The organism is Pseudoduganella sp. GCM10020061 (assembly GCF_042683405.1).
Lineage (GTDB): Bacteria > Pseudomonadota > Gammaproteobacteria > Burkholderiales > Burkholderiaceae_D > Telluria.
Map to the genome: position 1 here is coordinate 1 of NZ_JBHUJS010000003.1, position 56,474 is coordinate 56,474.

General features: G+C 65.0%; 51 protein-coding genes (1 of these 51 running past the window's edge). 36 read left to right on the forward strand and 15 right to left on the reverse strand.

Annotation, left to right across the window (positions count from 1 at the left end; translation table 11 throughout):
* The 3 genes from ACFSQR_RS07425 to ACFSQR_RS07435 form a co-directional block, all read left to right on the forward strand.
* A partial coding sequence (locus tag ACFSQR_RS07425) for a hypothetical protein (RefSeq protein WP_377729040.1) occupies positions 1 to 216 on the forward strand: 216 nt, incomplete at its 5' end.
* A gap of 180 nt (positions 217 to 396) precedes the next feature.
* A complete protein-coding gene (locus tag ACFSQR_RS07430) occupies positions 397 to 1,635 on the forward strand; it encodes a putative Na+/H+ antiporter (RefSeq protein WP_377729043.1) in 1,239 nt (412 codons plus the stop codon).
* A gap of 327 nt (positions 1,636 to 1,962) precedes the next feature.
* Entirely contained in the window at positions 1,963 to 2,655 is a 693-nt protein-coding gene (locus tag ACFSQR_RS07435; RefSeq protein ID WP_377729044.1) for a PRC-barrel domain-containing protein, read from the forward strand.
* 247 nt (positions 2,656 to 2,902) lie between these two features.
* Here ACFSQR_RS07435 and hrpA read toward each other — a convergent pair whose 3' ends face one another.
* A complete protein-coding gene (gene hrpA, locus ACFSQR_RS07440; RefSeq protein WP_377729947.1) occupies positions 2,903 to 7,018 on the reverse strand; it encodes an ATP-dependent RNA helicase HrpA in 4,116 nt (1,371 codons plus the stop codon).
* A 530-nt stretch (positions 7,019 to 7,548) separates the two neighbouring features.
* Here hrpA and argA point away from each other — a divergent pair.
* Positions 7,549 to 8,859, forward strand: a complete 1,311-nt coding sequence (gene argA, locus ACFSQR_RS07445; protein WP_377729045.1) for an amino-acid N-acetyltransferase — start codon at positions 7,549 to 7,551, stop codon at positions 8,857 to 8,859.
* 35 nt (positions 8,860 to 8,894) lie between these two features.
* Positions 8,895 to 9,167: an oxidative damage protection protein gene (locus ACFSQR_RS07450; RefSeq protein ID WP_377729047.1), complete on the forward strand. Its 273-nt coding sequence runs from the start codon at positions 8,895 to 8,897 to the stop codon at positions 9,165 to 9,167.
* A 42-nt stretch (positions 9,168 to 9,209) separates the two neighbouring features.
* Here the strand turns inward: ACFSQR_RS07450 and ACFSQR_RS07455 are convergent, their stop codons facing one another.
* Entirely contained in the window at positions 9,210 to 9,575 is a 366-nt protein-coding gene (locus ACFSQR_RS07455) for a hypothetical protein (protein ID WP_377729048.1), read from the reverse strand.
* Positions 9,576 to 9,589: 14 nt separating this feature from the next.
* Positions 9,590 to 10,267: a ribose-5-phosphate isomerase RpiA gene (gene rpiA / locus ACFSQR_RS07460; RefSeq protein WP_377729049.1), complete on the reverse strand. Its 678-nt coding sequence runs from the start codon at positions 10,265 to 10,267 to the stop codon at positions 9,590 to 9,592.
* 100 nt (positions 10,268 to 10,367) lie between these two features.
* Here rpiA and ACFSQR_RS07465 point away from each other — a divergent pair, with 100 nt between their 5' ends.
* Genes ACFSQR_RS07465 through ACFSQR_RS07475 form a run of 3 tightly spaced genes read left to right on the forward strand, consistent with a single transcriptional unit; the run spans position 10,368 to position 12,320 of the window.
* Positions 10,368 to 10,748 carry a response regulator gene (locus ACFSQR_RS07465; RefSeq protein WP_377729050.1) on the forward strand — a complete coding sequence of 127 codons (381 nt, stop codon included), beginning with the start codon at positions 10,368 to 10,370 and terminating at the stop codon, positions 10,746 to 10,748.
* A 1-nt stretch (position 10,749) separates the two neighbouring features.
* Complete coding sequence (locus tag ACFSQR_RS07470; protein WP_377729052.1) at positions 10,750 to 11,370, forward strand: chemotaxis protein CheC; 621 nt, start codon at positions 10,750 to 10,752, stop codon at positions 11,368 to 11,370.
* The gene (locus ACFSQR_RS07475) at positions 11,370 to 12,320 is read left to right on the forward strand and encodes a diguanylate cyclase (RefSeq protein ID WP_377729054.1); all 951 of its coding nucleotides are present in this window, start codon (positions 11,370 to 11,372) and stop codon (positions 12,318 to 12,320) included. Before ACFSQR_RS07470 ends, ACFSQR_RS07475 begins: the two co-directional genes overlap by 1 nt.
* 39 nt (positions 12,321 to 12,359) lie before the next feature.
* Here the strand turns inward: ACFSQR_RS07475 and ACFSQR_RS07480 are convergent, their stop codons facing one another.
* From ACFSQR_RS07480 to edd, 3 genes are all read right to left on the reverse strand, one after another.
* Complete coding sequence (locus ACFSQR_RS07480; protein ID WP_377729055.1) at positions 12,360 to 14,210, reverse strand: glycosyl hydrolase family 18 protein; 1,851 nt, start codon at positions 14,208 to 14,210, stop codon at positions 12,360 to 12,362.
* Between the two features lie 207 nt (positions 14,211 to 14,417).
* The gene (gene eda, locus ACFSQR_RS07485; protein ID WP_377729057.1) at positions 14,418 to 15,041 is read right to left on the reverse strand and encodes a bifunctional 4-hydroxy-2-oxoglutarate aldolase/2-dehydro-3-deoxy-phosphogluconate aldolase; all 624 of its coding nucleotides are present in this window, start codon (positions 15,039 to 15,041) and stop codon (positions 14,418 to 14,420) included.
* An 11-nt stretch (positions 15,042 to 15,052) separates the two neighbouring features.
* Positions 15,053 to 16,969, reverse strand: a complete 1,917-nt coding sequence (gene edd / locus ACFSQR_RS07490) for a phosphogluconate dehydratase (RefSeq protein ID WP_377729058.1) — start codon at positions 16,967 to 16,969, stop codon at positions 15,053 to 15,055.
* Positions 16,970 to 17,180: 211 nt separating this feature from the next.
* On the opposite strand from edd, the gene pgi reads away from it, so the two are divergent.
* Together pgi and ACFSQR_RS07500 are read left to right on the forward strand one after the other, a co-directional pair.
* Positions 17,181 to 18,824, forward strand: a complete 1,644-nt coding sequence (gene pgi, locus ACFSQR_RS07495) for a glucose-6-phosphate isomerase (protein WP_377729059.1) — start codon at positions 17,181 to 17,183, stop codon at positions 18,822 to 18,824.
* Between the two features lie 13 nt (positions 18,825 to 18,837).
* On the forward strand, positions 18,838 to 19,731 hold the full coding sequence (locus tag ACFSQR_RS07500; protein WP_377729060.1) for an SMP-30/gluconolactonase/LRE family protein: 894 nt from the start codon (positions 18,838 to 18,840) through the stop codon (positions 19,729 to 19,731).
* Between the two features lie 38 nt (positions 19,732 to 19,769).
* On the opposite strand, the gene ACFSQR_RS07505 is transcribed toward ACFSQR_RS07500, so the two are convergent.
* Positions 19,770 to 20,495, reverse strand: a complete 726-nt coding sequence (locus tag ACFSQR_RS07505) for a hypothetical protein (protein ID WP_377729061.1) — start codon at positions 20,493 to 20,495, stop codon at positions 19,770 to 19,772.
* Between the two features lie 214 nt (positions 20,496 to 20,709).
* On the opposite strand from ACFSQR_RS07505, the gene zwf reads away from it, so the two are divergent.
* From zwf to tal, 4 genes are all read left to right on the forward strand, one after another.
* A complete protein-coding gene (zwf, locus tag ACFSQR_RS07510) occupies positions 20,710 to 22,176 on the forward strand; it encodes a glucose-6-phosphate dehydrogenase (protein ID WP_377729062.1) in 1,467 nt (488 codons plus the stop codon).
* A 6-nt stretch (positions 22,177 to 22,182) separates the two neighbouring features.
* Positions 22,183 to 23,040 (forward strand): SIS domain-containing protein, encoded by an 858-nt coding sequence (locus ACFSQR_RS07515; protein ID WP_377729063.1) that lies wholly within the window; start codon positions 22,183 to 22,185, stop codon positions 23,038 to 23,040.
* 159 nt (positions 23,041 to 23,199) lie between these two features.
* Positions 23,200 to 23,700 carry a GAF domain-containing protein gene (locus tag ACFSQR_RS07520; RefSeq protein ID WP_377729064.1) on the forward strand — a complete coding sequence of 167 codons (501 nt, stop codon included), beginning with the start codon at positions 23,200 to 23,202 and terminating at the stop codon, positions 23,698 to 23,700.
* Positions 23,701 to 23,730: 30 nt separating this feature from the next.
* On the forward strand, positions 23,731 to 24,663 hold the full coding sequence (gene tal, locus ACFSQR_RS07525; protein ID WP_377729065.1) for a transaldolase: 933 nt from the start codon (positions 23,731 to 23,733) through the stop codon (positions 24,661 to 24,663).
* Positions 24,664 to 24,738: 75 nt separating this feature from the next.
* Here tal and ACFSQR_RS07530 read toward each other — a convergent pair whose 3' ends face one another.
* Positions 24,739 to 25,593, reverse strand: coding sequence for a DUF5694 domain-containing protein (locus ACFSQR_RS07530; protein ID WP_377729066.1), 855 nt, complete (start codon positions 25,591 to 25,593; stop codon positions 24,739 to 24,741).
* A gap of 260 nt (positions 25,594 to 25,853) precedes the next feature.
* Between ACFSQR_RS07530 and ACFSQR_RS07535 the strand changes: the two genes are divergently transcribed.
* Positions 25,854 to 26,159 (forward strand): PAAR domain-containing protein, encoded by a 306-nt coding sequence (locus ACFSQR_RS07535; protein WP_377729067.1) that lies wholly within the window; start codon positions 25,854 to 25,856, stop codon positions 26,157 to 26,159.
* Positions 26,160 to 26,168: 9 nt separating this feature from the next.
* Here the strand turns inward: ACFSQR_RS07535 and ACFSQR_RS07540 are convergent, their stop codons facing one another.
* Positions 26,169 to 26,783 (reverse strand): TetR family transcriptional regulator, encoded by a 615-nt coding sequence (locus tag ACFSQR_RS07540; RefSeq protein WP_377729068.1) that lies wholly within the window; start codon positions 26,781 to 26,783, stop codon positions 26,169 to 26,171.
* A gap of 154 nt (positions 26,784 to 26,937) precedes the next feature.
* Here ACFSQR_RS07540 and ACFSQR_RS07545 point away from each other — a divergent pair, with 154 nt between their 5' ends.
* From ACFSQR_RS07545 to ACFSQR_RS07555, 3 genes are read left to right on the forward strand one after another with little or no spacing between them, the layout of a single operon-like run.
* A complete protein-coding gene (locus ACFSQR_RS07545; RefSeq protein WP_377729069.1) occupies positions 26,938 to 28,128 on the forward strand; it encodes an efflux RND transporter periplasmic adaptor subunit in 1,191 nt (396 codons plus the stop codon).
* Between the two features lie 13 nt (positions 28,129 to 28,141).
* Complete coding sequence (locus ACFSQR_RS07550; RefSeq protein WP_377729070.1) at positions 28,142 to 31,303, forward strand: efflux RND transporter permease subunit; 3,162 nt, start codon at positions 28,142 to 28,144, stop codon at positions 31,301 to 31,303.
* Complete coding sequence (locus ACFSQR_RS07555; protein ID WP_377729071.1) at positions 31,296 to 32,678, forward strand: efflux transporter outer membrane subunit; 1,383 nt, start codon at positions 31,296 to 31,298, stop codon at positions 32,676 to 32,678. Before ACFSQR_RS07550 ends, ACFSQR_RS07555 begins: the two co-directional genes overlap by 8 nt.
* Positions 32,679 to 32,836: 158 nt before the next feature.
* Here the strand turns inward: ACFSQR_RS07555 and hemW are convergent, their stop codons facing one another.
* Positions 32,837 to 34,072 (reverse strand): radical SAM family heme chaperone HemW, encoded by a 1,236-nt coding sequence (gene hemW, locus ACFSQR_RS07560; protein ID WP_377729072.1) that lies wholly within the window; start codon positions 34,070 to 34,072, stop codon positions 32,837 to 32,839.
* The gene (gene rdgB / locus ACFSQR_RS07565) at positions 34,069 to 34,653 is read right to left on the reverse strand and encodes an RdgB/HAM1 family non-canonical purine NTP pyrophosphatase (protein ID WP_377729073.1); all 585 of its coding nucleotides are present in this window, start codon (positions 34,651 to 34,653) and stop codon (positions 34,069 to 34,071) included. The genes hemW and rdgB overlap by 4 nt, the downstream gene beginning before the upstream one ends.
* 197 nt (positions 34,654 to 34,850) lie before the next feature.
* Here rdgB and ACFSQR_RS07570 point away from each other — a divergent pair, with 197 nt between their 5' ends.
* Together ACFSQR_RS07570 and ACFSQR_RS07575 are read left to right on the forward strand one after the other, a co-directional pair.
* Complete coding sequence (locus ACFSQR_RS07570) at positions 34,851 to 35,117, forward strand: hypothetical protein (RefSeq protein WP_377729074.1); 267 nt, start codon at positions 34,851 to 34,853, stop codon at positions 35,115 to 35,117.
* 130 nt (positions 35,118 to 35,247) lie between these two features.
* Complete coding sequence (locus ACFSQR_RS07575; protein WP_377729075.1) at positions 35,248 to 35,574, forward strand: hypothetical protein; 327 nt, start codon at positions 35,248 to 35,250, stop codon at positions 35,572 to 35,574.
* On the opposite strand, the gene rph is transcribed toward ACFSQR_RS07575, so the two are convergent.
* Genes rph through ACFSQR_RS07590 form a run of 3 tightly spaced genes read right to left on the reverse strand, consistent with a single transcriptional unit; the run spans position 35,575 to position 38,229 of the window.
* The gene (rph, locus tag ACFSQR_RS07580; RefSeq protein WP_377729076.1) at positions 35,575 to 36,303 is read right to left on the reverse strand and encodes a ribonuclease PH; all 729 of its coding nucleotides are present in this window, start codon (positions 36,301 to 36,303) and stop codon (positions 35,575 to 35,577) included.
* A 6-nt stretch (positions 36,304 to 36,309) separates the two neighbouring features.
* A complete protein-coding gene (locus ACFSQR_RS07585) occupies positions 36,310 to 37,254 on the reverse strand; it encodes a PP2C family protein-serine/threonine phosphatase (protein WP_377729077.1) in 945 nt (314 codons plus the stop codon).
* Positions 37,255 to 37,260: 6 nt separating this feature from the next.
* On the reverse strand, positions 37,261 to 38,229 hold the full coding sequence (locus tag ACFSQR_RS07590) for a serine/threonine protein kinase (protein ID WP_377729078.1): 969 nt from the start codon (positions 38,227 to 38,229) through the stop codon (positions 37,261 to 37,263).
* A gap of 98 nt (positions 38,230 to 38,327) precedes the next feature.
* Between ACFSQR_RS07590 and ACFSQR_RS07595 the strand changes: the two genes are divergently transcribed.
* The 4 genes from ACFSQR_RS07595 to ACFSQR_RS07610 all read left to right on the forward strand — a co-directional run bounded on the left by ACFSQR_RS07595 (position 38,328) and on the right by ACFSQR_RS07610 (position 42,556).
* Complete coding sequence (locus ACFSQR_RS07595; RefSeq protein WP_377729079.1) at positions 38,328 to 39,215, forward strand: YicC/YloC family endoribonuclease; 888 nt, start codon at positions 38,328 to 38,330, stop codon at positions 39,213 to 39,215.
* Between the two features lie 88 nt (positions 39,216 to 39,303).
* A complete protein-coding gene (gene gmk, locus ACFSQR_RS07600) occupies positions 39,304 to 39,948 on the forward strand; it encodes a guanylate kinase (protein WP_377729080.1) in 645 nt (214 codons plus the stop codon).
* A gap of 24 nt (positions 39,949 to 39,972) precedes the next feature.
* A complete protein-coding gene (gene rpoZ / locus ACFSQR_RS07605; RefSeq protein ID WP_377729081.1) occupies positions 39,973 to 40,176 on the forward strand; it encodes a DNA-directed RNA polymerase subunit omega in 204 nt (67 codons plus the stop codon).
* Positions 40,177 to 40,306: 130 nt separating this feature from the next.
* On the forward strand, positions 40,307 to 42,556 hold the full coding sequence (locus tag ACFSQR_RS07610; protein ID WP_377729082.1) for a RelA/SpoT family protein: 2,250 nt from the start codon (positions 40,307 to 40,309) through the stop codon (positions 42,554 to 42,556).
* Positions 42,557 to 42,742: 186 nt separating this feature from the next.
* Here the strand turns inward: ACFSQR_RS07610 and greB are convergent, their stop codons facing one another.
* Positions 42,743 to 43,306, reverse strand: coding sequence for a transcription elongation factor GreB (gene greB, locus ACFSQR_RS07615; protein ID WP_377729083.1), 564 nt, complete (start codon positions 43,304 to 43,306; stop codon positions 42,743 to 42,745).
* Between the two features lie 61 nt (positions 43,307 to 43,367).
* On the opposite strand from greB, the gene ACFSQR_RS07620 reads away from it, so the two are divergent.
* The 12 genes from ACFSQR_RS07620 to ACFSQR_RS07675 form a co-directional block, all read left to right on the forward strand.
* On the forward strand, positions 43,368 to 44,828 hold the full coding sequence (locus ACFSQR_RS07620) for an ATP-binding protein (protein WP_377729085.1): 1,461 nt from the start codon (positions 43,368 to 43,370) through the stop codon (positions 44,826 to 44,828).
* A gap of 35 nt (positions 44,829 to 44,863) precedes the next feature.
* Positions 44,864 to 45,514, forward strand: a complete 651-nt coding sequence (locus tag ACFSQR_RS07625; RefSeq protein ID WP_377729086.1) for a response regulator — start codon at positions 44,864 to 44,866, stop codon at positions 45,512 to 45,514.
* A 116-nt stretch (positions 45,515 to 45,630) separates the two neighbouring features.
* Positions 45,631 to 47,169 carry a diguanylate cyclase gene (locus ACFSQR_RS07630; protein WP_377729088.1) on the forward strand — a complete coding sequence of 513 codons (1,539 nt, stop codon included), beginning with the start codon at positions 45,631 to 45,633 and terminating at the stop codon, positions 47,167 to 47,169.
* An 885-nt stretch (positions 47,170 to 48,054) separates the two neighbouring features.
* Positions 48,055 to 49,530: a flagellin gene (locus ACFSQR_RS07635; RefSeq protein ID WP_377729089.1), complete on the forward strand. Its 1,476-nt coding sequence runs from the start codon at positions 48,055 to 48,057 to the stop codon at positions 49,528 to 49,530.
* A gap of 313 nt (positions 49,531 to 49,843) precedes the next feature.
* Complete coding sequence (locus tag ACFSQR_RS07640) at positions 49,844 to 51,316, forward strand: flagellin (RefSeq protein ID WP_377729090.1); 1,473 nt, start codon at positions 49,844 to 49,846, stop codon at positions 51,314 to 51,316.
* A gap of 79 nt (positions 51,317 to 51,395) precedes the next feature.
* The gene (locus ACFSQR_RS07645) at positions 51,396 to 51,758 is read left to right on the forward strand and encodes a flagellar protein FlaG (protein WP_377729091.1); all 363 of its coding nucleotides are present in this window, start codon (positions 51,396 to 51,398) and stop codon (positions 51,756 to 51,758) included.
* Positions 51,759 to 51,849: 91 nt separating this feature from the next.
* Positions 51,850 to 53,856: a flagellar filament capping protein FliD gene (gene fliD / locus ACFSQR_RS07650; protein WP_377729092.1), complete on the forward strand. Its 2,007-nt coding sequence runs from the start codon at positions 51,850 to 51,852 to the stop codon at positions 53,854 to 53,856.
* Positions 53,857 to 53,884: 28 nt separating this feature from the next.
* Positions 53,885 to 54,382, forward strand: coding sequence for a flagellar export chaperone FliS (fliS, locus tag ACFSQR_RS07655; protein WP_377729093.1), 498 nt, complete (start codon positions 53,885 to 53,887; stop codon positions 54,380 to 54,382).
* 3 nt (positions 54,383 to 54,385) lie between these two features.
* Positions 54,386 to 54,709, forward strand: coding sequence for a flagellar protein FliT (locus tag ACFSQR_RS07660; protein ID WP_377729094.1), 324 nt, complete (start codon positions 54,386 to 54,388; stop codon positions 54,707 to 54,709).
* A gap of 93 nt (positions 54,710 to 54,802) precedes the next feature.
* Positions 54,803 to 56,056: a flagellar hook-length control protein FliK gene (locus ACFSQR_RS07665; protein WP_377729095.1), complete on the forward strand. Its 1,254-nt coding sequence runs from the start codon at positions 54,803 to 54,805 to the stop codon at positions 56,054 to 56,056.
* A complete protein-coding gene (locus tag ACFSQR_RS07670; RefSeq protein ID WP_377729096.1) occupies positions 56,049 to 56,417 on the forward strand; it encodes an EscU/YscU/HrcU family type III secretion system export apparatus switch protein in 369 nt (122 codons plus the stop codon). The genes ACFSQR_RS07665 and ACFSQR_RS07670 overlap by 8 nt, the downstream gene beginning before the upstream one ends.
* Positions 56,407 to 56,474: the 5' portion of a flagellar brake protein gene (locus ACFSQR_RS07675; RefSeq protein ID WP_377729097.1), read on the forward strand. 673 nt of this gene lie beyond the right edge of the window; only the first 68 of its 741 coding nucleotides appear in the window; it begins with the start codon at positions 56,407 to 56,409; its stop codon lies beyond the right edge, outside the window. The genes ACFSQR_RS07670 and ACFSQR_RS07675 overlap by 11 nt, the downstream gene beginning before the upstream one ends.

The following is a 56,474-nucleotide window of genomic DNA, read 5'->3' on the forward strand; positions in this document are numbered from 1 at the left end:
CGGACTTGGAATGAAAAAACGGGCAAAGCCACCTATCTGACCCACAGGCTCGCAGCCTTAAGCACCATCGGTGTGACTCTGCCCGACCGGAAAAACAGCAGAAGTATCTGCCGAATGGCAGGCGGTATCAATATACGAGGCACCTCCCTGCAGGCAGGCCTGACCCCGCGCTTGACGCAGCGCAGACGCGCAGCAGAAAAATGGAGCGAAAAGTAGCGGCACGCGACACCGTGTCAATCGTGCGCAGCCGGAGTAGCGCGCCACGCACCCGGGGTCTGGCACCTTGTGGCTGCGCCGGGGTCAGGCACCTCCTCTGCGGGCAGGCCTGACCCCGCGTTTGAGGTATCGCAAAGGGGATATGGAATAATAGGCAATCTTTTGTCGGAAGAATTTTTTATGATTGAAACTGTTGGGGCGGTCCTGTTCGCGCTTGCGCTGTTGCATACGTTCTCGGCCAAGTGGTTCGAGGGCCAGTCGGAGCGCTTTCCGCGCCATGCCGGCCTGTTCCACCTGCTCGGCGAGGTGGAGGTGGTATTCGGCTTCTGGGCGATCGTCCTGATCATCGCCATGGCGCTGCTCGGCGGCGGCGCCTCGGCAATCGCGTATGCGGAGTCGCGCAAGTACACCGAGCCGCTGTTCGTGTTCGTGGTGATGGTGGTGGCCGCCTCGCGCCCGGTGCTGGAACTGGTGTCGCAGCTGACGGCGACGCTGGCGCGGATGGCGCCGGTGCGCACCGAACTGGCGCTGGCCTGGCTCGGCCTGGCCCTGGTGCCGCTAACCGGGTCGCTGATCACGGAGCCGGCAGCCATGACGATCGCCGCGCTGATGCTGGCCCCGCAGGTGTTCCGCAAGGACGTGCCGGAGTGGGCGAAGTACGCGGCCCTCGGCACGCTGTTCGTCAACGTGTCGATCGGCGGAACGCTCACGTCCTATGCCGCGCCGCCGGTGCTGATGGTGGCGTCGACCTGGGGCTGGGACTCGGCCTTCATGCTCCAGACCTTCGGCTGGAAAGCGGCGCTCGCGGTGGCCGTCAACGCGACCGGCCTGATCATATTGCTGCGCCCGTATCTGAAGGTGGCGACGCCCAACGCCACGCCGCGCGCGCCGGTGCCGCTGGCCGTGTCGCTGGTGCACCTGGCGGTGCTGGCCGGCGTGGTGGTGCTGGCCCACCATCCGGTGCTGTTCCTCGGCTTGTTCATGCTGTTCCTCGGCTTCACCCACGCCTACCAGGATCATCAAAATCCGCTGATCCTGAAGGAGGCGCTGCTGGTGGGGTTCTTCCTGGCCGGGCTGGTGGTGCTGGGCGGGATGCAGCAGTGGTGGCTGCAGCCGCTGGTGTCGTCGCTGGGTCCGACCTCGATCTTCTTCGGCGCGCTGGGCCTGACCGCGATCACGGACAATGCGGCGCTGACCTATCTCGGCTCGCTGATCGTGGGCCTGAGCGACCAGGCAAAGTACATGCTGATGGCCGGCGCGGTGGCCGGCGGAGGCTTGACGGTGATTGCGAATGCGCCCAATCCAGCCGGCGCGGCGCTGCTGCGCAACGGCTTTGACGATGAGTCGATCGGGGCGGTAGGACTGCTGCTTGGCGCGCTGGCGCCAACCGTGGTGGCGTCCGGCTTCCTGCTGTTATAAGAGGCCGGTCCGCAGCAGGGCGGGCTTCACTTGAGGATCCGCAGCAGCGATGCCGGGAGGAGGCGCGCCAGCAGGCTCGGGAACGAACGGGTCGGGATGGTTTTGCCGAGCGATCCGGCATAGTTGCAGCGGGTGTTCAGTAACATGGTCTAAGTCTCCGGGTTGGGGGTCAGGCAAGAATATCTAAACGACAACGCCCGCTCCGTGCGTTACCTCGCATTAGCCCATCCATACAACACTTTTTCGCGCGCGCCTAACTCGCGCTGTCAATACGCGCGTCCTGCTACATTTTCACCATGGAGTCTTTAGTTTCACGAGGAGGTCATCATGGCGAACTTTACTGATCGCGATCGTTACGGCATGTACCGCAACACAGACACCAGCGGCCCCGGCCCCGCACTGATGGGTGCGCACACGCTGCTTGGGAACGACGTCGTCAACGGGCAGGACGAAAGCCTGGGCGACATCAAGGAAATCATGCTGGACATGCGCACGGGACGCGTTGCCTACGCTGTGCTGGCCTTCGGCGGCTTCCTCGGCATCCGCGAGAAGCTGTTCGCCGTGCCCTGGCAGGCGCTCTCGCTCGATACCGCCAACCATCGCTTCGTGCTGGATGTGCCCAAGGATAAGCTGGTCAATGCGCCAGGGTTCGACAAGCACCACTGGCCCGACATGGGCGACGTGAAATGGCAGGATGCCGTGCACGACTTCTATGGCACCGAACCGTATATGGAGCAGCCAGGCGGCCCCGGCGTGGGGAGCGGCATGAGCGGCAGCGGCGTTAGTGCAGGCGCCGGCGCCGGCATGCAGGGCGGCGCGGGGATGGGCAGCATGGGCGCAGGACATGCGGGCGGCAGCGAAGGCACGCCCGCGCCCGCTTCCGAGACGGTCCGGCGCGCCCCTGCGGGCGGTGCGCGCGGGCTGGAATCGCACCGGCTGCGCGCCACGCCGCTCGACTTCAGCGCGGACGACGGCTCCGGATCGATCACGCACAGCACCTACCGCGAAAAGGACGAGTAGCGCGGAGATATATGGAGAAGCGCGAAATTCGCGCACAATCATCGCAGATGAGCCAGGATCGGCCAGAAAGCCGGACACCTGACCCCGATGCGTGCAGTAGGACGCGGATCTGCCGAGATAACGGAAGTTACGCTCAGATAGCGTCAGAAAAGCGGATTCAGCTTTTAGCGAAGGCTGAAGTGTAGGTCTGCGTGGATGGCGGCGCCCACTGCGCCGCAATTCGCGTCACCCATGCATGTGCGCCAGGCTAGCGCTGCATGGACTCCCACACCTTCTGCAGCCGCTTGAGCGATACCGGCATCGGAGTGCGCAACTCCTGCGCGAACAGGGACACGCGCAGCTCTTCCAGCAGCCAGCGGTATTCGACCAGCTTGGGATCGTCCGCGATGTGTCCCTTGCGGTCGCGCACCGCGCGCTGGAAGTGCGACGCGGCCTGGTTCCATTCCGCCATCAGCTTCGCGTCGCGCGCCGGATCGGCACGCAGTTTTTCCAGCCGGACGTTGACCGCCTTGAGGTAGCGCGGGAAGTGCGCCAGCTGCGCAAAGTCGGTCTCGGCGATGAATCCCTTGTGCACCAGCTGCTGCAACTGCGCCTGGATGTCGGCGGCCGCCTGCGGCTGCGTGTTCTGCAGCTTCTTCGGCAGCACGTAGTACTCGGTCAGCACCGCACCGGCGAGCCGCGCGATCTCGTTCACCAGCAGCGTCAGGCGCGACTTGCCCTCTTCCTTCCGCTTGTTGAACGAGGCAGCGTCGGTCGGCAGCGGATCCTGCAGGCAGGCGATGTCGATCGCCTTGGCGATGATCTGGTCGCGCAGCTCCTCCTGCGTTCCCAGCGTCATGTACTGCATGCCCATCTGCTGCAGGCCCGGGATGTTCTTCTCGACGAACTTGAGCTGCTCCTTGAACTGCAGCGCGAACAGGCGCCGCAGTCCCAGGCGGTGGGTGCGCGCCGCCAGCGACGGATCGTCGAACACTTCGAGGTCGCAGTGCGTCTTCTTGTCGACCAGCGCCGGGAAGCCGATCAGCGTGATCTTGCCCTGACTGATCTCCAGCAGTTCCGGCAGCTCGCCGAAGGTCCACGACGTCAGGCCGGTGTACTGTCCCTGCACGGGAGGCGCAGCCGGCGCCGCGATGGCGGCAGCCTTCTTGCCCTGCGCCTGTCCCTGCCCGGGCTGCTGCTGCGATGCCGGCGCCGGCTTCGCGACCGCCATCGCCACCGCGGCCGGCACGCTCTGCACCGGCACGCCGCCGGTGGTCGCAGTCCCTTCCGCCATCTTCTGGAAGCTCTCGCGCGCCTGCTTGCCGAATTCGGCCTGCAGCGCCGGCAGGTTGCGGCCCATGTCCAGCTGCCGTCCGTGCTCGTCGATCACCTTGAAGTTCATGAAGTGGTGCGCCGGCAGCGTCTCCATCTTGAAGTCGGCCGTCAGCACCTGTATGCCGGTCTGCGCGCGGATGTCCGCGATCAGCACGTCGATCAGGTTGCCGCGCCCGAAGGCGTGCTTGTCGTGGATGCGATCGACGAATTTGGCGGCGTACTCCGGCAGCGGCACGCAGTGGCGGCGCAGCTTCTGCGGCAGCGATTTGATCAGCAGGTGCACCTTCTCCTTGAGCATGCCCGGCACCAGCCACTCGCTACGCTCGCGCGAGACCTGGTTGAGCGCGAACAGCGGCACGGCCAGCGTGACGCCATCGCGCACGCTGCCGGGCTCGAAGTGGTAGGTCAGCTGCATTTCGATGCCGGTCACCGACATCGATTTCGGGAACAGCTCCGTGGTCACGCCCGCGGCCTCGTGCCGCATCAGCTCTTCCTTGTTCAGGAAGAGCAGCTTCGGGTTCTCCTGCGTCGCATCCTTGTGCCACTTCTCGAAGCCCGCGCCGTTGATGATGTCGGCCGGGATCAGGCTGTCGTAGAACGCTTCGATCAGCTGGTCGTCCACCAGCACGTCGAGGCGGCGCGACTTGTGCTCGAGCGTCTCGATCTCCTTGACCAGCTTGTGGTTGTGCGCGAAGAACGGCGCGCGCGTCTCGTAGTCGCCGCCCACCAGCGCATCGCGGATGAAGATCTCGCGCGCTTCGCGCGGATTGAGCGGGCCGTAGTGGATGCGGCGCTGGCTGTAGATGGTGATGCCGTACAGCGTGGCCTTTTCCGCTGCGGTGACCTGCGCCGTGCGCTTCTCCCAGCGCGGCTCGCCCCACGACTTCTTGAGCAGGTGGCCGCCCACCTTCTCGACCCACTCCGGCTCGATCTTCGCGATGCAGCGCGCATACAGGCGCGTGGTTTCGACCAGCTCCGCCGCCATCACCCACTTGCCCGCCTTCTTGGTCAGGAACGACCCTGGCCAGATGTGGAAGCGGATGCCGCGCGCGCCCAGGTAGCCGGCGCCCGGCTCGTCGTCGGCCTTAAAGCCGATGTTCCCCAGCAGGCCGGTCAGCAGCGCCATGTGCAGGTTCTCGTAGGTCGCGGGCGCTTCGTTCAGGCGCCAGCCCTGCTCGCGCACGATCGTGAGCAGTTGCGAATGCACGTCCCGCCACTCGCGCAGGCGCAGCTGCGACAGGAAGTTGGAGCGGCAGGTTTCCATCAGCTGGCGGTTCGATTTCTTGTGCTCGATGGCCTGCTCGAACCAACGCCAGATCTTGATAAAGCTGAGGAACTCCGATTTGTCGTCGGCGAACTTCTTGTGCGCTTCGTCGGCAGCCTGCTGGTATTCCATCGGCCGGTCGCGCGGGTCCTGCACGGACAGCGCGGACGCGACGATCAGCATTTCGGTCAGGCAGGCGTTATCGACGGCGGCCAGGATCATGCGGCCGACGCGCGGGTCGAGCGGCAGGCGCGCGAGCTTCTTGCCCAGCGCGGTCAGCGCGTTGGTCTCGTCCACCGCGCCCAGTTCCTGCAGCAGCTGGTAGCCGTCCGCCACCGCGCGCGCCATCGGCGGCTCGATGAACGGGAAGCTTTCCACATCCGTCAGGTGCAGGGACTTCATGCGCAGGATGACTGCGGCCAGCGACGAGCGCAGGATTTCGGGATCGGTAAACTTCGGCCGCTGCAGGAAATCGTCTTCTTCGTACAGGCGGATGCAGACGCCGTCGGCGACGCGGCCGCAACGGCCGGCGCGCTGGTTCGCAGCCGATTGCGCGATCGGCTCGACTTGCAATTGCTCGACCTTGTTGCGGTAGCTGTAGCGCTTCACGCGCGCCAGGCCGGCATCGACCACGTAGCGGATGCCGGGCACGGTCAGCGAAGTCTCGGCCACGTTCGTGGCCAGCACGATGCGGCGCGCATTGGTGATCTTGAAGACGCGGTCCTGCTCCTCGACAGACAGGCGGGCAAACAGCGGCAGGATCTCCACGTGAGGCGGATGGTGCTTGCGCAGCGCTTCGGCGGCATCGCGGATCTCGCGCTCGCCCGGCAGGAACACGAGCACGTCGCCCGAGCCGATGCGGCACAATTCGTCCACGGCATCGACCACTGCGTCCATCAGGTCGCGCTTCTCGCGTGCGGCCACCGCCTTCGGCACCGGCTTGCCCGGATCGGCCGTGGGGATGGCGACGGGGTCGCGTTCGACCGGGCGATAGCGCACTTCCACCGCATACAGGCGGCCGGACACCTCGATCACAGGCACCGGCTTGTCGGGCGTGCCGAAGTGGCGCGCGAAGCGGTCCGCGTCGATCGTCGCGGAGGTGATGATCACCTTCAGGTCCGGGCGGCGCGGCAGGATCTGCTTCAGGTAGCCGAGCAGGAAGTCGATGTTCAGGCTGCGCTCGTGGGCTTCGTCGATGATGATCGTGTCGTAGCCCTTGAGCAGCGGATCGGTCTGCGTTTCGGCCAGCAGGATACCGTCGGTCATCAGCTTGACCCACGCGCCTTTCGACAGCGTGTCGTTGAAGCGGACCTTGTAGCCGACATGCTCGCCCAGCGGCGTGCCCAGTTCGTGCGCGATGCGCTTCGCGGTCGACGACGCGGCGATGCGGCGCGGCTGCGTGTGGCCGATCAGGCCCTTTTCGCCTCGGCCCAGTTCCAGGCAGATCTTCGGCAGCTGCGTGGTCTTGCCCGAGCCGGTCTCGCCGGACACGATGACCACCTGGTTTTCGCGGATCGCCTTCGCGATCTCCGCGCGGCGGCCCGATACGGGCAGATCCTCTGGGTACACGATCGGCGGCAGCGGCGTGCGCACCGCGTCCTGGGGACTGTCCCTGCGGGGCTGTCCCCGGTCTTTCGCCGGCCGATCCGCGTGCTCCGCCTGGGGACTGTCCCTACGGGACTGCCCCCGGTCTCTCGCCGGCCGATCCGCTGCACCAAAGTCCGGGGACGGTCCCGTTGGGACAGTCCCCTTCCCCTGTTCGCGCTTGCCCGACTCGCAGCTAATCGGCTGCGCGCGTCGATCGCCAGACGGCTGCGACGGTGCTGGACGATCCTTGCGCGCTTCCGCGGGTGCAGGCGCGCGCCTCGGTGCTGGACGCTCAGGAGCTGTCTTCGCGGCCGCGACGGGAGGTACTGCCTTCGCGGGGACGACAGTAGGCGCTGTTTTCGCGGCTGCGACAGGAGTTGCCGCCCTGGCCGCCGCGGCAGGAGGTGCTGCCTTCGGGGGGACGACAGCAGGCGCTGCTTTCGCAGCTGCGACGGGAGGTGCTGCTCTTGCGGGCGCAGCTGGGCGCGCGCCGGGCACGGTCACCGGAGGCGGCTTCTTGGCCTTTTGCGCCGGCTGCGGGTCCGACTTCAGCTCCACCGACGACCGCACCTGGCGCAGCTGGTCCGCCAGCGTGCCCGCACTGGGGCGCTCCGGAGTCTGTTTCTGGCTGGGTACTTGCGGATGGCGGGGCTTGTTGCTCTGGTCGGACATTGAGTTTTTACATGGTTTTAGGCGCGCACACCGCGCAGCGAATTATAATGCCGCAAATGGAAAACCCTTTCGAATTCGTCCAGTGGCTGCGCTCTGTCGCACCCTACATCCACGCCTTCCGCGGCAAGACCTTCGTCGTCGCTTTTCCCGGTGAGCTGGTCAGCGCCGGCGCCCTGCCCGTGCTGGCCCACGACCTGTCCCTGCTCAACGCGCTCGACATCAATGTCGTGATCGTGCACGGCTCGCGTCCGCAGGTCGCCGAGCAGCTCGCGCTGCGAAACGTGGAGGGCCGCTTCCACAACGGCCTGCGCATCACCGACACCGCCGCGATGGAATGCGCCAAGGAAGCCGCCGGCGAACTGCGCCTCGATATCGAAGCCGCCTTCAGCCAGGGTTTGCCTAACACGCCGATGGCGCACGCAGCGATCCGGATTATCTCCGGTAACTTCGTCACCGCGCGCCCGCTTGGCGTGATCGACGGCGTGGACCACGAACTCACCGGCATGGTCCGCAAGATCGCCGCCGAAACCATCCACGGCATTCTCGCCACCGACAGCCTGGTGCTGCTCTCCCCGCTCGGCTTCTCGCCGACCGGCGAGATCTTCAACCTGACCATGGAAGACGTGGCGGTGTCCGCGGCGGTCGAACTGCACGCGGACAAGCTGATCTTCATCACCGAGACCCCGATGATGCAGGACGCGGCCGGCGTCGATATCCGCGAGCTGTCCTCGCACCAGGCCGAAGCGGTCATGCAGGCCGGCTTCCTGCCGCCCGAGCAGACCTACTACCTGCAGAACGCGGTCAAGGCCTGCAACTCCGGCGTCGACCGCGCGCACATCGTGCCGTTCGCGATGGACGGTTCGGCCCTGCTGGAACTGTTCACCCACGATGGCGTCGGCACCATGATCTCGCACGAGAACCTGGAGAGCCTGCGCAAGGCCACCGTCGAAGACGTGGGCGGCATCATCAAGCTGATCGAACCGTTGGAAGCGGACGGCACGCTGGTCAAGCGCGGCCGCGAACTGATCGAGCGCGAGATCGACAACTTCTCCGTGATCGACCACGACGGCGTGATCTTCGGCTGCGCGGCACTGTACCCGTTCCCGCAGGAGAAGATGGCGGAGATGGCGTGCCTGACCGTGAACCCCGAAGTGCAGGCCCAGGGCGACGGCGAGCGCATCCTGCGCCACATGGAAAACCGCGCCCGCGCCGCCGGCCTGACCAAGCTGTTCGTCCTGACCACGCGCACCTCGCACTGGTTCCAGAAACGCGGCTTCGTGCCCGCCACCGTGGACGCGCTCCCGAAGGACCGCCAGAAGATGTACAACTGGCAGCGCAAGTCGCAGGTGCTGGTCAAGACCTTATAATTTCACTTTTCGCACATACGAATCAGGAGCACCACATGGCACGCACCGTCCACTGCATCAAACTGAATAAAGAAGCCGAAGGACTCGACTTCCCGCCGTACCCGGGCGAACTGGGCAAGCGGATCTACGAATCGGTATCGAAGGAAGCGTGGGCTGCGTGGATCAAGCACCAGACCATGCTGGTCAACGAAAACCGCCTGAACCTGGCCGACCTGCGTGCGCGCAAGTACCTGGCCACGCAGATGGAGAAGCACTTCTTCGGCGAAGGCGCGGATGCCGCCGCCGGCTACGTCCCGCCATCGGAATAATAGCGGTCCCGTCGTCCCCGCCCCAAGGCGGGGATGACCGTTCTACTTCAGCGGCGCGCACTGGCGCATTTCACAGCGCGCCATGAACACCTGCCCGTTATCGCACGCCATGCGGTACACCTCCACCGGTCCCTTTTCGGACACCAGCCCCGCACCCAGCCCGCCCTTGCACTGACGCTGCAGCGCCATCTTTTCGACGGTCGCTGACGAGACGCCCGAGCGGAACGGCACGCGTTCGATCGCGACGCCGTCGACCATGAGCAGCGGCTGCCCGTCCGCGCCCAGCGCAGGCGCACTGCGCCTGACCGGCGCCAGCGGCGCGTCGTCCCTCGATGCGATGTACGACGGGAAGTTCGAACATGCGGACAGGGCCAGCGCACCCGCCAGCAGGACAGCCATTCGCTTCATGGATTCTCCGTTGATCAGAAAGTCAGCGTCTTCACGCCTTCGGCAGTACCGAGCAGGCACACGTTGGCGCCGCGCTGTGCGAACAGGCCCACGGCCACCACGCCCGGCACCTGGTTGATCTCGCTTTCCAGCGCCACCGGGTCGGTGATCGACAGGCCGGCCACATCGATGATCTCGCCGCCGTTGTCGGTGATGAACGCGTCGGTGGTGCCCGGCTTGACGCGCAGCTTCGGCTGCCCGCCCAGCGATGCCAGCTTGCGCATGACGGCATTGCGCGCCATCGGCAGCACTTCCACCGGCAGCGGGAACGCGCCCAGCACGTCGACCAGCTTGGAACCGTCGGCGATGCAGACGAACTTCGCCGACACCGATGCAACGATCTTCTCGCGCGTCAGGGCAGCGCCGCCGCCCTTGATCATGGCGCCGGCGGCGTTGATCTCGTCGGCACCGTCCACGTAGACGGAGATCGATGGCACGTCGTTCATGTCGAACACTTCGATGCCGTGGCCGCGCAGGCGCGCCGCCGTCGCTTCGGACGACGCTACCGCGCCCTTGATGCGGTCCTTGATCTTTGCCAGTTCGTCAATAAAGAAGTTGGCGGTGGAGCCGGTGCCCACGCCAATCACTTCGCCGTCGACCACGTATGCAATCGCCGCCTGGGCGACCGCTTTTTTCAATTCGTCTTGATTCATCGTATATGCAAACAGAAATAATCCCGCCATTCTATCACCCGCTCCACCTTAAAAATGAAGCCACAACGATGACAGGAAGATAACGGTAAAGGGGACACGCATGAACAAGGCCATGAATACCTCCCGCACGGTGCTGGTCGTCGACGACAGCCGCGTTTCGCGCCTGGTGGCGCGCAAGTTCATCCTCGGCGCGCATCCTGACTGGACTGTCGAGGAAGCCTCGACCGGCGAGGAGGCGCTGGAAAAGGTCCGCACCGGCGGCCAGCCCTCGCTCATCATCATCGACGTGAACATGCCCGGCATGGGCGGCATCGCGGCGGCCGAGCGCCTGCGCAATGCCTGTCCCGGCACGCCCATCTCGCTGCTGACCGCGAACGTGCAGAACGCCACGCGCTGCAGCGCCAACGACCTCGGGATCGGATTCATGGAAAAGCCGATCACCGAGGAACGCATCAGCAGGGTGTTGAGCGTCCTGAACTGACATGCACGCCCTCAGCGAACTCCAGCAGGACGCGCTGCTGGAGATTTTCAATATCGGCATCGGGCACGCTGCCGCCGCGCTCTCCGACATCGTCAACGAGAAGGTGACGATGGCAGTGCCCTCGCTCAGCTTCCTCGAATTCGCCGGGGTCCCTGCCCTGCTGGGCGTGGGCGACGAGGTGCGTGCCTGCGGCATCAGCCAGCAATTCCGCGGCGCCTTCGAGACGTCGGCAGTGCTGATGTTCCCCGAGCATAAGAGCCTGGAGCTGGTGCGCCTGATGCTGGGCGAATCGACGCCGCTGGCCGAACTGTCGGCGATGGAGCAGGAGGCGCTGACCGAGATCGGCAACATCCTGCTGAACGCCTGCATCGGCGCGCTGGCCGACATTTTCGAGCACGAGCTGCGCGGCTCGATGCCGCGCTACCACGCGGGCCGCAGCGACGAGGTGCTGGCCGCCGCCTGCGGCAATACGGCGGAAACGCATGTGCTGTTGCTGCACATCGACTTTGCGCTGGAACGCCACCAGATCGACGGCTACGTCGCCTTCGTGCTCGACATGGGCGCGCTGGGCAAGCTCAGGACGCACATCGACGGCTACCTGCAGCGCATGGGGGTAGCCTGATGGGCGCCGCGCCGGATCAGCGCACGCTGCTGCTCGAGAGCCTGCTTGACGCCGCCAGCCTGGGCGTCGTCGCGCTCGATTGCGAACAGCGGGTGCTGTTATGGAACCGCTGGATGGCAGAACATGCGAACCTTCCCGCGCAGGCGGTGCTGGGCAAGCCCTTCTTCACCGTGTTCGACAGCCTGGACAACCGCAGGCTGGAAGAAGCGGTGCGCCAGGCCTTGCGCGGCTTTCCGTCGGTGCTCTCGCAGACCCTGCACAAGGCGCCGCTGCCATTGTTCACGCATCCGGGCGGACCGCGCATGCAGCAGGCGGTCGCGGTGACGCCGGTCGAGGTGCACGGCGGAACGCGGCATTGCCTGATCCAGGTCAGCGATGTCACGGCCGCCGCCACGCGCGAACAGCTGCTGCGCGAGCAGGCGCTGGAGCTGCGATCGCAAACGTTCTCGGACGGGCTGACGGGAGTGGCCAACCGCCGCTTCTTCGACCAGGCGATCGAAAAGGAAGTGCGGCGCGCGCGCCGCTCGTCGATGCCGCTGTCGCTGCTCATGATCGACATCGACTTCTTCAAGTCGTACAACGACCATTACGGACACCAGCTCGGCGACGACACGCTGATCCGGGTGGCGGGTGCGCTCGGCGAATGCCTGCAGCGCAAGGACGACCTGGTCGCGCGCTACGGCGGGGAAGAATTTGCGGTGGTGCTGCCGGAGACGGGGCAGGTGCAGGCGCTCAAGCTGGCCGAAGCGCTCCGCACGCGCGTGGCGCTGCTGGACATTCCGCATGCGCACACGGGCGACAAGCCCTATGTCACGATCAGCATCGGACTGGCGACCCGGCGTGGCGACGCGCAACTGGAAGCGTCCGCGCTGATCCGCGCCGCCGACCGCGCGCTGTACGAGGCCAAGCACGCAGGCCGCGACCGCGTCATCGCCCTGACGCCTGAATAGAAGGGGACGGTCCCTGCGGGGACAGCCCCCCACTCACCCTTAGCGGTTCGCGCAGAAGCCCATGTCCTTGTACTGGGCGCCCGCAGCCAGGTTGCGGTTCCAGTCCGGACCCGACAGCTTCAGCGTGGAGCCGGCCTGGGTGTACTTGCCGTTCCAGAGCGAGGCCACGGTGCCTTCCACCGCCATCTCCACCGTCCAGCTGGACGCCAGCGTGCTGCCGCTGTTGGACACGGTGACGCTGCCGCAATAGCCGCTTCCCCAGTCGTTGCTGATCACGTAGCTGGCCTGGAGCGCGCCCGGTTCCGGATCGGTCGGGGTCTCAGGCGCCTTCGGTGCGCGGTTCGCGCAGATGCCCACCTCGATCGGCGCGCCGCCCGGGAACGCATCCTTGTTCCACGATGCGCCCGATACGGTCAGCGATTCAGGCGTTGCGGTGTAGGTCGCATTCCACAGCGACGTCACGGTGTCGGGGAACGGCTTCGTCACCGACCAGTTAAACGCCGGCATGCCGCCCACGTTCGACACCAGCAGCTTGCCGCAATAGCCCGAGTTCCAGTCGTTCTCGATCACCAGTTCCATCTTCATTTCCGCCGGCGGCGGTGGCGGAGGCTCGGTCGCATCCGGATCGAGGAAAGCCTTCTTCACAGCGTGCATCAGCGGATTGTTCACGCCGTTGGTGGTACCGTAGTTGACCAGCCAGATGATGGTGCCCGCTGCGCCTTCGCCCGGGTTGGCCGATTGCGCCCACGCGCCCTTGGCCGCGATGCTGGCCGGGTCCTCGTAGCTCAGGTAGCCGGAAGGCTGGTTGCGCTCGGCAGGCGTGTAGCCGCCCGCATAGGTGCGGTAGCTGGTCTGCGTCGCCGGATCCCACACGTAGGTGCCGTTGTCCAGGTAGCCATACTTGTGCAGCATGGTGAAGTTCCAGGTCACGTCGTTCACCGACCACATGGTTTCGCGGTCATAGCCGTCGGTCACCTGGCCGGGCTGCGTGAATGGCGGCTTGTAGTTCATGCCGTAGAAGCCCAGGCCCATGCCGATCTTCTCGCGCGGGATGCCCGCATCCACGTACTTCTGGATGGTGCTCTTGATGTCCACCGGGCGGTTCGGCGTGGCGCCGGTCAGCGGCGCGAAGGTGGTGCTGTGCCAGCCGGAGGCGAACCAGCCCATGCCATAGCTCATGAGGTTGAACTGGTCGACCATCGCGCCAACGCGCACCAGGTACGGCTTGACGGTGTCGGTGTTCATGTTCAGCACGCCGGCCGGATACGTGATGATGATCGGCGTGTCCTGCCAGCGCGCGCGCTTGGCCGACTCGGTGCGCAGGTCCGCGATCAGCTTCTCGAGCTGGTACTGGTCCTGGGTCGCGCTGTCAGGGATGCCCTCCCAGTCGACGTCGATGCCGTCGTAGTTGCGCGCTTCCATGTAGTCGAGCAGGTTCTTCACGAACAGCGGACGCACCGCATCGGTGGTCGACGCGCGGAAGCCGCCGTTGTCGCCTTCGCCGCCCAGCATGATGATCGTCTTGGTGCCCACCGCATGCGCGCGGTCGATCATGTACTGCTCGACGGTGCGGGTCGGCGCGCCCGGGCCGACGTTGGTGTGGGTGTGCGCGGTCTGGCTGCCGAACATGACATCGCCCGGCGCGCCGCCGTTCTGGCCGCCGCCCGGGCCGATGCGCGCGAACACGAAGTGCGTCATCGCGGTCATGTCCACGTACTGGGGCGCCTGGTAGTCGCGGTTATCCCAGAAGTAGCCGCCGTAGTAGCCGGTGACCCACTTGCCGGTGACGGAGTGCGGAGGGAGGGAAGTCTGTGCGCTGGAAGCCAGCGGGAAGGCCGCTGCGATCGTCAGCAGCGAGAGCGCCGCAAGGCGCTTTATTGTTTTTTGCATGGTTGTCTCGATCAGTTGGACGGACTGATCAAGGTAACAAAAAACATGTAATTAATCGTAGCGAAATTGTCCGCTCAACGTATGGAAGTTGTGAGGGGAGTGTGCCTCGGCTGTCAAATTTGGCGGAATCGGCCATAACGTGGCCGATTCTGCCAACAACCGGGGGCGGCTCTGCCGCCCTGCGCCTGCGGTGAGAGGACCTTTTCCTTACTCCGCGTGCAGTGCTGCCGCGGCGCGCGCCAGGTGCGTGATGTGCTCCCAGTTGCCGGTGCGGATCGCTTCCTTCGGCGTGAGCCACGAACCGCCCACGCATGCGACGTTCTTACATGCCAGGAACTGCGGCGCCGTCTCGATCGAGATGCCGCCCGTCGGGCAGAAGGTCACGTCCGGCAGCGGCCCCGCGATCGCGTTGAGCATGCCCACGCCGCCCGCCGGCACCGCCGGGAACAGCTTGAGCTGGCGGAAACCGTGCTCGCGCGCGACCATCACTTCCGATGGCGTCATCACGCCAGGCAGCAGCGGCAATCCGCTGTTGCGCGCCGCGTTGATCAGCGACGGCGTCAGACCCGGCGAGACGCCGAACACCGCGCCAGCATCGCGCGCGGCTGCGAACTCGTCGCCCTGCGTCAGCGTGCCGACGCCGATGATCGCGCCCGGCACCGATGCCATCGCGCGGATCGCCTCCAGGCCGTGGGCGGTGCGCAGCGTCACCTCCAGCACGCGGATGCCGCCCGCCACCAGCGCTTCGGCCAGCGGCACGGCGTCCTTGGGGTCGTCGATCGCGATCACCGGGATCACGGTCGCGGCGTGCATGATGTCGAGCAGAGACATGGAATTCGAATTCATTTGTTAGCCCTGATAAGGAAGTCTTCGTCGGAACCCGGCATCGTCTCGCCCGAGTCCACACCGTCGTGCAGCTGCACGGTGGTCGGAATCGGCGACGGCAGCGGGAAGTTGGCTGCGCCCTGCTCCGCTTCGCCCACGCTGGCGCGGAACACGCCAAACAGCTCGCGCCCCATGCCCACGTGGGACTTGGAGATGTCGGCAGTGGCCATCGCGCGCGCGCTCCACACGTCGGCCGGCACCAGCGCCTCCAGCGTGCCCGCATTGGCATCGAGACGGATGATGTCGCCGTCGCGCACCAGGCCAAGCGGCCCGCCGGCCAGGATCTCGGGCGACACGTGGATCGCAGCCGGCACCTTGCCGGACGCGCCGGACATGCGTCCGTCCGTCACCAGCGCCACGCGCCGGCCGGCATCCTGCAGGTTGGCCAGCGCCGGGGTGAGCGCATGCAGTTCCGGCATGCCGTTCGCGCGCGGTCCTTGGAAGCGGATCACGGCCACGAAGTCGCGGTCCAGATGCCCCGCCTTGTAGGCGTGCATGAAGTCCTCCTGCGAGTCGAAGGTCAGCGCCGGCGCTTCCACCGTGCGGTGCTCCGGCTTGACCGCCGAAACCTTCATGATCGCGCGCCCGAGGTTGCCGGACACGAGGATCATGCCGCCGTCCTTGGCGAACGGATTGGATGCCGGGCGCAGCACCGACTCGTCGCCCGACACCGCGGCCGCCGGGCGGAACACCACCTTGCCGTCCTGGATGAACGGCTCGGCGGCATGGGCGCGCAGGCCGTGGCCCATGATGGTGTGCACGTCGTCGTGCAGCAGGCCCGCGTCCAGCAGCTCGCGGATCACGAAGCCGGGGCCGCCCGCCGCCTGGAAGTGGTTCACGTCGGCGTCGCCGTTCGGGTAGATGCGCGTCAGCAGCGGTACCACGGAAGACAGCTCGTTGAAGTCGTCCCAGTCGATCACGATGCCGGCCGCGCGCGCCATTGCCGGCAGGTGCAACGTGTGGTTGGTCGAGCCGCCGGTCGCCAGCAGCGCGATGACCGCGTTGACGATGCATTTTTCGTCGACGATGCGCCCCATCGGCGTGTACGTGCCGCCTTGCGCTGAGATCTCCACCGCGCGCTGCGCCGCCGCCGCGGTGAGCGCATCGCGCATCTCCGTGCCCGGCGTGATGAAGGCGGCCGACGGCATGTGCAGGCCCATCACCTCCATCAGCATCTGGTTGCTGTTGGCGGTGCCGTAGAAGGTGCAGGTGCCGGCCGCGTGGTAGGACTGCGACTCGCACTCGAGCAGTTCTTCGCGCGTGGCCTTGCCCTGCGCGTACAACTGGCGGATGCGCGCCTTCTCTTTATTAGGTATCCCGGTGGTCATCGGCCCCGCGGGGACGAACACGGCCGGCAGGTGGCCGAAGTGCAGCGCGCCGATCACCAGGCCCGGCACGATCTTGTCGCACACGCCCAGGTACAGGCCCGCATCGAACATATTGTGGGACAGCGCCACCGCGGTCGCCATTGCGATCGTATCGCGCGAGAACAGCGACAGTTCCATGCCGGGCTGGCCCTGCGTCACGCCGTCGCACATGGCAGGCACGCCGCCTGCGAACTGCGCCACGCCGCCGACCTGGCGCACGGCCTCGCGGATCACGCGCGGGAAGTATTCGAATGGCTGGTGCGCCGACAGCATGTCGTTGTAGGCCGACACGATCGCGACCGAAGGACGCTTCTGCTCGCGCAGGATCAGCTTTTCGCTCGGTGGGAACGCGGCGAAGCCGTGCGCGAGGTTGGTGCAGGACAGTGCGCCGCGCTGCACGCCGGCGATGCGCGCCGCGTCCATGTGCGCCAGGTATGCGGCGCGCGAGGGACGGCTGCGCCGGATGATGCGCTCGGTCACGCGCTCGACTACGGGATGCATCGCCATTTCGGCTCCTTCCGGAAATTATTTTATGAAATTTTACTACAAAATTCGCTCGGGGCGGCAAAACGCAGCTTTGGCAAGCCAACAAGGACGAGCGCGGCCCGCGCGCTCCTGTCGCCGGGCACGCCCCACGTCGTCGCCGAGCCACAGGGCTGTAGTGAATTTACGAGCGCATCCTGTATGATTGGCGAATCGACAAAACATTGAGTACACCATGTCCCACGCCGCCCTCACCTCCACCACTGCCTTCAAGGCGCTCGCGCAGCATGCGCCGGATGCGCAACGCTGGTCCATGCGCGACCTGTTTGCAGAAGATCCGCAACGGTTCGAGCGCATGTCGCTGGAGGCGGCGGGACTCTTCCTAGACTATTCAAAAAACCGTGTCGACGGGCGCACGCTTGAACTGCTGGTCAGCCTGGCGCGCGAGCGCGGCCTCGAGCAGCAGCGCGAAGCGATGTTCACCGGCGCCAAGATCAACAACACCGAAGGCCGCGCAGTCCTGCACACCGCCCTGCGCGCGCCGCGCGACGCCAGCCTGGCCGTGGACGGGCAGGATGTCATCGCCGACGTGCATGCAGTGCTCGACCGCGTGCGCGGCTTCACCGACGCGGTGCGCAGCGGCAGCTGGCTGGGCCATACCGGCAAGCCGATCACGGACGTGGTCAACATCGGCATCGGCGGCTCGGACCTGGGACCGAAGATGGTGTGCCTGGCGCTGCGCCAATACGCGCACCCGCGCCTGCGCATGCACTTTGTCTCCAACGTCGACGGCCACGACATCGACGCCAACCTGCAGGACCTGGATCCGGCCACCACGCTGTTCATCGTCGCCTCCAAGACCTTTACCACCGCCGAGACCATGATGAACGCGCAGACCGCGCGCGCATGGTTCCTGCGCTCGGCGCCGGAAGACGCGCTGGCGCGGCACTTCGTCGCCGTCTCCACCAACACCGAAGCGATCCGCGCTTTCGGCATCGACCCGGCCAACATGTTCCCGTTCTGGGACTGGGTGGGCGGCCGCTATTCGGTGTGGTCGGCGATCGGCCTGCCGGTCGCGCTGGCGGTCGGCTTCGGCTACTTCGCCGATTTCCTCGCCGGCGCGCACGAGATGGACCAGCACTTCCGCAGCGCGCCGCTGGAAGAGAACATGCCCGCGCTGCTCGCGCTGATCGGCTTCTGGAACCGCCAGTTCCTCGGCGCCGGCTCGGTCTCGATCGCGCCCTACCACCAGGACCTGAACCGCTTCCCGGCCTACCTGCAGCAGCTCGACATGGAGAGCAACGGCAAGCGCGTCACGCGCGACGGCCAGCCGGTCGACACGCCGACCTGCCCTGTGATCTGGGGCGATTGCGGCACCAACGGCCAGCACGCCTACTTCCAGCTGCTCCACCAGGGCACGGACCTGACCCCGATCGACTTCATCGCCGCGCTGCGTCCGGCGCACGAGTACGAGAACCACCATGCGGCGCTGCTCGCCAACTGCTTTGCGCAGTCCGAGGCGTTCATGAAGGGGAAGACCCCGGACGAAGTGCGCGCCGACCTCGCGCAGCAGGGCCTCGATGCCGCCGAAGTGGAGCGCCTGGTGCCGCACAAGACCTTCCCTGGCAATATCCCGAGCAACACCATCCTGGTCGAATACCTGACCCCCCACGCGCTGGGCGCGCTGGTCGCGCTGTACGAGCACAGGACCTTCGTGCAGGGCGTGCTGTGGAATGTGAACAGCTTCGACCAGTGGGGCGTCGAACTGGGCAAGGTGCTGGCCAGGAAGATCGAATCGGAACTGACCGGCCAGGCGCAGCCGGACCTGCACGATAGCTCGACCAACGGACTGATCGCGCGCGCCAAGGCAGCCGTATAAGGAGGAACGCGCGATGAGGCATGAAAAATTCGACGTCCTCCACGACGAGCCAATGCTGGTGGGCGAATGCCCGCTGTGGCACCCCGTGGAGTACGCGCTGTACTGGGTGGACATCGACGGCTTCGCGGTGCACCGCGTGCATCCGGCCAGCGGCAAATACTCGAAGTGGCAGATGGCGTCCGAGCCGTCCGCCATCGCGCTCGCCTTCGACGGCCTGCTGGTCGCCACCCGCAAGGGATTCGTCCACCTGAACACCACCAGGGGAGAGATCACCCACATCGCCGACGCGCCGTTCGACCCCTCGACGACGCGCTTCAACGACGGGCGCGTGGATGCGCTGGGCCGCTTCTGGGTAGGCACGCTGTACGAGCCGCGCACCTCGCCGTCGGCGGAGATGTACGTGCTCGAGTGCGGCAACGTGCGGCGCGCATGGGGCGGCGACATGACCGTCTCCAACGGCCTCGCGTTCAGCCCCGACTCCACCACGATGTACCACGCCGACACCACCTCGCACCGCATCGACCGCTACCGCTACGACCTGGCGCACGGCACCGTCAGCGACCGCACGCCGTTCAAGGTCTTCCCGTCCGATAAAAAGGCCCCCGGCTACGGCGGGCGCCCGGATGGCGCAGCGGTGGATGCGGAAGGCGCCTACTGGGTAGCGATGTATGAAGGCGGCCGCGTGCTGCGCTTCTCGCCCGACGGCGAACTGCTGCGCGAGCTGCACGTCCCGGTGCGCTGCCCGACCATGGTGGCGTTCGGCGGCGCCGACCTCAGGACGCTGTACGTCACCAGCGCCAGCGGCGGCCGCCCGACACAGGAACTGGCCATGTACCCGCACAGCGGCAAGGTCCTCTGCCTTCCAGTCGACGTCCCCGGCCGCGAAGAGCCCTTCTACAAGCCGTAAGGAAGGGGACGGTCCCCGCGGGGGAGCGCCCCTACCCTTCACTGCGGCGTGAAGGTGTACAGGTTCCTGAACGTCCCGTCCTGCCCCGCGCCCTTCCTGACGCCCTGTTCCTCGCGCCGCAGCGCTACCAGCCGGTTGCCGATGTGTGCAAACGTGTAGCTCTCGGTGCTCTTCTCTTCATACGAGATGAACACCATGAAGCTCGCGCGCACGGAATGCGTCAGCAGCGCCCCTGCCGGTATGCCGTCCGCGCCCAGCCACACCTTGGCCGTATGCGCGTTCTCCTTCATCTTGAGGCTGCCGTTCGCATCGACCGGCGGGGTGTATGCCACCTCGATCATGCGCGCCGGCTTGCCCTGCCAGGTATCCATGCGCTCGGCCTTCACCTGCCCGGTCGAGATGATGTTCAAGAGACGCGACGCATAATTCACCGCCGCCGAAATCCTGTTCGCGGAATTGGCGTTGATCGCCATGGCCAGGTCCGAATCCGGCTTCGGGCTGCGCAGCGACGCTTCCATAGCACGCTGCAACACCGCGCGGTCCCAGCCGATCCTAAGCTCGCCCGCCGCATCCTCGACCTTCACCGACACCGTGGTCGTCTCGGGCTTGGGCGCGTCCTCTTCGGTCTTGGTCTGGCGCGCTTCGAACGTTCCCTTCAGGCTGCCCTGCCCCTGCATCCCCGCGAGCGCGGCCTTCAGGTCCGCAAGGCTGGACGCGGCGGCCGTGCCCGACAACAACAGTGCTAACAGTGCGGCGTATTTCATCTTTTTTCCGTTAAATAGGTGGTTTGCGACACGGGGCGCCCGGTTTGGCCCGGCACGTTTGCGGAATAGCAATATACCGTGCGATGCCCCAACAGTAATGCGAGCTTTGTAACCTGCGCGCACCGCGTTTCGTAGTAAATTTTCTTGCTTACTCTGCATTGGTGTAGTAAATTTACATCAACGCGCATCACCCCCTCTTCTAGCGAAAAACACTATGGCCCTCCAAGACTTCGACCTCGTTCTGTTTGGCGGCAGCGGCGATCTTTCCATGCGCAAGCTGCTCCCCGCGATGTACTCGCGCGACATGTGCAATGACCTGCCGCCGACTGCGCGCGTGGTCTGCGTCGGCCGCAACGACTGGACGCCACTCGAATTCATCGCCGCCATCGAAACCAATGCGCGCCCGCACATCAAGAAATTCGACCAGAAGGTCTGGGAAAAATTCCTCGAGCGGATCGTCTACGTCTCGCTGAACGCGACCGACGTCTCCACCTACGGCAAGCTGGTCGAGACCCTGCGCCGCGACGAGGACATCACGCTCGTGTACTACCTCGCGACGCCGCCGCAGATGTTCGCGCGCATCTGCGAGAACCTGGCCGAATCCGGCCTGGCCACGCCGAACTCGCGCGTGGTGCTGGAAAAGCCGCTGGGCCGCGACCTCGCCTCGGCGCGCCAGATCAACCTGGACGTGGGCAAGGTCTTCGCCGAACACCAGATCTACCGCATCGACCACTACCTCGGCAAGGAGACGGTGCAGAACCTGCTGGCCCTGCGCTTCGGGAACATCCTGTTCGAGCCGCTGTGGCGCCGCGAATGGATCTCGGACGTGCAGATCACCATCGCCGAAAAGATCGGCGTGGGCAACCGCATGGGCTACTACGACACCTCCGGCGCCCTGCGCGACATGCTGCAGAACCACCTGCTGCAGCTGCTGTGCATCGTTGCAATGGAGCCGCCGGTCTCGATCGCACCGGACGCCGTGCGCGACGCCAAGCTCGAAGTGCTGCGTTCCCTGAAGCGCTTCACCCCGCACACGCTGGCGCAGAACATCGTGCGCGGCCAGTACCGCGCCGGCCACGTGGATGGCCAGGCCGTGCCGAGCTACCGCGACGAGCCGGATGCGCCGGATTCCTCGCGCACCGAAACCTTCGTCGCGCTGAAGGCCGAAATCGACACCTGGCGCTGGGCCGGCGTGCCGTTCTACCTGCGCACCGGCAAACGCATGAGCGACCGCCTGGCCGAGATCGTGGTGCGCTTCAAGCCGATCCCGCATTCGATCTTCAACCAGCCGACGTCCAGCTTCCAGCCGAACAGCCTGGTCATCCGCCTGCAGCCCGACGAGGGCCTGCGCATGAACCTGATGGCCAAGACGCCGGGCGAAGGCATGCGCCTCAAGCCTGCCGAACTGGAACTGGACTTCAACGAGCAATTCAAGACGCCGCGCATGGACGCCTACGAGCGCCTGCTGCTGGACGTCCTGCGCGGCCAGCTTACCCTGTTCATGCGCGGCGACGAACTGGAAGCGGCGTGGGAATGGGTGGAACCGATCCTGCAGCACTGGGAGCAGGACGACAGCCCGCCGGTGCCGTATGCGTCCGGCACCTGGGGCCCTGCCGCATCGTCCGCCCTGATCGGGCGCGACGGCCTGCAGTGGCGCGAAGAAGCCCTGCCGGAAGACTAAGCTCCGATGCTGCTCGACTCGATCCGCACCCAGCTCGACTCGCTCTCCAAATCGGAGAAGAAGGTCGCGCTGGCCGTGCTGGAGGCGCCCGGCGCCATCGTCAGCCAGAACATCACCGCGCTGGCCAAGGCGGCGCAGGTGTCCGAGCCGACCGTCGTGCGCTTCTGCCGCACGCTCGGCTACGACGGCTGGCACGAGTTCAAGCTCAAGCTCGCGCAGGGGCTGGCGCTCGCGCTGCCGGGCGCCGGCAACGAGCAGCCGACGCAGGACGACCTGGCCGTGGACCTGGTCAGCAAGATCTGCAGCCGCTCGATCAATACCCTGCTCGACCTGCGCAACAACCTCGACCCGGACGCGATCCAGAAGGCGCTCGACATCCTCTCGCGCGCCAACAAGATCGAGTTCTACGGCCAGGGCACCTCGGGCATCGTGGCTGCCGACGCGCAGCACAAGTTCTTCCGCTCCGGCGTGCCGACCGTGGCCTATGCCGATCCGGCCATTCACTCGATCGCAGCATCCCTGCTGCGCGCGGGCGATGCGGTGGTCGCCATCTCACAGCGCGGCAACAACTCGGCGCTGGTGCGCTCGGCCAAGCTGGCGCGGCGCGGCGGCGCCGACGTGATCGTGCTCGCGCCCTCGGGCACCCCGCTGGCCGACGTGGCCACCGTCCTGATCCCGATCGACCTGATCTTCAATACCGACCCGTACACACCGATCTCCGCGCGCCTGGCCTACCTGGTGGTCATCGACGTCCTGGCGGTGGGACTGGCGCTGCAGCGCGGCCCCGAATTCCGCCGCAAGATGCAGAACGCCCAGAAGGCGCTGCAGGAGTTCGACATGCAGTTCGACTCGTTCATCGGCTAACGCAGGGACTCTCCCTGCAGGAGTGCCCCCCGGTTTTCTGCTGACAGCCCCTCGCCGCTCGCTAAAGATCCGGGGACAGTCCCCGTGCGGGGACAGTCCCCCTTTCGACGCTACAGGGTAAAATGTCACCCTTCCCCAATCAGCAATGCAGTTTTAACAATGCACATCACCCCATCCGCCAGTCTCAAGCCCGACTACGGCATGCTGCGCAAGCAGGTCGCCAGCATCCTCGAAGGTGAACGCGACCTCACCGCCAACGCATCCCAATTCTCCGCCTTCATCTACGACACCGTCGCTGACCTGAACTGGGCCGGCTTCTACCTGACCCGCCCATCGAAGGACGGCACGCGCGAAGAACTGCTGGTCGGCCCGTTCCAGGGCAAGGTGGCGTGCGCGCGCATCCCGTTCGGACGCGGCGTGTGCGGTACCGCCGCCGCAGAGCGCCGTACGATCCTGGTCCCCGACGTGCACGCGTTCCCCGGCCACATCGCCTGCGACTCCGCATCGAACGCCGAAATCGTGATCCCGCTGGTCAAGGACGGCAAGGTCGTGGGTGTCTTCGACATCGACAGCCCGACCCTCAACCGCTTCAGCGAAGAAGACCAGGCCGGCCTGGAGTCGCTGGTTGCCGCATTCATCGACGGCACCGACTTCAACTGACAGAATAACCCTCATCACTACAAGACAGCCATGAACCAGCTCGAACAACTCAAGCAGTACACCACCGTCGTCGCCGACACCGGCGACTTCCAGTCGATCAAGGCCTACGCGCCGCGCGACGCCACCACCAACCCGTCGCTGATCCTGAAGGCAGTGCAAAAGCCGGAATACCGTCCGCTGCTCGAGCAGGTCGTGCGCGACTTCCCGGACGCACCGGTCGGTGAAGTGGTCGACCGCCTGCTGATCGCTTTCGGCGTCGAGATCCTCAAGCTGATCCCGGGCCGCGTCTCCACCGAGATCGACGCGCACCTGTCGTTCGACACCGAAGCGAACGTCAAAAAGGGCCGCGAGCTGATCGCGCTGTACGAACAGGCCGGCATCAGCCGCGAGCGCGTGCTGATCAAGATCGCCTCGACCTGGGAAGGCATCCGCGCCGCCGAGATCCTGGAGAAGGAAGGCATCCACTGCAACCTGACGCTGCTGTTCGCGCTGCCGCAGGCGATCGCGTGCGCGGAAGCGAACGTGCAGCTGATCTCGCCGTTCGTCGGCCGCATCTACGACTGGTACAAGAAGCAGACCGGCACCGACTACCAGGGCGCGGACGATCCGGGCGTGCAGTCGGTCAAGCGCATCTACAACTACTTCCGCGCATACGGCTACAAGACCGAAGTGATGGGCGCGAGCTTCCGCAACACCTCGCAGATCCTGGAACTGGCGGGCTGCGACCTGCTGACCATCAGCCCTGACCTGCTGCAGAAGCTGGCCGACACCGACGGCGAAGTCACCCGCAAGCTGGTGCCGGAAAGCGCGGCGGCGGACGTGGAAAAGCTGGCCATCGACGAAAAGACGTTCCGCTTCATGCTCAACGAAGATGCGATGGCAACCGAGAAGCTGGCCGAAGGCATCCGCGCCTTCTGCGCCGACTCCAACAAGCTGACCGACATGATCAAGGCAATGCGCTGATCGTACCGGGACGGGCCCGCACGCGGACCGTCCCCGGCGTTTTACCCGGGCCAGTCAACAAGGCTGGCCCGCACCCTACTTCAGAAATGGCAGCGGCGACACCGCCTTGAATGCCCCCGACTGCTCCGCATACTGCTGCAGCGGAAACACATGGGACTGCCCGTAGATCACCAGCACCCGGTCGCCCGGCTGGTCCGCCACGCGCACCAGGTTGGCGAAAATCTTGAGGTTGCGCGCATACCAGTTGCCAACCCAGTTGGCGCCAGGTTCGCCTAGCAGCGTATAGTCAAAATAGTTCTGGTTGCTCTTTGCAAGCTGCTCCGGCTGGTTGTAGTGCACCAGCCATCTGGACACCGTTTCACTGCGCAGGAACGCATTGGCGTGCTTGATGCGCGACGTGTCGCGGATGGCAGCCAGCCTGGCCTGCTGCCCGTCTCGCTGCGCCGACTGCTCATAATCGAAGTCCGCCACTTCACCCGGCGGCATCTTGTTCCAGTCCACCGCATACACCCGTGCGTGACCGAGGCGCGCGGCGACGCGCAGCGCCAACTGGTCCGTCTCGTCGCGCGTCAGCTGATACGTGCCTGCACGGTAGGCGTTGTAGCGCTGGTCCAGCTTGGCCTGGTTTGCCGCATTCCATTCGACCGCCACCTTGGTGGGCTTGAAGGCCGCCAGCGCGGCGACGACTGCCTCGACCTCTTTTTGCCGTTGTGGCTCCAGCACGTCCGGGACCTGCATGTTGAGCACATCGAGACCGTGGTTCGCGAAATGCGGCACACCCACCAGCATGAGCTGCGGGCGTTCTTCCGCCGGCCGGTCCCGCAATAGCCTGACTTGCGGTGAGTCCGGCCCGGCGGCCGCAGCACCTGCGGAGATGGCAAAGGCGCCCAGAATCAGCGTGGACGCGACGCGGCGACGAGAAATATGCATGGATTCGGCCTGTTCAGAAAATTGGGAATGCGAGGCGAAGCATAGGATCGCCGGCCGGAGCCGTCCCGCGAAATGCGACAAACTGCTGGAATCGCCGTCTGGGTTGCACACGGCTGCCAGCGACCTCACCTGTCCAACAGCGCAGGCTGGAGCGGTTCCACCGGCTGCTGCGCGGCCCCAATCGCCTTGATTGACCGCGCGCAACTCCGCTCCGCCGCCATCGCCTAAGCTGGTCGCTCCCGGAGAGACTGGATAGACACATGCGCCGCTATCACATCACTGAAGGAGCGAAAACGACTGCTGGTGGAAAGGTGATCGCCGCCACCAGCGCGATGACGATCGATGGGGTGAAAGGTGCGCTGGAGGGAGATCCGCTCTACTGCCCGGCATGCAAGAGCGCGGGGAAGATCATGTGCGTCGGCCCACGCATCCCGGAAACGTGGAACGGCAAGCCGGTCGCACTCAGCGACGACCTGTGCATGTGCGGCTGTCCGACGCCCCCAAAACTCCTGGCGAACCAGAACCGCAAATACCAATCAACTGGCAGCACGAATCAGGTCTCGTGAACGCCGGTCTTACACGCGAAGGCAGTCGATCTGGCTGTCGACGATCTTGCGCCCTTCTTCCTGCAAGTCATAGGCGGACGGATCGGCCAGCCAGATCCTGATCAGGCCATCCATCATCGCCCACATGCCGAGCGCCGCCGCGCGCGGCGACGCATCCGGTTTCACATGCCCGCGCCGGATGCCGATGCGGATGCGGCTTTCGGCGCGCTCCATCCAGCGCTGGTGGCTTTGCAGCATCCGGTCGCGCGTCACCGACATCTCGCCGACCATTTCCAGCTTACGCGTGCAGATATCGAACATGCGCCGGATGTGCTCGTCCGTGGCCGTCAGGCGCAGCGACTCGCACATGCAGTCGCGCAGGTCGCCCAGCGGATCCTCGGTGTCTTCGCGGTCGAGCACCTGCATCGCCGTTTCCATCGGCATCTTGGCGCGCTCCATCAGCGCCGTAAACAGCGCCCCCTTGTCTTCGAAATGCCAATAGATCGCACCGCGCGTCACGCCGGCCGCGGTCGCGATATGCTGCAAAGTCGTTCCTGCCACGCCTTGCTGTTCGAATAACACCGCCGCCGCGTCCATGATGGCTTCGCGGGTTGCAAGTGCATCTTCTTTTGTACGTCTGACCATCAGGAACCTTAAAAAATCTGGAAGAGCTGTTCAACGCAGCTTACATACATTCATGATAGTATATTTGGATTCCACAGAATTACCAGCGTTTTCCCAGCGTGCGCACGCAGGGCGAATGCAACAGACCACCTGAACAAAAAGGACATCGTACAACATGCACTCCCTTCCACCTGCACCCCTGTCCAAGACACGCGCGGCTGCGGCTGCGCTCGCGCTCGTCGCGCTGCTGGCAGCCTGCGGCAAGAAAGACGCCGCTGCTCCCGGCGCCGGCGGCGGCATGCCGCCCCCAGAAGTGGGCGTGATTACCACCCAGTTCGAGCCGGTAGCGCTGGAGACTGAACTGCCGGGCCGCGTCGAACCGGTCCGCGTGGCCGAGGTGCGCGCCCGCGTCAACGGCGTGATCCTCAAGCGCCTGTTCACCGAAGGCAGCGAAGTCCGCGCCGGCCAGAGCCTGTTCCAGATCGACCCTGCCCCGTACCAGGCGCAGCTGCAAAGTGCGCAAGCCGCGCTGGGCCGCGCCGAAGCAAACCTGACCCAGACGCGAGCGCAGGCGGAACGCTACAAGCCGCTGGTGGAAGCAAAGGCGATCAGCCAGCAGGAATATGTAAACGCGGTCGCCGCCCAGAAGCAGTCGCAGGCCGATGTCGAAGCGGCGCGCGCGGCGTTGCGCATCGCCCAGCTCAATAGCGGCTACGCCAGCGTGCAGGCGCCGATCTCCGGCCGCATCGGCCGCGCGCTCGTCACCGAAGGCGCGCTGGTCAGCGCGGCCGAAGCCACGAAGCTCGCCACGATCCAGCAGACCAGCACCGTGTTCCTGAACTTCACCCAGTCCGCCACCGAGCTGCAGGCGCTGCGCCGCGCCGCCGGCACCCAGGCCAAGGATACGCCGGTCAGCATCATCATGGACGACGGCAGCGTGCTGCCGCAAAAAGGCAAGCTGCTGTTCTCGGACGTGACGGTCGACCCGACCTCCGGCCAGGTGCTGCTGCGCGCGACCGTGCCGAATCCGGACGGCCTGCTGCTGCCGGGCCAGTACGTGCGCGCGCGCCTGTCGCAAAAGACCCTGCCGTCGGCGATCCTGGTGCCGCAGCAGGCTGTCACGCGGGGTGGCACCGGCGATACGGTCAAAGTGGTCGGCGCCGACAACAAGCCAACGCCGCGCGAGGTCCAGATCTCGGGCGCGCACCATGGCAACTGGATCGTGACCGGCGGCCTGAAGGCCGGCGAGCGCGTGATGGTGGACGGCTTCCAGAAACTGATGATGGCGCCGCCCGGCACCCCGGTCAAGACCGTGGCCTGGACCGCTCCTGCCGCCAAGCCGGCAGCGCCTGCCGCCGCCAAATAAGAAGGACTGATTCATGGCCCGTTTTTTCATTGACCGCCCGATCTTCGCATGGGTGATCGCGCTGTTCATCATGGTGATGGGTGCGGTTGCCGCCACCCAGCTCCCCATTTCGCAATATCCCTCCGTCGCGCCGCCGTCGATCGTCGTCAGCGCGGCCTATCCCGGCGCGTCCGCTCAGACGCTGGAAGACGCCGTCATCAGCGTGATCGAACGCGAGATGAACGGCTCGCCCGGCCTGGTCTACACCGAATCGGTCAGCCAGGCTAACGGCACCGGCTCGCTGACGCTGACCTTCGAATCCGGCACCAACGAGGAGCTGGCGCAGGTGGACGTGCAGAACCGCCTGAGCCGCGCGGCCCCGCGCCTGCCGGCCGCGGTGAACCAGCAAGGCGTGCGCGTGGACCGTGCGCGCGCGAACTTCCTGATGTTTATCACCGTCTCGTCGACCAATCCCAAGTTCGACCCGATCGCGCTGGGCGACTATGTCTCGCGCAACGTGCTGCCTGAAATCCAGCGCGTGCCCGGCGTGGGCCAGGCGCAGCTGTTCGGCACCGAGCGCGCGATGCGCATCTGGATCGACCCGGCCAAGCTGGTCGGCTTCAACCTGACCCCGGCCGATGTCAACGCGGCGATTCGTTCGCAGAACGCCCAGGTGGCGTCCGGCGCGATCGGCGACCTGCCGCTGCAGAAAGGCCAATCCATCACGGCGACCGTCGTGGTGCAGGGCCAGCTAAACTCCGTCGAGCAGTTCGGCGACATCGTCCTGCGCGCCAATCCGGACGGCTCCACCGTGCGCCTGCGCGACGTGGCCCGCATCGAACTGGGCGGCGCCAGCTACGGCACCTCCGCGCGTATCGGCGGCAAGCCGACCACCGGTATGGGCATCCAGCTGTCGTCCTCCGGCAATGCGCTGGAAACGGCGACCGCGATCCGCGAGCGCATGGCCGAACTGGCCAAGTACTTCCCGGAAGGCGTGTCGTGGAGCGATCCGTTCGACAGCTCGCAGTTCGTCGACATCTCGATCAGGCAGGTCGTGACCACCCTGGTCGAAGCGGTGATCCTGGTGTTCCTGGTGATGTTCCTGTTCCTGCAGAATTTCCGCTACACGATCATACCGACCATCGTGGTGCCGGTCGCCCTGCTCGGCTCCCTGGCTACCCTGCTCGCTCTGGGCTTCTCGATCAACGTGCTGACCATGTTCGGCATGGTGCTGGTGATCGGCATCGTGGTCGACGACGCGATCGTCGTGGTCGAGAACGTGGAGCGCATCATGACCGAGGAAGGGCTGCCGCCGTTGCAGGCAACCCGCAAGGCGATGGGCCAGATCTCGGGCGCCATCATCGGCGTGACCATCGTGCTGATCTCGGTGTTCGTGCCGCTCGCCTTCTTCGGCGGCGCGGTCGGCAACATCTACCGCCAGTTCTCGGCGGTGATGGTGTCCTCGATCGCGTTCTCGGCCTTCATGGCGCTGTCGCTCACGCCTGCGCTGTGCGCCCACCTGCTCAAGCCGGTGGAAAAAGGCCACCACATGGACAAGCGCGGCTTCTTCGGCTGGTTCAACCGCAAGTTCGAAGTCACGTCCGACCGCTACCAGGGCTGGGTCGCCAAGTCGCTCAAGCGCATGGGCCGCATGATGGTCGTGTTCGCGGTGATGATCGGCGCGGTCGTGCTGCTCTTCACCCGCATGCCTGGCTCGTTCCTGCCGAACGAAGACCAGGGCTACCTGATCGCCAGCTTCCAGCTGCCTCCGGGCGCAACCCTGGAACGCACGCAGCGCGCGCTGCTCCAGGCCGAGGAGTACATCCTCAAGCAACCGGAAGTCAAGACGATGGCCGGCGTGGTCGGCTTCAGCTTCTTCGGCCAGGGCCAGAACGCGGCGCTCGGCTTCATCCCGCTCAAGCCGTGGGATGAGCGCAAGGGTCCGGGCCAGGATGCGCAGTCACTGGCCGGCCGCATGACCGGCCACCTGATGGGCATCCGCGACGCCTTCATCTTCGTGGTGAGCCCGCCGCCGATCCCGGAACTGGGCAGCAGCACCGGCTTCTCGTTCCGCCTGCAGGACCGTGGTGGCCTCGGCCGCGAAGCGCTGCTGAACGCGCGTAACCAGCTGCTCGGCATGGCATCGCAAAGCAAGGTGCTGGCGGGCGTGCGTCCGGAAGGCCTGGAAGACGCGCCGCAGCTCCAGCTCGACATCGACCGCGACAAGGCCAATGCGCTTGGCGTCACCTTCGAGTCGATCAACGCCGCGATCTCCACCACGCTCGGCTCGGCCTACGTGAACGACTTCCCGAACGCGGGACGCCTGCAGCGCGTGATCGTGCAGGCCGACGCGCCGGCCCGCATGCAGCCGGAAGACATTCTGCACCTGAACGCGATGAACAGCCGCGGCCAGCAGGTGCCGCTGTCGGCCTTCGCCACCACGCGCTGGGTCACCGGGCCGATGCAGACCGTGCGTTACAACGGCTATCCGTCGATCCGCATCGCGGGCGACGCGGCGCCGGGCTTCAGCACCGGCGACGCGCTGGCCGAGATGGAAGCACTGGCAGCCAAGCTGCCGCCAGGCTTCGGCTTCGAGTGGACCGGCCAGTCGCGCGAGGAAAAGCTGTCCGGTTCCACCGTGGTGATCCTGATGGCGTTCTCGCTGCTGGCGGTGTTCCTGTCGCTGGCCGCGCTGTACGAGAGCTGGTCGATCCCGGCATCGGTGATGCTGGTGGTGCCGCTGGGGGTGATGGGCGCGCTGCTTGCGGCGACCATGCGGGGCTTCCCGAACGACGTGTACTTCAAGGTCGGCCTGATCACGATCATCGGCCTGGGCGCGAAGAACGCGGTCCTGATCATCGAATTCGCGAAAGACCTGCAGGCGCAGGGCATGTCCGCAGTGGACGCGGCGATCCAGGCCGCCCGCCTGCGCTTCCGCCCGATCCTGATGACCTCGCTCGCCTTCATCCTCGGCGTGCTGCCGCTGGTGATCGCCAGCGGCGCGGGTTCGGCCAGCCAGCGCGCGATCGGCACCGGCGTCATGGGCGGCATGATCTTTGCGACGGCGCTCGGCGTGTTCTTCGTGCCGGTGTTCTTCGTCCTGGTCAGGTCCATTTTCAAGGGCAGCGAGCGTCAGCGCAAAAGGTACGCGCATGAAGACGACGCCGCTCCAGCAGCAGAGGTAAAACATGATTAAACGCTTTGCACTCACGCCGCTGGCGGCAGCGCTGCTGCTGTCCGGCTGCGTCTCGATGGCGCCGAAGTACGAGCGTCCGGCGGCGCCGGTCGCAGCCAGCTTCCTGGTCAGCACCGCCGCCGGCGAAGCGGCATCGGCGATCGAATGGCAGCGCTACTTCGGTGACGCTCGCCTGCAGGAACTGGTGCGCCTGGCCCTGGCCAACAACCGCGACCTGCGCGTAGCCGTGCTCAATATCGAGCAGGCGCGCGCGCAGTTCCGCATTACGCGCGCCGACCGGCTGCCGACCCTCGGCCTGCAGGCCACCGGCAACCGGGTCAGCAACGACAACGAGGACCTCAGCAGCTTGTACAGCGTCGGCCTGGGCGTCAGCGCATTCGAGCTGGACCTGTTCGGACGGGTGAAGAGCCTGTCCGACGCCGCACTGGCCCAGTACCTCGCGACCGGGGAAGCGCGCCGCGCGGTGCAGGTCAGCCTGGTCGCGTCCGTCGCCAATGCCTACCTGGCCACGCTGGCGGACGACGAACTGCTCGCGCTGACCCAGCGCACGCTGACCACCCGCGAGGAATCGTTCAAGCTGGTGAAACTGCGCTTCGATAATGGCGTGATATCGGCGCTGGACCTGGAGCAGGCCCGTTCCCTGGTGGAGACGGCGCGCGTCTCGCTGGCGCAGCAGCAGCGCCAGCGCGCGGCCGACTTCAACCTCCTAACGCTGCTGGTCGGCCAGCCGCTGCCGGCCACGCTGCCTGCGGCTGCAACCCTGTACGACATGCGTTTGGCGGACCTGCCTGCCGGCCTGCCGTCAGACCTGCTGGCGTCGCGGCCCGACATCCGCGCGGCGGAGCAGCAGCTGATCGCGGCCAACGCCAACATCGGCGCCGCGCGCGCGAACTTCTTCCCGCGCATCTCGCTGACGGCGGCGGCGGGATCGACCAGCAGCGAGCTGTCGGGCCTGTTCTCGGGAGGGTCGTTCGGCTGGACCTTCGCGCCGCAGCTGGTGCTGCCACTGTTCGACACCGGCCGCAACATCGCGATCCTCGGTTCGGCCAAGGCCGGCCGCGACATCGCGGTAGCGCAATACGAAAAAGCGATCCAGACCGCATTCAGGGAAGTATCGGACGCGCTGGCAGGACAGGCGACGTTTGCCGAGCAGGTGCGCGCACAGCGCGCGGTGGCGGGAGCGGAGGCCGAGCGCTTCCGCCTGGCCGAGCTGCGCTACCAGAACGGCGTAGCGAGCTACCTGGACTACCTCGATGCGCAGCGTTCGCTGTTCATCGCGCAGCAGGCGGCGATTCAGGCCAACCTGCAGCGGCTGCAGAACCAGGTCACGCTATACCGCGTGCTGGGCGGCGGCGACCTGACGGCAGGCCGCTAGCCCCCTGACGCAAACAAAAAAACGTCGCGCCCGCAAGGGCCGCGACGTTGACCCGGGGACTGTCCCCGTAGGGGACTGTCCCCTGATCTTTAGCCTGCCCAACCACTGCGCGTGCTAAAGATCCAGGGACGGTCCCCTGCGGGGACAGTCCCTACGACTTAGAGGAACATCTGCTGGAGGTCGTTGAGGAAGCGCTGGCCCAGCTCCGTCGGCCGGATCAGCTTATGGTCGCGGTACAGCAGCCCCTTGGCCTCGGCGGCATTGAGCGCCTTGTCGATCGCGTTGATGCCGAGACCCGTGCGCTCGCCGAACAGGTTCGGATCGAACCCGTCCACCAGCCGCAACGCGTTGAGCATGAATTCGAAGCCCATCTCGTCGCGCCCGATCTCGCGTTCTTCCTGCACCGCATTGCCGCGCCGCGCGTTCTCGATGAACGACCCCGGCTGCTTGTAGCGCGCCTGCCGCAGCACCCGGTGCGGGAACGACAGCTTGGAGTGCGCGCCCGCGCCAATGCCCAGGTAGTCGCCAAACTCCCAGTAATTCAGGTTGTGCCGCGCGCGCCGCCCCGGCTGCGCATAGGCCGACACTTCGTAATGCTGGAACCCCGCCTGTGCGGTGCGCTCAGCGATCATGTCCTGCATGTCCGCGCTGGTGTCGTCGTCCGGCAGCTGCGGCGGATACTTTGCGAACACCGTGTTCGGCTCCATCGTCAGGTGGTACAGCGACAGGTGCGGAGGCGCGAACGCCAGCGCGGTGTCGAGGTCCTGCTGCGCCTCGGCCAGCGTCTGCGACGGCAGCGCGTACATCAGGTCCAGGTTGAAGTTGTCGAAGTTCTTGTGCGCGATCTCCACCGCACGGCGCGCCTCGTCGCCATTGTGGATGCGACCCAGCGCTTCCAGGTGCTGGTGGTTGAAGCTCTGGATGCCGATCGACAGGCGGTTCACGCCGCTCTCGCGGTAGGAGCGGAACTTGTCCTGCTCGAAGGTGCCCGGGTTGGCTTCCATCGTGATCTCGCAATCGAGGTCGAGCGGCAGCAGCGTGCGCACGTCCGACAGCAGGCGGTCGAGGCCCTTCGCGGACATCAGGCTCGGCGTACCGCCGCCGATGAAGATGGTGTATACCTTGCGGCCCCAGATCAGCGGCAGCGACTGCTCCAGGTCGAGGCGCACCGCGTCGAGGTACTCCTCTTCCGGGAACGCGCCGCCCTTCGCTTCGTGCGAATTGAAGTCGCAATACGGGCACTTGCGCACGCACCACGGAAAGTGGATGTACAGCGACAGCGGCGGCAGAGCCGCCAGGTTCAGGCTGCCCGGCTGCAGGTATTGCAGCGCGGCCGATGCGGGCGAGCGCGGTTCGGTGGCGCCCAGCGCGCCGACGGGCTTAATCGGGATCATGTCAGCTTGGCGACCAGCGCGCGCAGGGCCTGGCCGCGGTGCGAGATGGCATTCTTCTCTTGCGGCGACAGCTCCGCCGCAGTCTTGCCGAGCGACGGCAGCAGGAAATACGGATCGTAGCCAAAGCCATTGCTGCCGCGCGGCTGGGCGATGATCTCGCCATGCCAGGCGCCGTCCGCGATGACCGGCTGCGGATCGTCCGCGTGGCGCACGTACACCAGCACGCAGTAGTAGTAGGCCGACTTGTCGGCATGCGCAGCGAGGTCGGCGATCACCTTCTCGTTATTGCGCGCGTCCGATTTCGGCTCGCCCGCATAGCGTGCCGAGTACACGCCCGGTGCTCCGCCGAGCGCGTTGACGCATACGCCGGAGTCGTCGGCCAGCGCCGGCAGGCCGGTCAGGCGCGACGCGTGGCGCGCCTTGGCCAGTGCATTTTCGACAAAGGTGGCAAATGGCTCTTCCGCTTCCGGAACGTTGAATTCGCCCTGCGTGTGCAGTTCGAAGCCGATCGGGCCGAGCAGTTCGCTGAATTCTTTGAGTTTGCCTGCGTTGTTCGAGGCGAGGATAAGGCGCTGTGTCATCCCGCCATTTTACCGCGACAGGCTCAAGCAGGTGCGGGCCGACCTTTCGCAAATATGGTCTAAGCTGAGGGAATACGTCGCTCACGCCCCGGTCTAATGTCGAGATCACATCGAAAGGCTGAGCCATGGAATCCGATTTTCGTCACGAGGTGGACGCTAAGCTCGACGCACATCAGGCGAGACTAGCCCAATGACTCATGGAACACAGAAACGACACCAACCTGATCCTTGACGGCTTCAGAAACGAAACGGCTGAAATCAAAACAGAGATGCGCGTCCAGTTCGCCAGGATCGATGCGCGTTTCGACTGCATCCAATCCGAACTGAATTCGATCCGGGCCGACTTCAACGCACGCCTGGACAGCGGGATCGCACATGTGGTCAAGTGGGTCATCGGCCTGGTTGGCGGCGCGATGATCAGCTTTATTACCGTCGTTACCTTCGTGCTGAACAATGCGCCTTGATTAAGTCGCCGTGCCATCCGCGACGGGCTCAACTACGTGCAGGCTGACCTTTCGCAAAAATAGTCTAATCTGAAGGAATCCAGTGCTTGCTAAGGGGTCTAAACGACAGACCATACGGAAGGGGCAAGCGATGGAATCCGATTTTCGAAAGGAAATGGACGCAAGACTCGACGCTACCCAGGCGCAAGTCGCGCAGAAGCTCATGGAACACACACGCGAAACAAACGCGATCATCGATTCATTTCGACAGGAAGCTCAACAGTTTCGTTCAGAACTCGCGGACATGAAAGTCGAAATGCGAGTTCAGTTCGCGAAAATCGACGCGCGCTTCGACTCGATGCAAGCAACGATGGAGCGTGCCATCGCCGAGGTTGTCAAATGGGCTGTCGGATTATTTATCGCCGCGATGATCGCTTTCCTTACCGTCATCACATTTGTGCTCAACCACGCGTCCTGATTACAGCCCCAGTGCCTTCTTCTGCATGACCACCAGCTCCGCAATGCCGGCTTGCGCCAGGTCGAGCAGGCGATCCATCACCACGCGGTCGAATGCCGCGCCTTCTGCAGTGCCCTGCACTTCGATGAAGTGTCCCGATTCGGTCATCACCACGTTCATGTCGGTGTCGCAGGCCGAATCTTCCGGGTAGTCCAGGTCGATCACCGGCATGCCATCGTACACGCCGACCGAGATCGCGGCGACGAAGTGGCGCAGCGGGATCGCATCGATCAGCCCACGCTCCTTCAGCTTGGCGAACGCATCGTACGCAGCGACCATCGCGCCGGTGATCGATGCGGTGCGCGTGCCGCCGTCGGCCTGGATCACGTCGCAGTCCAGGTGCAGAGTGCGCTCGCCGAATGCCTCCAGGTCGAACGCGGCGCGCAGCGAACGGCCGATCAGGCGCTGGATCTCCTGCGTGCGGCCGCTCTGCTTGCCCCTGGCGGCTTCACGGTCCATGCGCGTGTGCGTGGAGCGCGGCAGCATGCCGTATTCCGCGGTCAGCCAGCCCTGCCCTTTCCCCTTCAAAAAGCCCGGCACCTTGTCCTCGATGCTGGCAGTGCAGATCACCCTGGTGTCGCCGAATTCGATCAGCACCGAGCCTTCCGCATGCTTCGTGAAGTCGCGTGTCATGGTCACGTTGCGCAGCTGGTCCACCAGGCGTCCGCTTGGGCGGGATGGGATGGTCATGGGGGTCTAGCCTTTCAGTATCTGGGATGATTTTTCGATGGCGCCGCGGATCTCCGCGATCGCCTTTTCAATTTCGTCTTCGTCGAACGCGTCCGACGGCTCGTGCTCAGGTGCCGCCGGTTCAGCGATGGTCGTGTTCACAGAATCCTCGGGCATCATCTGGGTCGAGATGATCGAGTCCGCCATCGCGGTTGGCGTGGCGTCGCCCACCGGACTGCCCTGCCACATGATGGCGAGCGCGGTCGTGTTGTCGCTTTTCGGTCCCGCGATTGCCGTGGCCTTGCCGAGCATGTCCGGCACTGCGCGCACGATGGTGCTGGTGCTAAGCGTATGCGCGATCTCGTCGTCCGGCAGCATCGACCACAGGCCGTCGGAGCACAGCATCAGCACGTCGCCCGGCAGCAGGCTGGCCTGGCGCGAGACATCGACCTTCGGCAGCGCGGACGCGCCGAGGCAGTTATAGAGCTTGTTGCGGTCCGGGTGCGTCGCGCGTTCGGCCGGCGCGACCTCGCCCTTGGCGATCAGGTGTTCGATGTGCGAATGGTCGCGCGTGCGCGCCAGCACCTGGCCGCGCCGGACCCAGTACAGCCGCGAGTCGCCGCAGTGCGCCCAGATCGCCATATTGTGCTGGACCAGGCAGGCCACCACGGTCGTGCGCGGCGTGTCGGGAAGATTGTGCACGGCGCTGTAGCGGTGGATCTCCTGGTGCGCCGCCAGCAGCGCCTCTTCCAGGAAGCGCTCGGGCTTGCGCACGTACGGGGCCGCCTGCTTCTGGAACATCTCCGACAGCGTCTGCAGCGTGATGGCAGCGGCAACCTCGCCGCGCAGGTGGCCGCCCATGCCGTCGGCCAGCACCAGCAGCAGGGCGTCGCGCGTGTAGCTGTAGCCCATGCGGTCCTGGTTGACCTTGCGCCCGCCGATGTGGCTCTCCTGGTAGACCGAAAATTGCATGGATCCTTACTCCGCCTTGCGCCCGCCGATGCCGCCGAAGCGGCCCAGCGCACGGGTGAATTTCTGCAGCACGCCGTCGGGCTGGGGAACTGGCGGCGGCGTGTTCAGCTCCTTCTGCAGCGCGAACAGGCTGTGCGGGCGCTTTTCGGGATCCAGTTCCAGGCACCAGCGCACCATGCGCACCAGGTCGTGCGAGTAGTTCTGCGCGAGCTTGTCGAACTGTTCGCCCATCTTGTCCTGCTGCGCGCGCTCGTTGGCCGGCTGCGGCGGCGCGCCGCACATGCAGGCGTACATCGACGCGCCGATGCTGTAGATGTCCGACCAGGGACCCAGGGTCACGGCCTTGGAATACAGCTCCGGCGGCGCGAAGCCGGGCGTGTACATCGGCCGCAGCTTGGGTACTTCGTTGTTAAAGCTCTGGCGCGCGGCGCCGAAGTCCAGCAGGATCGGCGTGCCGTCGGAGCGCAGGTAGATATTGGCTGGCTTGAGGTCAAGGTGCAGCAGCTTGTTGGCGTGGACTTCGCGCAGCCCGCTGCACACGCCCACGAAGGCCTGGCGGATGAAGGCCTCGCCCATGCGGCTGCCCTTGCGCGCCAGCTGCGCCACGTGCTCCTGCAGCGAGTGGCCCGATTCGTAGGCCATCACCATGTATACCGTCTCGTTCGCGCGGAAGAAATTCAGCACCCGCACCACGTTCGGGTGCGAGATCAGCGCCAACGCGCGCCCCTCTTCAAAGAAGCACTTCAGGCCGATGCGGAACACCGGCAGGTTGGGTTTGGAGATGACCGGCGCGAGTTCGCCCGGCTGGCGCAGTGCAAGCGCGCTGGGCAGGTATTCCTTGATCGCGACCGCATTGCCGTCCTCGTCATATGCAAGGTAAACAATACTGAACCCGCCCGACGCAATTTTCTTTACAATGCGATATCCCGCGATCTCCAGCCCTTCGGGCAAGGGTGCGTTATTTTGTGCTGCCATTCTGGGTTCCTTGCGTAACACGGCGATTGTGTGGATAAATCACTGCTTTGTAAAGAAAAGATCAAAAACAAACGGGGACTCCATTGAGCATTTCAAGCATGACCGGTTATGCGGTGGCGACCAGCGAAAGCGCGGTTGGCACCCTCACGATTGAGATCAAGAGCGTCAACTCGCGATTCCTCGACCTCCAGTTCCGCATCAACGACGACTTGCGCGCGCTCGAACCTGACCTGCGTTCGGCGATCATGGCGGCTATCACCCGGGGCAAAGTGGAAGTGCGCCTGTCGTTCGGCCGCAAGGTCGCGGGCGGGTCGCAGGCACTCAACACCGGCATGCTGGAAGATCTCGCGCGCCTGCAGGCGGAAGTGTCCAGGCACTTCGTGTCCGCGCCGACCATGACCGTGGCCGAGCTGCTGCGCTGGCCGGGCGTGATCGAGGAGGCCCAGGTGGGACAGGAATCGCTGCAGGCCGACGTGGCAGCCCTCACCAGCCGCACCGTGGCCGCGTTCGTGGAGAGCCGCAAGCGCGAAGGCGCGGCGCTCGAAGCCATGCTCCTCGCGCGTATCGATGCGATGGAAGACATTGTCAGGCGCATCACACCGCTGATCCCGCAGGTCGTCAGCCAGTTCCAGCAGAAGGCCGTGGAACGCATGCAGGACGCGCTGGGCCTGGCCGGCCACGGCGGCGCCAGCACCCTCACGCGCCAGGAAGTCATGGAGCGCATCCGCCAGGAAGTCACGCTGTACGGCATCCGCATCGACGTCGCCGAGGAACTCTCGCGCCTGTCCGCACACCTGACCGAGACGCGCCACATCCTCAAGAAGGGCGGCCAGGTCGGCAAGCGCCTCGACTTCATGATGCAGGAACTGAACCGCGAAGCGAACACGCTCGGCGCCAAGGCCGCCGTCAAGGAACTGGCCGACGCGTCGATGGAGCTCAAGCTACTGATCGAACAGATGCGCGAGCAAGTCCAAAACCTCGAATAACCCGAAATGGGGACAGACCCCGAAATGGGGACAGACCCCATTTTCGAAATGGGGTCTGTCCCCATTAAAATCTAAAGGATTTACTGAGATGTCTACTCCTTCCCTCACCAGCATGTCCGGCAGCCTGTTCGTCGTCGCCGCGCCGTCCGGCGCGGGCAAATCGACCCTGGTCAATGCGCTGCTGGCGCAGGAGCCGGCGATCAAGCTGTCGATTTCCACCACCACGCGCCAGCCGCGTCCGGGCGAGGTGGACGGCCGCGAGTACCACTTCACGACCGCCGAGGATTTCGTCGCGCGCGCGGAAAAAGGCGAGTTCCTGGAATGGGCCGAGGTGCACGGCAATTACTACGGCACTTCGCGCGTGATGGTCGAGAACCAGATGACGGCCGGCACCGATATCCTGCTGGAGATCGACTGGCAGGGCGCGCGCCAGGTGCGCGAGCTGTTCCCGCAGGCCGCCTTCATCTTCATCCTGCCGCCCTCGATCGCGGCGCTGGAGGAGCGTCTGCACAAGCGCGGCACCGACGAGCCGCACATCATTACGCGGCGCCTGCTGGCCGCCGGCGGCGAGATGGCTCACGCTCCGGACTTCGACTATGTTATTATCAACGAGAATTTTAACGTCGCCCTCGAAGAAATGAGGTCGATCGTCAAAGCGACGCGCTGCCGATTTGCCAAGCAAATGGCCCGTAATGCCTCGCTGTTTGCCCAGTTGGGTATCCACGCTCAGTAAAAAACCACTCCAAGGATTGAAGCCATGGCCCGTATTACTATTGAAGATTGCCTGAAACAGGTTCCGAACCGCTTCCAGCTGACCCTGGCCGCAACCTACCGCGCACGCCAGCTGCTGCAGGGCCACACCCCGAAGGTCGACGCCAAGGACAAGGCGACCGTCGTGGCGCTGCGCGAAATCGCCGCCGGCAAGGTTGGCCTGGAAATGCTGAAAAAAGTGCCAATGTAATTCCCAGGGGACTGTCCCCGGCGGCGCCAGCGCGGCAGCCGGGGACGGCAATCACGCCTCGGCGCCTTCCGGGACGCCCCTCAAAAATCTCCAACTGTCACATCCGCTGCCCATCTGGTATTCTGTTCCCATGAACCTGAGCACCCCGGACCAGACAGGAAGCGCCGACACCGGCACCAAGAAAGCGACCCGCGCCCCCCGCGGCCGCAAGCAGCCTCCCCCCGAGCAAGCCCCGGCGCCCGCCCTTGGCGTCGCATCGGTCTCGCACCTTTCGGCCAAGCTGGCCGAATACCTCAGCCCCTCCGAACTGAAGAAGGTCAAGGAAGCCTACCGCTTCTCCGACGAGATGCACCTCGGCCAGGTCCGCAAGTCGGGCGAGCCGTACATTTCGCATCCGATCGCGGTGGCCGAGATCTGCGCGGACTGGAAGCTGGACGCGCAAGCCATCATGGCCGCCCTGCTGCACGACGTGATGGAAGACCAGGACGTCAAGAAGGAAGAGCTGATCGAGCGCTTCGGTTCGCAGGTCGCCAGCCTGGTCGACGGCCTGTCCAAGCTGGAGAAAATCGAATTCCAGAGCCAGGTCGAGGCGCAGGCCGAGAACTTCCGCAAGATGCTGCTGGCCATGGCCAGCGACGTGCGCGTCATCCTGATCAAGCTGGCCGACCGCCTGCACAACATGCGCACGCTCGAGCACATGACGGCCGCCAAGAAGCGCCGCATCGCCGCCGAGACCATGGAAGTGTACGTGCCGATCGCGCACCGCCTCGGCCTGAACAACATCTACCGCGAACTGCAGGACCTGGCCTTCTCGCACCTGTACCCGGTGCGCTACCGGACGCTGGGCAAGGCCGTCAAGGCCGCGCGCGGCAACCGCCGCGAAGTCGTCTCCAAGATCCTCGACGCGGTCAAGAACCAGCTGGCCACGGCCGGCATCAACGCCGAAATCTACGGCCGCGAAAAGACCCTGTACGGCATCTACAAGAAGATGCGCAACAAGCACCTGTCGTTCTCGCAGGTGCTGGACGTGTACGGCTTTCGCGTGGTGGTCGAATCGTTCGCGGACTGCTACGTCGCGCTGGGCACCCTGCACTCGCTGTACAAGCCGATGCCGGGCAAGTTCAAGGACTACATCGCGATCCGCAAGCTCAATGGCTACCAGTCGCTGCACACCACGCTGATCGGCCCGTACGGCACGCCGGTCGAATTCCAGATCCGCACCCAGGAAATGCACCGCACCGCCGAATCGGGCGTGGCCGCGCACTGGCTGTACAAGACTGGCGAAACCAATATGAGCGACCTGCAGCAGCGCACCCACGCGTGGCTGCAGTCGCTGCTCGACATCCAGCAGCAGACCGGCGACTCGGCCGAATTCCTAGAACACGTCAAGGTCGACCTGTTCCCGGATTCCGTGTACGTGTTTACGCCCAAGTCGAAGATCATCGCGCTGCCGCGCGGCGCCACCGCGCTCGACTTCGCGTACTCGATCCACACCGGCATCGGCGACCACGCCGTGTCGATCAAGATCAACAACGAGGAAGCGCAGCTGCATTCGGAGCTGCACAACGGCGACATCGTCGAGATCGAGACCGACCCGAACTCGCGCCCGACGCCGGCCTGGCTGTCGTTCGTCCGCACCGGCAAGGCGCGTTCCGCGATCCGCCATCACCTGCGCACCACCGACCCGGGCGAGTCGGTGCAGCTGGGGCACGACCTGCTGGCGCAGGCACTGAGCACGCTCGGCATCGACCCGATCCTGCCGGACGCGCTGGTCGAAAAGCTGCTTAGCGAATCGTCGGCCAAGTCGATGGAAGAGGTGTATTCGGACATCGGCATCGGCAAGCGCATGGCCACGCTGGTGGCGCGCCACATCTTTGGCCTGATCGATGCGAACGCCGTGCTGCCCAAGCTGCCGGGCGCGCCGGAGCTGGACCCGGTCACCATCTACGGCCCCGAAGGCGTGGCGGTGCAGCTCGCGCAGTGCTGCCTGCCGATCCCGGGCGACCATATCAACGGCCAGCTGCGCCGCGACCAGGGGCTGGTGGTGCACACGCTGGACTGCGCCGTCGCCAAGCGCGTGCGCGGCAAAGAACCGGACCGCTGGATCCCGGTGCAGTGGGGAGAGGAGATCAACCGCCGCTTCGACTGCCGCATCCGCCTGCTGATCCAGAACGAAAAAGGCATCCTCGCGCGCGTGGCTGCCGAAATCGGCGAATCGGACGCCAACATCTCGTATGTGGGCATGGACGAGGACAAGGAACACACCATGACGCAGCTGCGCTTCACGATCCAGATCAAGGACCGCGTGCACCTCGCGCAGCTGATCCGCAACCTGCGCAGCGTCGAAGGCGTCAACCGCGTCGAGCGCGAACGCGCGTAATGGGAAGGGGACTGGCCCCCGCAGGGACCGTCCCCCGATCTTTAGCGCGAACTGAGGCTAATTTCGCCGATCGCGCGCCAACTCAGCCGATCAACCCCAAGTTGAGGCGATCACCGTTCATCTCCGCCGATCAAGCGCGATCTACCGGCATTGAAGGCTAAAGATCAGTGGACAGTCCCCCCGTCCCTATTCGGCGGGTTCGGGATAGGTGACTTCAAGGATTTCGAGGTCGTCAGGGCCGAGCGGGGTCTGCAGCGTGACCACATCCCCTTCGCGCGCCTTGGTCAGCGCGCGCGCCACCGGCGAGACCCAGCTGATCTTGCCCTTGAGCGGATCCAGTTCGTCGATGCCGACGATGGTCACCTCATGCTCTTCGCCCGCCGAGTTCAGGTACTTGACCGTCGCGCCAAAGAACACCTGGTCGTTCCCGTGGTGCGCGCTCGGATCGACCACATGCGCCAGGTCCAGCCGCTTGGTCAGGAAACGGATGCGGCGGTCGATCTCGCGCAGGCGCCGCTTGCCGTAGATGTAGTCGCCGTTCTCCGAGCGGTCGCCGTTGGACGCAGCCCAGTGCACGATCTTCACCACCTCCGGACGGTCCACGTCGATCAGCTGCAGCAGCTCGTCCTTGATGCGCTGGTAGCCAGCCGGCGTGATGTAGTTCTTCGAGCCGGGCGGTATCGCCTGCTGCAGGGCGACCGCGTCGTCATCGTCGTCGTGGTCCGATTCTTTTACAAATGCCTTGTTCATATGCCTATTGTAGCGGCATGCGCGGTTCGGGTCCGTCCCCGTCGGTGTAGAATCCGCAGGCATGAACCATACTGAAGAATTCGAGCCGCACCTCGCGGCCGCGATGCAGGCCGCGCCCTCCGAGATCTACCTGTTCGACTCAGCCACCCTGCGCTTCGTGGACGTCAACCAGGCCGCGCGCGCAAACCTGCAGTACGACTTCACGCAGCTGCAGTCGATGACGCCGCTAGACATTGCGCCAGGCCTGCCGCCGGACCGGCTGCAAGCGGTACTCGCCCGGCTGGGCGACGACATTGGCGCGCAGGTGTGCATGCGCACGCGCCACCGCCGCGCCGACGGCAGCTCGTATCCGGTCACCCTGCACTTCATGCGCGTGCAGCGCGACGGCAAGCAGATGATCGTGGCACTGGGCGACGACCGCACCGCCGAACACACCGCGGCCGAGGCGAACTACCAGTACCAGCTGCGCTTCAACACCCTGGCCAGCAACATGCCCGGCCTGGTCTACCAGTACGTCGCCCACCCGGACGGCAGCAGCAATTTCCCCTACCTGAGCGAGGGCTGCCAGAACCTGCTCGGCGTGACCGTCGCCCAGTTGCAGCAGCAGCCCGGCCTGTTCCTCAAGCTGATCCTGCCCGAGGACCGTGCGTCATGGCTGGAGACCCTGAGCGCATCCACGCGCAACCTGGCTCCCCTGAACTGGGAAGGCCGCATCTGGATCGATGGCTTCAACGACATCAAATGGATCAACGTGCGCGCCACGCCCAACGCGCTGATCGAGCCGCGCGGCACGGTGGAGTGGGATGGCATCATGACCAACATCACGGCCAGCCGCCGCATCCAGGAAGAGAAGGACGCCGCCCATGCGCGCCTGGCCGAACTGACCGCGCACATCGAGCAGGCCAAGGAACAGGAACGCACCCGCATCGCGCGCGAGATCCACGATGACCTGGGCGGCAACCTCACCGCCATCAAGATGGCGCTGACCATGCTGGCGCGCCGCCTGCCGGCCGACGAATCCCTGAACAGCAAGGTGGACTACGTCGATTCGCTGGTGGACCGCACCATCGACGCAATCCACCGCATCTCGCTCGACCTGCGCCCGTCCATGCTCGATTTCGGCATCGTCGCCGCGCTGGAATGGCAGTGCGCGGAATTCGAAAAGCAGAACGGCACTACCTGCGCGTTCACCAGCAGCCACAAGGAGATCGAGCTGTCGTCCGACCACGCCACCGCCCTGTTCCGCGTGTTCCAGGAGGCGCTGACGAACATTGCCAAGCATGCAAAAGCGACCCGCGTCGACGTCAGCCTCGCCGCGTCTGGCCAGCAGCTGTCGCTGACCGTCACCGACAACGGCGTCGGCATCGCGCGTCAGGACCAGGACAAGCCGGGTTCTTTCGGCCTGCTCGGCATGGCCGAACGCGCACAGGCACTGGGCGGCACCCTCAATGTGTCGCGCGGAGCAGACGGTGGCACGGCGGTTGCGATAAACATTCCGCTGGCGGCCCAAGACAGCAGATAATAGCGCCTGTTTTCAGCACCACCCTTTCCTGATCCATGACCGACAAAGCCACCATCCGGGTTTTCATCGCCGACGACCACGCCATCGTGCGCGAGGGTTTGAAGCAGATCCTGGCCGAATCGCCCGACATCATCGTCGCCGGCGAGGCCGAAAATGGCATGGATGCAGTCAAGACCTTCCGCAAGTCCAAGTGCAAGGTGGTCCTGCTCGACATCTCGCTGCCCGACAAGAGCGGCATCGAAGTGCTCAAGCAGATCAAAAAGGAAAGCCCGGAGCTGGCGGTGCTGATGCTGTCGATGCACCGCGAGGACCAGTACGCGATCCGCTCGCTCAAGGCCGGCGCGGCCGGCTACATGAACAAGCAAAGCGCGCCAAAGGAACTGGTCACCGCGATCCGCCAGGTGGCGGCCGGCCAGAAGTACGTCAGCGCCGCGCTGGCGCAGGAGCTGGCGTCGCAGCTGGGCGAAGAGCGCAAGGAAGCGGCGCCGCACGAGATGCTGTCCGACCGCGAGTTCCAGACCCTGACCATGATCGCCTCCGGCAAGACCGTGACCGCCATCGCGCAGGAGCTGTCGCTGTCGGTCAAGACCATCAGCGAATACCGTTCGCGCTTGCTGGTCAAGATGAAGCTGAAGAACAGCGCCGAGCTGACGCACTACGCGATCAAGAACCAGCTGATCGACTAGGACTGTCCCGCCGATATAGCGGCAAATCCGCCTGCTATTCGGCGAATTGACATGACTACAATTCCAGTAATATTTACAATATATTATTGAGCAGTCGTCCAAGGTATCACCGCAACATGTCCACCAGCCTCGCCAATCCCGTCGATATCGCCCGTGAAGCGTTCCGCCAGCTAGCCACCCGCCGCGTCGCGCCCACCCCTGACGCCTATCGCGAGGCCTATGACGCGATCGCCGGCGTTCCGGCGGCACGAACCGACGGCGCCGAGGCTGCGCTGGCCGCATTCGCCGCCTACGTCGCGAACGGCCAGGGCGACCTTGCCAGCGCCGGCCGCCGCCTGAACCAGCTGGTCCGCGACCGCGACTGGGAGGGCTGCTCGCGCGCCATGACGCAACTGGCCGAACGCGCCACGCGCCGCCCGCAAGTCCTGGTCGACGTGCCGCTCGCCGACGACGACAGCGCGCGCCAGCTGCGCGAGCTGCTCCAGCGCACCCTCAGCTTCGCAGTCGCTTCGCTGCTGGCCGGCTCGCCGCGCCTGGCCGAAGAAGCCGAATCGCTGGGCGCCTTCGTGCGCCAGGCCAGCACCCAGCAGGCGCTGGCCGACGTGGCCGCGCGCCTCAAGCAGCTGTGCTACCAGATCGAGATCCGCAGCGGCGACATCGCCGAGACCCAGGAACTGCTCCTTCGCCTGTTCCGCCTCCTGCTCGGGAACGTGGGCGAGCTGCTGGAAGACGGCAGCTGGATGCGCGGCCAGGTCGAATCGGTGCAGGAGCTGATCTCCGGCCCGCTCGACCAGCGCGCGCTGGAAGACGCGACCCGCAGCCTCAAGGAAGTGATCTACAAGCAGGGACAGCTGCGCAGCAGCATCGGCGACGTCAAGGCCACGGTCAAGAACATGATGAAGACCTTCATCGACCGCCTCGGCAGCGTAGCCTCCAGCACCGACGACTTCCAGCAGAAGATCGGCGGCTTCACCGAGCGCATCAGCCGCGCCAACGATATCGGGGAACTGAACCGCGTGCTGGACGAAGTGCTGGTCGAGACGCGCCTGCTGCAAAGCGAGGCGCTGGCCTCGCGCGACCGCATGATCGCGGCCAGGCAGGAAGCGGAAGACGCCGAGCAGAAGATCGCCGAACTGGAAGGCAAGCTGCGCGCGATGAGCGAACTGGCGCGCGAAGACCAGCTGACCGGAAGCCTGAACCGGCGCGGCCTGGACGACATCTTCACGCGCGAGGCTGCGCGCGCCGACCGCCGCGGCACCCCGATGTGCGTCGCCCTGCTCGACCTGGACGACTTCAAGCGCCTGAACGACACCTACGGCCACCTGGCCGGGGACGGCGCGCTGCGCCACCTGGTCCGCATCGTCAAGTCGACCTTGCGCTCGATCGACGCGATCGCCCGCTTCGGCGGCGAAGAATTCCTGATCGTGATGCCGGAGACGACGGCCGAAGACGCGGCTGCCGCCATGGTGCGCCTGCAGCGCGAACTGACCAGGCACTTCTTCCTTCACGAGAACGAGAAGATGCTGATCACCTTCTCGGCCGGCGTCGCCCTACGCCACCCGGACGAACCGCAGGAAGACCTGGTCAAGCGCGCCGACAAAGCCATGTACCAGGCCAAGCACGCCGGCAAGAACCGCGTCTTCATCGCCGAATAAGCGCGCAGGCGGGGACAGTCCCCAACAGGGACCATCCCCGGATCTTTAGCTCGCCATTCGGAAAACCCCGGTCCCAGCGTTACCGCCGGCCGCCTTCCTCAATAGGGCCGATAGCTCCGCGCCTTCGCCCGCCCGCGCCTGAAGCTTCCGGTGCTGACTTTGCGCCAGATAAGGCCCGCCAGCGCCGCCAATATGATCTTCCGCATCCTTACCTCCTGAAATTGCCGCGGCCATTCCGCGACAGTGCGGCATGATCTTAGCCCACGGCTGACTTCGGCACAGTCGGCACACCACCCCCTTGCAAGTGGGAACTGTCCGACGCCGTTCGCGAATGAGACGGCAAAAAAACGTCCAGCTGCTCTAAAGTTGAGCCCTGCTGCGCCGATTTGCGGCCGTTCCGGCGCAAACTGAAGAGCGGCGCCGCAAAATATTCCCTCCAAGTTTTTCCAATCCTGTCCGTTACCCCGAGTAGCAGCGATCTCCATCGCCCTCTGTCGCCACCCTGGCGGCAGGCGATGAGCCATGCCGCGCCGGCGCATGAACGCAGGCCGGCACGCGCTGCACGCGACCGGCGATCTCGTTTCGTCGGCGATCCTGCACGCCCGTTAATGGCTCGACACGCCAGCACCGCGCTCGCCCCTTACCGTCAAAGCCACGAATAGAGGGGTAAAAACCCCTCAATTCTCATTTAAGAATCCGAAAACGCTGCCGATATGGCGCGGCGCGTCTGCCCAACTTTAGGGTGCCACAGCAAAAATATCGCCCTAATGCTTCGCCCGGAGCCACCGTTACCAGCAACAACAGCGGTTTGAGTGTTCCGGAGCGTAGGAGCAGACCAAAGTGACAGGGCACGTAGCCCGCCCCGTAATAAATTGGAGAAGTACCATGTCCGTTATCAATACCAACATCTCGTCGCTCAACGCACAACGCAACCTCGCCTCTTCCGGCGCAACGCTGGCCACCTCGCTCCAGCGCCTCTCGACCGGCCTGCGCATCAACAGCGCAAAGGACGACGCAGCAGGTATGGCAATTGCAGAACGCATGACCTCGCAGATCCGCGGTAACGACCAGGCAGCACGTAACGCAAACGACGGCATCTCGCTGGCGCAGACCGCAGAAGGCGACCTGGGCCAGATCAGCACCAACCTGCAGCGCATCCGCGAACTGGCGGTCCAGGCAGGTAACGCATCGAACAGCGCATCGGACCGTAAAGCGCTGAACGAAGAAGCAACCGCGCTGATCTCCGAGATCGACCGCGTCGCAATGAACTCCCAATTCAACGGCAACAAGCTGCTGGACGGCTCGTTCACCGCGCAGACCTTCCAGGTTGGCGCGAACAACACCGCCCAGGACCGCATCTCGATCGCTTCGATTGCCAGCGCCAAGGCAAACAGCCTGGGCGTCGGTTCCGGCTCGAGCTACGCGACCACGCTGACCTCGGCAGCGACGATCACGACCGCTGCTTTCGCGGCGGGTTCGGTGACCATCAACGGCTACGCCGTGGGCGCCTCTTCCGCCGACGGTGTGTCGTCGGTGAACGCGGACGGTTCCGCGATTGCCAAGGCAGCTGCGATCAACGCGATCTCGGCACAAACCGGCGTGACCGCGCAAGTCCAGGCCAACAAGGTTGAAGGTGCAGTTGCAGGCACCCCGGCAACCGGCTGGGCAGGCGGCGCAACCGACTTCGTCAAGATCAACGGCGTCGACATCGGTGCAGTGGACGGCGATGCATCCGCAGTGGTGCTGGGCTCCAACCTGGCAGCAGCGATCAACAAGGTCAGCAACCAGACCGGCGTGACCGCTTCGGTCGCTACCGACGGTAAAGTGACGATGAACGCAGCCGACGGCCGCAACATCGACGTCGAACTGGGCGGCGCGGCTACCACCGCAACCACCGGCCTGACCGATGCGACCACCGTCGGTTCGTTCAAGCTGGTCTCGACCTCGAAATCGGGCATCACCCTGGGCGGTACCGAAGCGGCAGCAGCGGGCGCACTGGGCATCGCTTCCGGCTACACCGCAGCAACCGAAACCGTTGGCGCCGGCGTCTCCTCGCTGGACCTGACCACCGCTTCCGGCGCACAGGCAGCCCTGTCCACCATCGACAAGGCACTGGCAACGGTCAACAGCACCCGTGCTTCGCTGGGTGCGTACCAGAACCGTTTCGCATCGGTCGTGTCGAGCCTGCAAACGACGTCGGAAAACCTGTCGGCTTCCCGTAGCCGTATCCAGGACGCCGACTTCGCGAAGGAAACGGCTGCCCTGACCCGCGGCCAGATCCTCCAGCAAGCCGGTACCGCCATGCTGGCACAGGCTAACCAGCTGCCGAACGGCGTGCTGTCCCTGCTGCGCGGCGGCTAATCCCCACCGTAGCGTCGCAACGAAAACCGGCCCGATGATTCGGGCCGGTTTTTTCGTTTACAGCTCGCCAAACTCCTTCAGAAAATTTTTTTATCTTGCCTCCCTAAAGATTGCAAAAAAATAGCCGTCTTATCGGGAAGGCATCGCTGCACTTGAGTAAAACCGAGAAAAATATAGTCCCGTTTTCTTCATAAACTTTTGCCGTAGAGCACCGTTACCGTCAGTAACAGCGGTCTAGTTGTCTCGGAACACAGAGGCAGACCAAAGTGAACAGGGCATGTCGCCCACCCTAGAAATAAAATGGAGAAATACCATGTCCGTAATCAACACCAACGTCTCGTCGCTCAACGCGCAACGTAACCTGTCGGGCTCGCAGAGCGCGCTGGCTACTTCCCTGCAACGCCTCTCCACCGGCCTGCGCATCAACAGCGCTAAGGACGATGCAGCAGGTATGGCAATTGCAGAACGCATGACCTCGCAGATCCGCGGTAACGACCAGGCAGCACGTAACGCGAACGACGGCATCTCGCTGGCGCAAACCGCTGAAGGCGACCTGGCTCAAATCGGCACCAACCTGCAGCGTATCCGTGAACTGGCTGTGCAGGCGTCGAACGCATCGAACAGCGCATCCGACCGTAAAGCACTGAACGAAGAAGCAACCGCGCTGATCTCCGAGATCGACCGCGTTGCGAACAACTCCTCGTTCAACGGCAACAAGCTGCTGGACGGCTCGTTCACCGCGCAGACCTTCCAGGTTGGCGCGAACAACACCGCCCAGGACCGCATCTCGATCGCTTCGATCGCCAGCGCCAAGTCGAACAGCCTGGGTGTTGGTTCGGGCTCGAGCTACTCGACCACCATGACCACCGCTGGAACGATGACCTCTGCAGCGTTCACCGCTGGCGGCGTCACCATCAACGGCTACTCCGTTGGCGCCAGCTCGTCCGACGGCGTGTCGTCGGTGAACGCGGACGGTTCCGCAATCGCCAAGGCAGCTGCGATCAACGCGATCTCGGCACAAACCGGCGTGACCGCGCAAGTCCAGGCCAACAAGGTTGAAGGTGCAGTCGCAGGCACCCCGGCAACCGGCTGGGCAGGCGGCGCAACCGACTTCGTCAAGATCAACGGCGTCGACATCGGTGCAGTGGACGGCGATGCATCCGCAGTGGTGCTGGGTTCCAACCTGGCAGCAGCGATCAACAAGGTCAGCAACCAGACCGGCGTGACCGCTTCGGTCGCTACCGACGGTAAAGTGACGATGAACGCAGCCGACGGCCGCAACATCGACGTCGAACTGGGCGGCGCGGCTACCACCGCAACCACCGGCCTGACCGATGCGACCACCGTCGGTTCGTTCAAGCTGGTCTCGACCTCGAAATCGGGCATCACCCTGGGCGGTACCGAAGCAGCAGCAGCGGGCGCACTGGGCATCGCTTCCGGCTACACCGCAGCAACCGAAACCGTTGGCGCCGGCGTCTCCTCGCTGGACCTGACCACCGCTTCGGGCGCGCAATCGGCACTGTCGACCATCGACAAGGCACTGGCAACCGTGAACAGCTCGCGCGCTTCGCTGGGTGCGTACCAGAACCGTTTCGCATCGGTCGTGTCGAGCCTGCAAACGACGTCGGAAAACCTGTCGGCTTCCCGTAGCCGTATCCAGGACGCCGACTTCGCGAAGGAAACCGCTACGCTGACCCGTGGCCAGATCCTGCAGCAAGCTGGTACCGCCATGCTGGCACAGGCTAACTCGCTGCCGAACGGCGTGCTGTCGCTGCTCCGCGGCTAAGCAATACGTAGTTAGTTCCGTGGAACAGCCCGGCCCGATGAATTATCGGGCCGGGTTTTTCCACTTATAAGGAGTGATCATGGATATCCGTACAACCGCAGGCATCAACGTCACCGCTGGCTCGATCCAGCCCGAGAAGAGCGCGGCCCGCGTGGCCGAGAGCGTGCGTGCAGAAACCGTCGCGCAGGCCGCCCCGGCGGCGCAGCAGGACAGCAAGCCCGACGACACGCAACTGGATAACGCTGTACAAAACATCAATTCGGTGCTCAGCGTGCGCACCCAGAGCCTCGAATTCAAGGTCGACGAGGACAACCGCACTATCGTCACCGTGATCGACAAGGAAACGCAAGAGGTGATCCGCCAGATGCCAAGCCGCGAGGCGCTGGAGATCGCCAAGGCGCTCGACCGCTTGCAAAGTCTGCTATCGAAACAGACCGCTTGATAATGTTTAATTAGAGGGAGTTTTCCCCTCTAAAGTCGGGTTGGCCGATGCCGTAAACAAGATACATTCTAGTTTTTGGTGGAGGTCACGCGTGGGTCTTTCTTCTGCAGGCATTGGATCGAATCTCGACATCGAGGGAATCATCTCGAAGTTGATGTCGGTCGAGCAGCAGCCGCTCACGAAGCTGGCGCGCACCGAAGCCAGCTACCAGGCCAAGCTGTCCGGTTTCGGCATGCTCAAGGGCGCCATGTCGGCGTTCCAGACTGCCGTCAAGGGCCTCGCGGACCCGAACAAGTTCCAGGCCGTCAAAGCCGCGGTCGCAGACACGACTATTGCCACGGCGAGCGGCAGCGCCGCCACCAAGCCGGGCACGTATTCGCTCGAGGTGTCGCAACTGGCGAGTTCGCAAAAACTGGTGGCCCAAGGGCAGGCCAGCGATGCGACCGCCATCGGCAAGGGCGTGATCACGTTCGATTTCGGCACCATCACCGGTGGCACCCTCGCCAACGGAACCTATAGCGGCGCCTCGTTCGCCAGCTCCGGTGCGGGCGTCAAGACCGTCACCATCGACGCCACCAATAATTCGCTGGCCGGCATCCGCGATGCGATCAACAAGGCCGGCATAGGCGTGACCGCCAAGATCGTCAACGATGGCAGCGGCACCCCCTACCGCCTTTCGCTGACCAACGAAAAGACCGGCGCGGCCAGCGCGATGAAGATTTCGGTGGCCGATACCGCACCGGATACCGGCCTGTCCGCCCTGCTCAACCATGATCCGGCAGGCACCCAGAAGCTGAGCCAGACCTCGGCTGCCCAGGATGCCAAGTTCACGGTCGATGGCATCGCCATTACCAAGCCGACCAACAGCGTGAGCGACGTGGTCGATGGGCTGACCCTGAACCTGCAAAAGGTGACCACCTCCGCAACCTCCGTCACGGTGACCCGCGACACCGGCGCGATCAAGGATTCCATCAATGCCTTCGTCAAGGCATACAACGAGATTTCCGCCAACCTGCGCGACTCGAGTGCGTACGATCCTGCGACAAAATCGGCCGCCATCCTGAACGGCGAGGCGACCGTGCGCAACATGCAGACCCAGATCCGCGGCGTGCTGTCGATGCCGGTCGCCGGTGGCACAACGGTCCTGAATTCCTTGTCCCAGGCCGGCGTGACGATGCAGAAGGACGGAAGCCTGCTGGTCGACAGCGCCAAGCTCGACAAGGCAATTGCCGACAACTTCGACGACTTGGGTTCGCTGTTTGCCGCAGTAGGCAAGTCCACCGACGGCGCCGTCGCCTACAAGGGCGTCAGCAAGGCGACCGTGCCGGGCTCGTATGCCGTCAGTGTCACGCGCATGGCAACCCAGGCTTATACGACCGCCACGGCGCCGGCAGAGCTGAATATCGACGCCACCAACAAGAGTTTCGAGATCATGCTCAATGGGGTCAAGGCCACCATCGCCCTGACCGAAAAACTGTACGGCAGCGCCGCCGAACTGGCGACCGAAGTCCAGAGCAAAATCAACAGCGCAGCCGCCATCTCGTCGGCCGGATTCACCGTCTCGGTGACGGAGTCGGGAGGCACGCTGAACATCCAGTCTTCCCGATACGGCTCCGATTCCAGCGTGACCGTGACCGAACTGGGCGCTGCCGCGCTCAATTTCAACCCGATCAGCACCAATCCCGGCGTCGATGTGGCAGGCACCATCAATGGCGTGGCCGCAACCGGCACCGGCCAGACGCTGACGGGTGGCACAGGCGATCCGTCGGAAGGCCTGCGCATCGACATCAAGGCCGGCACCACGGGCGCGCGCGGGAACATCACCTATTCCAAGGGGTATGCCGCGCAGTTCGATGAACTGGCAACCCGCCTGCTGGATACGGACGGTCCGTTCACTTCGCGCACCAACGGCATCAACGAATCGATCAAGAGCCTCAACAAGAACCGGCAGGACCTGTTGGCCCGCCTGGCGACCGTAGAAAAACGCTACCGCGCGCAGTTCACCGCGCTCGATACCGCGCTGGCGAACATGCAGCAGACCAGCAATTACCTCGCACAACAGTTGTCGCAGATCGCGGCGATGTCGTCCAGCCAATAAAGAAATTTGTACACGAAAGGATAACTCCATGTTTGGATCGCCCAATAAAGGTGCTAATGCGTACGCCAAAGTCGGCCTCGAGACCGGCGTCGTCGCATCGAGCCCCCACAAGCTGATCGTGATGCTGTTCGAAGGAGCGATCGTGGCCCTGCGCGCGGGTGCTACCCACATGGCGGCTGGCGAGATCGAGAAGAAGGGCCTGTCGATTTCGAAGGCGATCAACATCATCGACAACGGCCTGCGCGCGAGCCTGGACAAGAAGGCCGGCGAAGTGGCGCAGAACCTGGACTCGCTGTACGAGTACATGAGCCGCCGCCTGATCGAAGCGAACCTCAAGAACGACCGCGCCATGCTGGACGAAGTGATCGGCCTGCTGGCGGACCTGAAGGGCGCGTGGGACGCGATTGGCGACGGCGCCGCCGCGCCGGCGCCGGTGCAGGCCGCGCCAGTCGCCGCCGCCCCGCAACGCATGATGGCTTTCGATAACCTGGCGCCACGCAGGGCGTCGCTCGTCAGCGCAGGATAAGAGATGAACAGCGAACAAGTCATTACCATCTACGAAACCATGTGCGACATCACCGGCAACATGCTGGACGCCGCACAAAAGCGCGACTGGGAAAAGCTGGTCGAACTGGAATCGCGCTGCGCCAGCCACGTGGCCACGCTGAAGGCGCGCGAATCGGTAGTTGCCCTGAGCGGCCCGTCGCGCGCGCGCAAGGTCGAGATCATCAACAAGATCCTCTCGCACGACCGCCAGATCCGCGACCTGACCACGCCGTGGATGGCCGAACTGGCCGCCCTGATCAACAGCAGCGGCACCTCGCGCAAGCTGAGCGCAGCCTACGGCGCGTGACATGGTGGGGACTGTCCCTTTGGGACTGTCCCCGGCCTTTAAAGACTGGGGACAGTCCCACAGGGAAGGTCCCCTACCTACCACAACGATGACATGCTGCCGCGCTCCGACATCCTGAGGCTCAACCCGGTCGGCGCGATCAAGCCGGCGCTGGCGGTGGAACCGGCGGCCGATCCGCGCCAGCAGGAGTTCGAACGCGCGCTTGGCGGCCAGTTGGGCAAGACCCTGCGCGGCGATGTCCTGTCCAGACTGGCGGACGGCAGCTTCGTCGTCAAGGTCGCGGACACGCCCGCGCGCATGATGCTGCCGCCGTCGACCCAGCCTGGCACCACGGTGTCGCTGCACCTGGTGGCGATCTCGCCACGCCCCACCTTCCAGTTCAACACGCAGACCGCCTCCGGCGCGCCCACCGTGGCATACGCCGAAGCCGACGCGGGCTACGACCTGCCCGATCCCGCGCCACCGGCACGCACCGCGCCGCAGTCCGCCGCCACCGTCCACATTGCTGCCGCGACCATGGCGCAGGCGCGCGCCGGCGATGCGGCCGGCGCCCAGCAGGGCGCGCTGTCCGCCCAGGCCGCATCGGGCAAGCCAAGTTCGCTCGCCGCCCTCCTTCTGAGCAAGGCGCCGCTGGTGGCGGCCGCGCACCTGCCGCCGCTCGATCCGAACACGACCCCGGCGCAGTTGTCCGAAGGCGCGCGCGTGATCACCGAGGTACTGGCAACCGCGGCGCGCAACCCGGCGCCGCAAACCGCGGTGGTCGCGCGCACGCCACTGCTCGATCCGAATGCCGCGCCGGATGCGCGCCATATCGCCCAGTCGCTCAAGGATGCAGTCGGCCGCAGCGGCCTGTTCTACGAATCGCACCTGCGCGAGTGGACCGCAGGCGAGCGGCCGCTCAGCGAGATCGCGCGCGAGCCGCAGATGGAGCGCATCGCCGAAGGCGCGCCCCCGCGCAACCCGGCCACGGATCCGGCCAGCGCCGGCTTCGTCAACCTGCAGCTGGCGACCCAGGAACAGGGCCGGATCGTGTGGATGGGCCAGCTGCTGCCAGGCCAGCCGGTTGAGTGGGAGATCGTGCGCGAGGACGGGGGCAAGGACGGCCGCACGGGCGACGAGGGCGAGCCGGCATGGCGCAGCGGCATGAAGTTCCGCTTCGAGGGCTTGGGCGAAATCGGGGCGACGGTGGTGCTGTCGGGCGAGAATGTGCAGGTCAAGCTGGATGCGGGCGCGCCGGAGACCGCCGGGCTGCTGCGCCGCCGCGCGCATGAACTGGGCGACTCGCTCGGTGCGGCCGGCGCGCGGCTGGTGTCGTTCAGCGTGCGCGACGGGAACGGCGATGTCTGACCCGAACCGGCCGGGACCGACCGCCGCCGCGGTCGCCTTGGCCTACCGCACCGGAGACCCGGCGCCCAAGGTCGTCGCCAAGGGCAAAGGGCTGATTGCCGAACAGATCATCAAAAAGGCCGGTCAATCGGGCGTCTTCGTGCACGAGTCGAAGGAACTGGTGTCATTACTGATGCAGGTCGACCTCGACAAGACCATCCCGCCCCTGCTCTACCGCGTCGTTGCGGAACTGCTTGCATGGCTTTATCATGTTGAATCTGCGCAAAAGGATGGACGCTCTTTGCCAGAGCCGCCGGAAATAATTATTCCAACTATCGATCAACGAGACACGGCTGCAACAGATTCAACAAATGACCAATAACCTGGAAAACTGGCACGACTACACGGTGGAGTCCCGCCGCGAGATCATCGCCCTCCT

Bases quoted from the DNA above. Each gene is read 5' to 3' on its own strand.
- ACFSQR_RS07430 (WP_377729043.1), top strand. From the start codon at position 397: ATGATTGAAACTGTTGGGGCGGTCCTGTTCGCGCTTGCGCTGTTGCAT.
- ACFSQR_RS07435 (WP_377729044.1), top strand. From the start codon at position 1,963: ATGGCGAACTTTACTGATCGCGATCGTTACGGCATGTACCGCAACACA.
- argA (WP_377729045.1), top strand. From the start codon at position 7,549: ATGGAAAACCCTTTCGAATTCGTCCAGTGGCTGCGCTCTGTCGCACCC.
- ACFSQR_RS07450 (WP_377729047.1), top strand. From the start codon at position 8,895: ATGGCACGCACCGTCCACTGCATCAAACTGAATAAAGAAGCCGAAGGA.
- ACFSQR_RS07455 (WP_377729048.1), bottom strand. From the start codon at position 9,575: ATGAAGCGAATGGCTGTCCTGCTGGCGGGTGCGCTGGCCCTGTCCGCA.
- rpiA (WP_377729049.1), bottom strand. From the start codon at position 10,267: ATGAATCAAGACGAATTGAAAAAAGCGGTCGCCCAGGCGGCGATTGCA.
- ACFSQR_RS07465 (WP_377729050.1), top strand. From the start codon at position 10,368: ATGAACAAGGCCATGAATACCTCCCGCACGGTGCTGGTCGTCGACGAC.
- ACFSQR_RS07470 (WP_377729052.1), top strand. From the start codon at position 10,750: ATGCACGCCCTCAGCGAACTCCAGCAGGACGCGCTGCTGGAGATTTTC.
- ACFSQR_RS07475 (WP_377729054.1), top strand. From the start codon at position 11,370: ATGGGCGCCGCGCCGGATCAGCGCACGCTGCTGCTCGAGAGCCTGCTT.
- ACFSQR_RS07480 (WP_377729055.1), bottom strand. From the start codon at position 14,210: ATGCAAAAAACAATAAAGCGCCTTGCGGCGCTCTCGCTGCTGACGATC.
- eda (WP_377729057.1), bottom strand. From the start codon at position 15,041: ATGTCTCTGCTCGACATCATGCACGCCGCGACCGTGATCCCGGTGATC.
- edd (WP_377729058.1), bottom strand. From the start codon at position 16,969: ATGGCGATGCATCCCGTAGTCGAGCGCGTGACCGAGCGCATCATCCGG.
- pgi (WP_377729059.1), top strand. From the start codon at position 17,181: ATGTCCCACGCCGCCCTCACCTCCACCACTGCCTTCAAGGCGCTCGCG.
- ACFSQR_RS07500 (WP_377729060.1), top strand. From the start codon at position 18,838: ATGAGGCATGAAAAATTCGACGTCCTCCACGACGAGCCAATGCTGGTG.
- ACFSQR_RS07505 (WP_377729061.1), bottom strand. From the start codon at position 20,495: ATGAAATACGCCGCACTGTTAGCACTGTTGTTGTCGGGCACGGCCGCC.
- zwf (WP_377729062.1), top strand. From the start codon at position 20,710: ATGGCCCTCCAAGACTTCGACCTCGTTCTGTTTGGCGGCAGCGGCGAT.
- ACFSQR_RS07515 (WP_377729063.1), top strand. From the start codon at position 22,183: ATGCTGCTCGACTCGATCCGCACCCAGCTCGACTCGCTCTCCAAATCG.
- ACFSQR_RS07520 (WP_377729064.1), top strand. From the start codon at position 23,200: ATGCACATCACCCCATCCGCCAGTCTCAAGCCCGACTACGGCATGCTG.
- tal (WP_377729065.1), top strand. From the start codon at position 23,731: ATGAACCAGCTCGAACAACTCAAGCAGTACACCACCGTCGTCGCCGAC.
- ACFSQR_RS07530 (WP_377729066.1), bottom strand. From the start codon at position 25,593: ATGCATATTTCTCGTCGCCGCGTCGCGTCCACGCTGATTCTGGGCGCC.
- ACFSQR_RS07535 (WP_377729067.1), top strand. From the start codon at position 25,854: ATGCGCCGCTATCACATCACTGAAGGAGCGAAAACGACTGCTGGTGGA.
- ACFSQR_RS07540 (WP_377729068.1), bottom strand. From the start codon at position 26,783: ATGGTCAGACGTACAAAAGAAGATGCACTTGCAACCCGCGAAGCCATC.
- ACFSQR_RS07545 (WP_377729069.1), top strand. From the start codon at position 26,938: ATGCACTCCCTTCCACCTGCACCCCTGTCCAAGACACGCGCGGCTGCG.
- ACFSQR_RS07550 (WP_377729070.1), top strand. From the start codon at position 28,142: ATGGCCCGTTTTTTCATTGACCGCCCGATCTTCGCATGGGTGATCGCG.
- ACFSQR_RS07555 (WP_377729071.1), top strand. From the start codon at position 31,296: ATGATTAAACGCTTTGCACTCACGCCGCTGGCGGCAGCGCTGCTGCTG.
- hemW (WP_377729072.1), bottom strand. From the start codon at position 34,072: ATGATCCCGATTAAGCCCGTCGGCGCGCTGGGCGCCACCGAACCGCGC.
- rdgB (WP_377729073.1), bottom strand. From the start codon at position 34,653: ATGACACAGCGCCTTATCCTCGCCTCGAACAACGCAGGCAAACTCAAA.
- ACFSQR_RS07570 (WP_377729074.1), top strand. From the start codon at position 34,851: ATGGAACACAGAAACGACACCAACCTGATCCTTGACGGCTTCAGAAAC.
- ACFSQR_RS07575 (WP_377729075.1), top strand. From the start codon at position 35,248: ATGGAATCCGATTTTCGAAAGGAAATGGACGCAAGACTCGACGCTACC.
- rph (WP_377729076.1), bottom strand. From the start codon at position 36,303: ATGACCATCCCATCCCGCCCAAGCGGACGCCTGGTGGACCAGCTGCGC.
- ACFSQR_RS07585 (WP_377729077.1), bottom strand. From the start codon at position 37,254: ATGCAATTTTCGGTCTACCAGGAGAGCCACATCGGCGGGCGCAAGGTC.
- ACFSQR_RS07590 (WP_377729078.1), bottom strand. From the start codon at position 38,229: ATGGCAGCACAAAATAACGCACCCTTGCCCGAAGGGCTGGAGATCGCG.
- ACFSQR_RS07595 (WP_377729079.1), top strand. From the start codon at position 38,328: ATGACCGGTTATGCGGTGGCGACCAGCGAAAGCGCGGTTGGCACCCTC.
- gmk (WP_377729080.1), top strand. From the start codon at position 39,304: ATGTCTACTCCTTCCCTCACCAGCATGTCCGGCAGCCTGTTCGTCGTC.
- rpoZ (WP_377729081.1), top strand. From the start codon at position 39,973: ATGGCCCGTATTACTATTGAAGATTGCCTGAAACAGGTTCCGAACCGC.
- ACFSQR_RS07610 (WP_377729082.1), top strand. From the start codon at position 40,307: ATGAACCTGAGCACCCCGGACCAGACAGGAAGCGCCGACACCGGCACC.
- greB (WP_377729083.1), bottom strand. From the start codon at position 43,306: ATGAACAAGGCATTTGTAAAAGAATCGGACCACGACGACGATGACGAC.
- ACFSQR_RS07620 (WP_377729085.1), top strand. From the start codon at position 43,368: ATGAACCATACTGAAGAATTCGAGCCGCACCTCGCGGCCGCGATGCAG.
- ACFSQR_RS07625 (WP_377729086.1), top strand. From the start codon at position 44,864: ATGACCGACAAAGCCACCATCCGGGTTTTCATCGCCGACGACCACGCC.
- ACFSQR_RS07630 (WP_377729088.1), top strand. From the start codon at position 45,631: ATGTCCACCAGCCTCGCCAATCCCGTCGATATCGCCCGTGAAGCGTTC.
- ACFSQR_RS07635 (WP_377729089.1), top strand. From the start codon at position 48,055: ATGTCCGTTATCAATACCAACATCTCGTCGCTCAACGCACAACGCAAC.
- ACFSQR_RS07640 (WP_377729090.1), top strand. From the start codon at position 49,844: ATGTCCGTAATCAACACCAACGTCTCGTCGCTCAACGCGCAACGTAAC.
- ACFSQR_RS07645 (WP_377729091.1), top strand. From the start codon at position 51,396: ATGGATATCCGTACAACCGCAGGCATCAACGTCACCGCTGGCTCGATC.
- fliS (WP_377729093.1), top strand. From the start codon at position 53,885: ATGTTTGGATCGCCCAATAAAGGTGCTAATGCGTACGCCAAAGTCGGC.
- ACFSQR_RS07660 (WP_377729094.1), top strand. From the start codon at position 54,386: ATGAACAGCGAACAAGTCATTACCATCTACGAAACCATGTGCGACATC.
- ACFSQR_RS07665 (WP_377729095.1), top strand. From the start codon at position 54,803: ATGCTGCCGCGCTCCGACATCCTGAGGCTCAACCCGGTCGGCGCGATC.
- ACFSQR_RS07670 (WP_377729096.1), top strand. From the start codon at position 56,049: ATGTCTGACCCGAACCGGCCGGGACCGACCGCCGCCGCGGTCGCCTTG.